General features: G+C 65.0%; 54 protein-coding genes and 1 pseudogene (1 of these 55 cut by a window edge). 24 read left to right on the top strand and 31 right to left on the bottom strand.

What is annotated here, in order from left to right; genetic code table 11:
* Nucleotides 1-685 (bottom strand): alcohol dehydrogenase catalytic domain-containing protein (locus RFA01S_RS13275; protein ID WP_139278444.1); only part of this gene is annotated, 685 nt, incomplete at its 3' end.
* A gap of 164 nt (nucleotides 686-849) precedes the next feature.
* Here RFA01S_RS13275 and sthA point away from each other — a divergent pair.
* The 7 genes from sthA to RFA01S_RS13310 all read left to right on the top strand — a co-directional run bounded on the left by sthA (nucleotide 850) and on the right by RFA01S_RS13310 (nucleotide 9592).
* On the top strand, nucleotides 850-2265 hold the full coding sequence (sthA, locus tag RFA01S_RS13280; RefSeq protein ID WP_032407091.1) for a Si-specific NAD(P)(+) transhydrogenase: 1416 nt from the start codon (nucleotides 850-852) through the stop codon (nucleotides 2263-2265).
* Between the two features lie 181 nt (nucleotides 2266-2446).
* The gene (locus RFA01S_RS13285) at nucleotides 2447-3391 is read left to right on the top strand and encodes a proteasome assembly chaperone family protein (RefSeq protein WP_027496868.1); all 945 of its coding nucleotides are present in this window, start codon (nucleotides 2447-2449) and stop codon (nucleotides 3389-3391) included.
* Nucleotides 3392-3616: 225 nt separating this feature from the next.
* Complete coding sequence (locus RFA01S_RS13290) at nucleotides 3617-4657, top strand: alpha/beta fold hydrolase (protein WP_027496867.1); 1041 nt, start codon at nucleotides 3617-3619, stop codon at nucleotides 4655-4657.
* A 64-nt stretch (nucleotides 4658-4721) separates the two neighbouring features.
* Nucleotides 4722-7238, top strand: a complete 2517-nt coding sequence (locus RFA01S_RS13295; protein ID WP_027496866.1) for a DEAD/DEAH box helicase — start codon at nucleotides 4722-4724, stop codon at nucleotides 7236-7238.
* Nucleotides 7239-7692: 454 nt separating this feature from the next.
* Nucleotides 7693-8280 (top strand): peroxiredoxin, encoded by a 588-nt coding sequence (locus RFA01S_RS13300; protein ID WP_032366622.1) that lies wholly within the window; start codon nucleotides 7693-7695, stop codon nucleotides 8278-8280.
* Nucleotide 8281: 1 nt separating this feature from the next.
* On the top strand, nucleotides 8282-8821 hold the full coding sequence (gene ahpD, locus RFA01S_RS13305) for an alkylhydroperoxidase, AhpD family (RefSeq protein ID WP_032372559.1): 540 nt from the start codon (nucleotides 8282-8284) through the stop codon (nucleotides 8819-8821).
* 96 nt (nucleotides 8822-8917) lie between these two features.
* A complete protein-coding gene (locus tag RFA01S_RS13310; protein ID WP_032370134.1) occupies nucleotides 8918-9592 on the top strand; it encodes a PhzF family phenazine biosynthesis protein in 675 nt (224 codons plus the stop codon).
* Here the strand turns inward: RFA01S_RS13310 and RFA01S_RS13315 are convergent.
* Nucleotides 9582-10256 carry a hypothetical protein gene (locus tag RFA01S_RS13315; protein ID WP_032407090.1) on the bottom strand — a complete coding sequence of 225 codons (675 nt, stop codon included), beginning with the start codon at nucleotides 10254-10256 and terminating at the stop codon, nucleotides 9582-9584. The two genes, RFA01S_RS13310 and RFA01S_RS13315, sit on opposite strands and share 11 nt — an antisense overlap.
* A 37-nt stretch (nucleotides 10257-10293) precedes the next feature.
* Between RFA01S_RS13315 and RFA01S_RS13320 the strand changes: the two genes are divergently transcribed.
* A complete protein-coding gene (locus RFA01S_RS13320; protein WP_027496860.1) occupies nucleotides 10294-10524 on the top strand; it encodes a hypothetical protein in 231 nt (76 codons plus the stop codon).
* Here the strand turns inward: RFA01S_RS13320 and RFA01S_RS13325 are convergent.
* Nucleotides 10508-11767 (bottom strand): aminotransferase family protein, encoded by a 1260-nt coding sequence (locus tag RFA01S_RS13325; RefSeq protein ID WP_032391489.1) that lies wholly within the window; start codon nucleotides 11765-11767, stop codon nucleotides 10508-10510. The genes RFA01S_RS13320 and RFA01S_RS13325 overlap by 17 nt on opposite strands.
* 97 nt (nucleotides 11768-11864) lie before the next feature.
* Between RFA01S_RS13325 and hrpA the strand changes: the two genes are divergently transcribed.
* A complete protein-coding gene (gene hrpA / locus RFA01S_RS13330) occupies nucleotides 11865-15761 on the top strand; it encodes an ATP-dependent RNA helicase HrpA (protein ID WP_032407089.1) in 3897 nt (1298 codons plus the stop codon).
* A 12-nt stretch (nucleotides 15762-15773) separates the two neighbouring features.
* Here hrpA and nrdR read toward each other — a convergent pair whose 3' ends face one another.
* Both nrdR and RFA01S_RS13340 read right to left on the bottom strand, forming a co-directional pair.
* Nucleotides 15774-16238: a transcriptional regulator NrdR gene (gene nrdR, locus RFA01S_RS13335; RefSeq protein WP_027496857.1), complete on the bottom strand. Its 465-nt coding sequence runs from the start codon at nucleotides 16236-16238 to the stop codon at nucleotides 15774-15776.
* A 99-nt stretch (nucleotides 16239-16337) separates the two neighbouring features.
* A complete protein-coding gene (locus tag RFA01S_RS13340; RefSeq protein WP_032407088.1) occupies nucleotides 16338-16727 on the bottom strand; it encodes a hypothetical protein in 390 nt (129 codons plus the stop codon).
* A 399-nt stretch (nucleotides 16728-17126) separates the two neighbouring features.
* On the opposite strand from RFA01S_RS13340, the gene lexA reads away from it, so the two are divergent.
* Nucleotides 17127-17810 carry a transcriptional repressor LexA gene (gene lexA, locus RFA01S_RS13345; protein WP_027496855.1) on the top strand — a complete coding sequence of 228 codons (684 nt, stop codon included), beginning with the start codon at nucleotides 17127-17129 and terminating at the stop codon, nucleotides 17808-17810.
* Nucleotides 17811-17889: 79 nt separating this feature from the next.
* Here lexA and RFA01S_RS13350 read toward each other — a convergent pair whose 3' ends face one another.
* The 3 genes from RFA01S_RS13350 to ptsP form a co-directional block, all read right to left on the bottom strand.
* Entirely contained in the window at nucleotides 17890-19032 is a 1143-nt protein-coding gene (locus RFA01S_RS13350; RefSeq protein ID WP_027496854.1) for an acyl-CoA dehydrogenase family protein, read from the bottom strand.
* A gap of 153 nt (nucleotides 19033-19185) precedes the next feature.
* Nucleotides 19186-20457: a uracil-xanthine permease family protein gene (locus tag RFA01S_RS13355; protein WP_032400221.1), complete on the bottom strand. Its 1272-nt coding sequence runs from the start codon at nucleotides 20455-20457 to the stop codon at nucleotides 19186-19188.
* 20 nt (nucleotides 20458-20477) lie between these two features.
* On the bottom strand, nucleotides 20478-22145 hold the full coding sequence (ptsP, locus tag RFA01S_RS13360; RefSeq protein WP_032407126.1) for a phosphoenolpyruvate--protein phosphotransferase: 1668 nt from the start codon (nucleotides 22143-22145) through the stop codon (nucleotides 20478-20480).
* A gap of 242 nt (nucleotides 22146-22387) precedes the next feature.
* Between ptsP and RFA01S_RS13365 the strand changes: the two genes are divergently transcribed.
* Genes RFA01S_RS13365 through RFA01S_RS13380 form a run of 4 tightly spaced genes read left to right on the top strand, consistent with a single transcriptional unit; the run spans nucleotide 22388 to nucleotide 26526 of the window.
* On the top strand, nucleotides 22388-23155 hold the full coding sequence (locus tag RFA01S_RS13365; RefSeq protein ID WP_027496851.1) for a DeoR/GlpR family DNA-binding transcription regulator: 768 nt from the start codon (nucleotides 22388-22390) through the stop codon (nucleotides 23153-23155).
* The gene (locus RFA01S_RS13370; protein WP_032370129.1) at nucleotides 23152-24162 is read left to right on the top strand and encodes a 1-phosphofructokinase family hexose kinase; all 1011 of its coding nucleotides are present in this window, start codon (nucleotides 23152-23154) and stop codon (nucleotides 24160-24162) included. Before RFA01S_RS13365 ends, RFA01S_RS13370 begins: the two co-directional genes overlap by 4 nt.
* 8 nt (nucleotides 24163-24170) lie before the next feature.
* A complete protein-coding gene (locus tag RFA01S_RS13375) occupies nucleotides 24171-26225 on the top strand; it encodes a PTS fructose transporter subunit IIABC (protein WP_032366477.1) in 2055 nt (684 codons plus the stop codon).
* Between the two features lie 43 nt (nucleotides 26226-26268).
* The gene (locus RFA01S_RS13380) at nucleotides 26269-26526 is read left to right on the top strand and encodes an HPr family phosphocarrier protein (protein WP_027496848.1); all 258 of its coding nucleotides are present in this window, start codon (nucleotides 26269-26271) and stop codon (nucleotides 26524-26526) included.
* On the opposite strand, the gene RFA01S_RS13385 is transcribed toward RFA01S_RS13380, so the two are convergent.
* The 5 genes from RFA01S_RS13385 to RFA01S_RS13405 all read right to left on the bottom strand — a co-directional run bounded on the left by RFA01S_RS13385 (nucleotide 26523) and on the right by RFA01S_RS13405 (nucleotide 31779).
* Nucleotides 26523-27617 (bottom strand): hypothetical protein, encoded by a 1095-nt coding sequence (locus RFA01S_RS13385; RefSeq protein WP_032407087.1) that lies wholly within the window; start codon nucleotides 27615-27617, stop codon nucleotides 26523-26525. The two genes, RFA01S_RS13380 and RFA01S_RS13385, sit on opposite strands and share 4 nt — an antisense overlap.
* A gap of 5 nt (nucleotides 27618-27622) precedes the next feature.
* Nucleotides 27623-29044: a GTPase HflX gene (gene hflX / locus RFA01S_RS13390; RefSeq protein ID WP_051365137.1), complete on the bottom strand. Its 1422-nt coding sequence runs from the start codon at nucleotides 29042-29044 to the stop codon at nucleotides 27623-27625.
* Between the two features lie 184 nt (nucleotides 29045-29228).
* The gene (dapF, locus tag RFA01S_RS13395; protein WP_032372566.1) at nucleotides 29229-30098 is read right to left on the bottom strand and encodes a diaminopimelate epimerase; all 870 of its coding nucleotides are present in this window, start codon (nucleotides 30096-30098) and stop codon (nucleotides 29229-29231) included.
* 24 nt (nucleotides 30099-30122) lie between these two features.
* Nucleotides 30123-31064, bottom strand: coding sequence for a tRNA (adenosine(37)-N6)-dimethylallyltransferase MiaA (gene miaA, locus RFA01S_RS13400; protein ID WP_052060651.1), 942 nt, complete (start codon nucleotides 31062-31064; stop codon nucleotides 30123-30125).
* Complete coding sequence (locus RFA01S_RS13405; RefSeq protein WP_032372567.1) at nucleotides 31057-31779, bottom strand: class III extradiol dioxygenase subunit B-like domain-containing protein; 723 nt, start codon at nucleotides 31777-31779, stop codon at nucleotides 31057-31059. Before RFA01S_RS13405 ends, miaA begins: the two co-directional genes overlap by 8 nt.
* A 152-nt stretch (nucleotides 31780-31931) precedes the next feature.
* On the opposite strand from RFA01S_RS13405, the gene RFA01S_RS13410 reads away from it, so the two are divergent.
* Nucleotides 31932-33407, top strand: a complete 1476-nt coding sequence (locus RFA01S_RS13410; RefSeq protein ID WP_032407086.1) for a DUF349 domain-containing protein — start codon at nucleotides 31932-31934, stop codon at nucleotides 33405-33407.
* A gap of 26 nt (nucleotides 33408-33433) precedes the next feature.
* Here RFA01S_RS13410 and RFA01S_RS13415 read toward each other — a convergent pair whose 3' ends face one another.
* Nucleotides 33434-34021, bottom strand: a complete 588-nt coding sequence (locus RFA01S_RS13415; RefSeq protein WP_032407124.1) for an Rv2732c family membrane protein — start codon at nucleotides 34019-34021, stop codon at nucleotides 33434-33436.
* Entirely contained in the window at nucleotides 34018-35568 is a 1551-nt protein-coding gene (gene miaB, locus RFA01S_RS13420; protein ID WP_072692104.1) for a tRNA (N6-isopentenyl adenosine(37)-C2)-methylthiotransferase MiaB, read from the bottom strand. The genes RFA01S_RS13415 and miaB overlap by 4 nt, the downstream gene beginning before the upstream one ends.
* A gap of 249 nt (nucleotides 35569-35817) precedes the next feature.
* On the opposite strand from miaB, the gene RFA01S_RS13425 reads away from it, so the two are divergent.
* The 4 genes from RFA01S_RS13425 (at nucleotide 35818) to RFA01S_RS13440 (ending at nucleotide 39075) form a co-directional block, all read left to right on the top strand.
* Nucleotides 35818-36546, top strand: a complete 729-nt coding sequence (locus RFA01S_RS13425; RefSeq protein WP_174557262.1) for an amino acid ABC transporter ATP-binding protein — start codon at nucleotides 35818-35820, stop codon at nucleotides 36544-36546.
* 52 nt (nucleotides 36547-36598) lie between these two features.
* Complete coding sequence (locus RFA01S_RS13430) at nucleotides 36599-37429, top strand: glutamate ABC transporter substrate-binding protein (RefSeq protein WP_027496838.1); 831 nt, start codon at nucleotides 36599-36601, stop codon at nucleotides 37427-37429.
* Nucleotides 37430-37525: 96 nt separating this feature from the next.
* A complete protein-coding gene (locus RFA01S_RS13435; protein WP_027496837.1) occupies nucleotides 37526-38203 on the top strand; it encodes an amino acid ABC transporter permease in 678 nt (225 codons plus the stop codon).
* A complete protein-coding gene (locus RFA01S_RS13440) occupies nucleotides 38203-39075 on the top strand; it encodes an amino acid ABC transporter permease (RefSeq protein WP_027496836.1) in 873 nt (290 codons plus the stop codon). The genes RFA01S_RS13435 and RFA01S_RS13440 overlap by 1 nt, the downstream gene beginning before the upstream one ends.
* A 96-nt stretch (nucleotides 39076-39171) precedes the next feature.
* Here the strand turns inward: RFA01S_RS13440 and RFA01S_RS13445 are convergent, their stop codons facing one another.
* The 5 genes from RFA01S_RS13445 to RFA01S_RS13465 form a co-directional block, all read right to left on the bottom strand.
* A complete protein-coding gene (locus tag RFA01S_RS13445) occupies nucleotides 39172-39723 on the bottom strand; it encodes a regulatory protein RecX (RefSeq protein ID WP_032407084.1) in 552 nt (183 codons plus the stop codon).
* Between the two features lie 12 nt (nucleotides 39724-39735).
* Nucleotides 39736-40773 (bottom strand): recombinase RecA, encoded by a 1038-nt coding sequence (recA, locus tag RFA01S_RS13450; RefSeq protein WP_027496834.1) that lies wholly within the window; start codon nucleotides 40771-40773, stop codon nucleotides 39736-39738.
* A gap of 193 nt (nucleotides 40774-40966) precedes the next feature.
* Nucleotides 40967-41158, bottom strand: a complete 192-nt coding sequence (locus tag RFA01S_RS13455) for a DUF3046 domain-containing protein (RefSeq protein WP_027496833.1) — start codon at nucleotides 41156-41158, stop codon at nucleotides 40967-40969.
* Nucleotides 41159-41168: 10 nt separating this feature from the next.
* A complete protein-coding gene (locus RFA01S_RS13460) occupies nucleotides 41169-42341 on the bottom strand; it encodes a glycosyltransferase (protein ID WP_032407123.1) in 1173 nt (390 codons plus the stop codon).
* Between the two features lie 65 nt (nucleotides 42342-42406).
* Nucleotides 42407-42988, bottom strand: a complete 582-nt coding sequence (locus RFA01S_RS13465) for a TetR/AcrR family transcriptional regulator (protein WP_032372827.1) — start codon at nucleotides 42986-42988, stop codon at nucleotides 42407-42409.
* A 268-nt stretch (nucleotides 42989-43256) separates the two neighbouring features.
* On the opposite strand from RFA01S_RS13465, the gene RFA01S_RS13470 reads away from it, so the two are divergent.
* Nucleotides 43257-44153 (top strand): diacylglycerol kinase, encoded by an 897-nt coding sequence (locus RFA01S_RS13470; RefSeq protein ID WP_027496830.1) that lies wholly within the window; start codon nucleotides 43257-43259, stop codon nucleotides 44151-44153.
* Nucleotides 44154-44165: 12 nt separating this feature from the next.
* Here RFA01S_RS13470 and RFA01S_RS27760 read toward each other — a convergent pair whose 3' ends face one another.
* From RFA01S_RS27760 to pgsA, 5 genes are all read right to left on the bottom strand, one after another.
* Nucleotides 44166-44339 carry a hypothetical protein gene (locus RFA01S_RS27760; protein ID WP_027496829.1) on the bottom strand — a complete coding sequence of 58 codons (174 nt, stop codon included), beginning with the start codon at nucleotides 44337-44339 and terminating at the stop codon, nucleotides 44166-44168.
* A gap of 98 nt (nucleotides 44340-44437) precedes the next feature.
* Complete coding sequence (gene pspM, locus RFA01S_RS13475; protein WP_236253812.1) at nucleotides 44438-45307, bottom strand: phage shock envelope stress response protein PspM; 870 nt, start codon at nucleotides 45305-45307, stop codon at nucleotides 44438-44440.
* A gap of 45 nt (nucleotides 45308-45352) precedes the next feature.
* The gene (locus RFA01S_RS13480) at nucleotides 45353-46162 is read right to left on the bottom strand and encodes a PspA/IM30 family protein (RefSeq protein ID WP_027496827.1); all 810 of its coding nucleotides are present in this window, start codon (nucleotides 46160-46162) and stop codon (nucleotides 45353-45355) included.
* Nucleotides 46163-46306: 144 nt separating this feature from the next.
* Nucleotides 46307-46648: a helix-turn-helix domain-containing protein gene (locus RFA01S_RS13485; RefSeq protein ID WP_032407083.1), complete on the bottom strand. Its 342-nt coding sequence runs from the start codon at nucleotides 46646-46648 to the stop codon at nucleotides 46307-46309.
* Nucleotides 46649-46867: 219 nt separating this feature from the next.
* On the bottom strand, nucleotides 46868-47554 hold the full coding sequence (gene pgsA, locus RFA01S_RS13490; RefSeq protein ID WP_370878690.1) for a CDP-diacylglycerol--glycerol-3-phosphate 3-phosphatidyltransferase: 687 nt from the start codon (nucleotides 47552-47554) through the stop codon (nucleotides 46868-46870).
* Between the two features lie 110 nt (nucleotides 47555-47664).
* Between pgsA and RFA01S_RS13495 the strand changes: the two genes are divergently transcribed.
* Entirely contained in the window at nucleotides 47665-48252 is a 588-nt protein-coding gene (locus RFA01S_RS13495) for an amino-acid N-acetyltransferase (RefSeq protein WP_228139205.1), read from the top strand.
* A gap of 41 nt (nucleotides 48253-48293) precedes the next feature.
* Nucleotides 48294-48578 (top strand): YciI family protein, encoded by a 285-nt coding sequence (locus tag RFA01S_RS13500; RefSeq protein ID WP_027496823.1) that lies wholly within the window; start codon nucleotides 48294-48296, stop codon nucleotides 48576-48578.
* A gap of 86 nt (nucleotides 48579-48664) precedes the next feature.
* Here RFA01S_RS13500 and RFA01S_RS13505 read toward each other — a convergent pair whose 3' ends face one another.
* Together RFA01S_RS13505 and RFA01S_RS13510 are read right to left on the bottom strand one after the other, a co-directional pair.
* Entirely contained in the window at nucleotides 48665-51355 is a 2691-nt protein-coding gene (locus RFA01S_RS13505; protein ID WP_174557253.1) for a DNA translocase FtsK, read from the bottom strand.
* 68 nt (nucleotides 51356-51423) lie between these two features.
* Nucleotides 51424-52047, bottom strand: a complete 624-nt coding sequence (locus RFA01S_RS13510) for a TIGR03085 family metal-binding protein (RefSeq protein ID WP_032391498.1) — start codon at nucleotides 52045-52047, stop codon at nucleotides 51424-51426.
* 79 nt (nucleotides 52048-52126) lie between these two features.
* Between RFA01S_RS13510 and RFA01S_RS13515 the strand changes: the two genes are divergently transcribed.
* Entirely contained in the window at nucleotides 52127-52906 is a 780-nt protein-coding gene (locus tag RFA01S_RS13515; RefSeq protein ID WP_032366467.1) for a sulfite exporter TauE/SafE family protein, read from the top strand.
* 3 nt (nucleotides 52907-52909) lie between these two features.
* Here RFA01S_RS13515 and RFA01S_RS13520 read toward each other — a convergent pair whose 3' ends face one another.
* The 3 genes from RFA01S_RS13520 to thyX all read right to left on the bottom strand — a co-directional run bounded on the left by RFA01S_RS13520 (nucleotide 52910) and on the right by thyX (nucleotide 56556).
* The gene (locus RFA01S_RS13520; protein ID WP_032391499.1) at nucleotides 52910-54661 is read right to left on the bottom strand and encodes a ribonuclease J; all 1752 of its coding nucleotides are present in this window, start codon (nucleotides 54659-54661) and stop codon (nucleotides 52910-52912) included.
* Nucleotides 54662-54768: 107 nt separating this feature from the next.
* A complete protein-coding gene (gene dapA / locus RFA01S_RS13525) occupies nucleotides 54769-55677 on the bottom strand; it encodes a 4-hydroxy-tetrahydrodipicolinate synthase (RefSeq protein WP_027496818.1) in 909 nt (302 codons plus the stop codon).
* 99 nt (nucleotides 55678-55776) lie between these two features.
* Nucleotides 55777-56556 carry an FAD-dependent thymidylate synthase gene (gene thyX, locus RFA01S_RS13530; RefSeq protein ID WP_228139203.1) on the bottom strand — a complete coding sequence of 260 codons (780 nt, stop codon included), beginning with the start codon at nucleotides 56554-56556 and terminating at the stop codon, nucleotides 55777-55779.
* A gap of 126 nt (nucleotides 56557-56682) precedes the next feature.
* On the opposite strand from thyX, the gene RFA01S_RS13535 reads away from it, so the two are divergent.
* Nucleotides 56683-57159, top strand: a complete 477-nt coding sequence (locus RFA01S_RS13535) for a hypothetical protein (protein ID WP_032387275.1) — start codon at nucleotides 56683-56685, stop codon at nucleotides 57157-57159.
* A 30-nt stretch (nucleotides 57160-57189) separates the two neighbouring features.
* Here RFA01S_RS13535 and zwf read toward each other — a convergent pair.
* Nucleotides 57190-57427, bottom strand: a pseudogene (gene zwf, locus RFA01S_RS13540) (glucose-6-phosphate dehydrogenase); it runs 1218 nt beyond the window's last position.

Below are 57427 nucleotides of genomic sequence, written 5' to 3' on the forward strand. Positions count from 1 at the left end.
CCGTGTGCGTGGCACCGAGTTCGAGAGCCCAGTCGAGTTTTTTCTTGTCGCGGTCGACGGCGATGATCGTCGACGCCCCCGCCAGGCGGGCTCCGGCGATCGCAGCATCCCCGACACCGCCGCACCCGATCACGGCGACGGAATCCCCGCGCGAGACGTGGCCGGTGTTCATCGCCGCACCCAACCCGGCCATCACCCCACACCCGAGCAACCCGACCACCGCCGGATCGGAGTCCGGGTCGACTTTGGTGCACTGGCCTTCGTGGACGAGGGTCTTGTCGGCGAACGCCCCGATCCCCAACGCCGGGGAGAGTTCGGTGCCGTCGGCGAGAGTCATCTTCTGCGACGCATTGTGGGTGTCGAAGCAATACCAGGGGGTGCCTTTCTTGCAGGCTCGGCATTCCCCGCACACCGCACGCCAGTTCAACACCACGAAATCACCGACCTCGACATGAGTGACAGCATCGCCGATGGTTTCGACGGTGCCTGCGGCTTCGTGGCCGAGCAGGAACGGGAACTCGTCATTGATGCCGCCCTCGCGGTAATGCAGATCGGTATGACACACCCCGCACGCGGCGATGGTGACCACGACATCGTTCGGGCCGGGATCGGGAATGGTGATCGTTTCGATCGAGACGGGCTCGCCTTTGCTCTTGGCGACGACGGCGCGGACCTGCTGCGGCATGTATTCCTCCACTGAAAATCGTGTGTTGCGTGCTCGGTTCAGCCTCGCACAACGCATCGTCACGTGGCGACATCTGCATTCGTTCGGTGGGACGAGCCGCGGAATTCACACGCTCGTGACCGAGCGGGCACACAGTCTTCTCGTGCGAGCGGTACCTATGAACGATGTCTGCACCCATGGAATACGACCTGGTGGTCATCGGCTCGGGCCCCGGCGGCCAGAAGGCCGCGATCGCGGCCGCGAAACTCGGCAAGCGAGTGGCGATCGTGGAGAAGGGCCACATGCTCGGCGGCGTGTGCGTCAACACCGGAACCATTCCGTCCAAGACACTCCGAGAAGCCGTTCTCTATCTGACGGGGATGAATCAGCGAGAGCTGTACGGCGCGAGCTACCGCGTCAAGGCAGACATCACTCCCGCCGACTTGCTGGCCCGAACCCAGCATGTGATCGGTAAGGAAATCGAGGTGGTGCGCTCGCAACTGCTCCGTAACCGCATCGAGCTGATCACCGGGGTCGGCAAGTTTCTGGATGCACACACCATCGTCGTCGAGGACGAGGCCCGGGGCGAGCGCATCACGGTCTCGGCCGCCAACGTGGTGATCGCGACCGGCACCGCCCCCGCGCGACCCGCCGACGTCGCATTCGACGACTATCGGGTGTTGGACTCCGACGGCATTCTGAACTTGGAGTTCATCCCGGCGTCGATGGTCGTCGTGGGTGCCGGCGTGATCGGCATCGAGTACGCCTCGATGTTCGCCGCCCTGGGCACCAAGGTGACCGTCGTCGAGAAACGCGATTCGATGCTCGACTTCTGCGATCGCGAGATCATCGAATCCCTGCAGTTCCACCTCCGCGATCTCGCGGTGACGTTCCGCTTCGGTGAAGCAGTCACGGCGGTGGACGTCGGGCCGAACGGCACGGTGACGACCCTTGCCAGCGGCAAACGCATCCCGGCGGAGACGGTGATGTACTCGGCGGGTCGCCAGGGGCTGACCACGGCCCTCCAACTCGAGAACGCGGGCCTCGAAGCCGACGCCCGTGGGCGCATCTTCGTCGACGAGCATTTTCAGACCAAGGTGGACCACATCTATGCCGTCGGCGACGTCATCGGGTTTCCGGCGTTGGCGGCGACGTCGATGGATCAGGGCAGGTTGGCGGCGTATCACGCGTTCGGGGAACCGAGCGCGCAGCTCACCGACGTCCAACCGATCGGCATCTACTCCATCCCCGAGGTCTCGTACGTCGGCGCGACGGAGGTCGATCTGACGAAGGGATCCATTCCTTACGAGGTCGGTGTGTCGCGATACCGCGAACTCGCCCGTGGCCAGATCGCCGGGGACTCGTACGGGATGCTCAAGTTGCTCGTCTCCACCGAGGACCGTTCTATTCTCGGCGTGCACATCTTCGGTTCGGGAGCCACGGATCTGGTGCACATCGGTCAGGCTGTCATGGGGTGCGGCGGCACCGTCGACTACCTGGTCGACGCGGTCTTCAACTATCCGACGTTGTCCGATGCGTACAAGGTCGCCGCTCTGGACGTCACCAACAAGATCCGAGCCCTGGCAAATTTCGACCGCTGATGCGTCGACGGGGGGACCGAATCGCCGACCGGGAATGAACGACGGTTCCGCGGTTGTTCTGTCGGGTAGTGATTCACCACGATCGACGTCGGCGTGTATGCGGCTCGAGCAGACGGTCCGCGTATTCTGACCCGATGCTCGCGTCGAGGCATCGACGAGTCGATCCGAAAGGGGCCCGGCCATGACCGAACAGTCGAAGATGTACGAGCTGGAATTTCCGGCACCTCAAATTTTCTCCAACGACGGAGTCGGGCCCGTGCTGGTGCACGGGCTGGAAGGTTTCTCCGACGCCGGCCATGCCGTGAAGCTTGCGACGACCCATCTGCGGGAGAGTCTCGAAACCGAGCTGGTGGCCTCCTTCGATGTCGACGAGTTGATCGATTACCGGTCCCGTCGGCCGACCATGACGTTCAAGTCCGATCATTTCTCGGATTACGACGCTCCCGAGCTCAACCTGTATGCCGTCAAGGACAACGTGGGGACCCCCTTCCTTCTTCTAGCAGGCATGGAGCCCGATCTGCGATGGGAGAAGTTCACGACGGCAGTGCGACTGCTTGCCGAGCAGCTCGGAGTGCGGCGCACGATCGGTCTCGGCTCCATCCCGATGGCCATTCCGCACACCCGCCCGCTGGGCGTCACCGCGCACGCGAGCGACAGGGCGTTGGTCAAGGAAGGCAACAGCTGGGCGGGCGAGCTGCAGGTGCCCGGTAGTGCGTCGTCCTTGCTCGAACTACGGATGGCACAGCACGGCCACGAATCGATGGGGTTCTCGGTACACGTCCCCCATTATCTCGCGCAGACGGACTACCCGGGGGCTGCGGAAACGCTGCTCGAGAACGTCGGTGAAGCTGCCGAGCTCGATCTACCGTTGGCAGCGTTGGGCGAGGCCGCGGCTCGCGTCCGGGAGCAGGTCAACGAGCACATCACCGGAAACGAGGAAGTGCAGTCGGTCGTACAGGCGCTCGAGCGCCAGTACGACACGTATGTCGCCGCGCAGGAACAACAGTCCACGCTGTTGGCCAGTGACGAGCCGCTCCCCAGCGGCGACGAGCTGGGTGCCGAGTTCGAGCGGTTCCTGGCCGAGCAGGCCGGCCTCGACGACGGAGACGGACAAGCACCCCGGTAGTTGTGGAGCTGGTCACAGCGAAAGCAGCGGGATCCAGTCATATGCGACAGCCCCGGCGGATCGCAACATACCTGTAACCCGCAATACGCCCGATGCTCTGCCCCGAGCCCGATCTCGTGCGAGAGTCGTAGCAACACACAACCGTCGTCTGTGTTGCTGCGCTCTCGTGAGCAGCGACGACGTACTGCGCCGTACGTCGGCGCACCAGGGAATCAGGAGGCGCGAATGTCCACTACTCCGCGCAGTCGTAAGCTCCGGCCGGTTCCCGACGAGGAACCGCGGCTGATCTTTCGGACCATTCACGGCTATCGGCGGGCCTTTCGCATGGCCGGTGAGGGCCCTGTGCTGCTGCTGATCCACGGGATCGGTGACAATTCCGAGACGTGGAACGAGGTCATCCCGCACCTCGCCAAGAGCTACACGGTGATCGCACCCGATCTCCTGGGCCACGGCCGCTCCGACAAACCTCGGGCTGACTATTCCGTTGCCGCGTATGCCAACGGTATGCGCGATCTGTTGTCCGTTCTGGGCATCGAGCACGTCACCGTGGTGGGCCATTCGCTCGGCGGCGGGGTGGCGATGCAGTTCGCCTATCAGTTCCCGCACATGGTCGATCGCCTCGCGTTGGTGTCCTCGGGCGGAGTGACCAAGGACGTGCACCCCCTTCTGCGACTGGCGTCGATGCCGTTCCTGTCCGAGGCGGTGAAGCTGCTGCGCTTGCCGGGCGCGATACCGGCGGTCAAGCTGGCCGGCGGCCTGTTGAGCAAACTGCACAGCTCCCCACTGCGACCGGGGTCGATGCTGCACGACACCCCCGATCTGATCCGAGTGCTGAGCGAACTGCCTGCGCCGACGACGTACGAGGCCTACCTACGGACGTTGCGTGCCGTGGTGGACTGGCGTGGCCAGGTGGTCACGATGCTGGACCGCTGCTATCTCACCGAGAATCTGCCGGTGCTGCTGGTGTGGGGTGAGCAGGACTCGGTGATCCCGGTGGCGCACGCCCGGCTGGCTCATTCCGCCATGCCCGGTTCGAAGCTGGAAGTGTTCGACAATTCCGGACACTTCCCGTTTCGCGACGATCCGATGCGCTTCCTTCAGGTCCTCGAGGACTTCATCGACTCGACTCCCTCGCTCAGTTTCGACGAGGTGCGCTGGCGCAACCTGCTCATCACCGGCGTCGGCGAGGACATGATCAGCGGCAGCTCGAGCACCAGGATGGCCGTGCTCGGGGCCATGGGTTCCGACGAGCGAAGCGCGACCTGACGCTCCGGTCGCAGGCGTTCGGTGTCGATTCGGAACCGCCGTCACCGACACATAGCCTGTAGAGGTGCTCCTCACCGAACTGATACCCGACGTTTCCGCCGCCACCTCCGACGGCGTGGACCCGGACGTCCTGTTCGATACGTTCACCACCTGGGCCTCGGACCGGGGCCTGACGCTGTATCCCGCGCAGGAAGAGGCGCTGATCGAGCTGGTGTCGGGATCCAACGTCATCCTGGCCACGCCGACCGGTTCCGGAAAGTCCATGGTCGCCATCGGTGCCCACTTCGCGGCCATGGCCGCAGGCATTCGCAGTTTCTACACCGCGCCGATCAAGGCGCTCGTCAGCGAGAAGTTCTTCGCCCTGTGCGAGATCTTCGGAGCGCAGAACGTCGGCATGATGACCGGCGACGCGTCGGTCAATTCCGGTGCGCCGATCATCTGCGCCACTGCCGAGATCGTCGCGAACCTGGCACTGCGGCAGGGCGCCGACTCCGACATCGGCCAAGTGATCATGGACGAGTTCCACTACTACTCGGAACCGGACCGGGGGTGGGCCTGGCAGGTACCTCTGATCGAACTGCCGAACGCCCAGTTCCTGCTCATGTCGGCGACGTTGGGCGACGTCTCGTTCTTCCGCGACGATCTGACCCGACGTACCGGCCGCACGACCACCGTCGTCTCCGGTACCGAGCGGCCTGTCCCGTTGATGTTCTCGTATGTCACCACCCCGATCGGCGAAACGATCGAGGAGCTGGTGCAGACGCACCTGGCTCCGGTGTACGTCGTGCACTTCACCCAGGCAGCGGCACTCGAACGCGCTCAGGCCCTGACGAGCATCAATGTCGCGTCCAAGCAAGAGAAGGCCGCGATAGCCGAGGCCATCGGCAATTTCCGCTTCACCACCGGCTTCGGGTCGACGCTGTCCAGACTGGTTCGTCACGGTATCGGGGTGCATCACGCCGGCATGCTTCCCAAGTACCGCAGGCTGGTGGAGAAACTGGCGCAGGACGGTCTGTTGAAGGTGATCTGCGGTACCGACACGTTGGGCGTGGGCATCAACGTTCCCATCCGGACCGTGCTGTTCACCGGACTCACCAAATACGACGGCATCAGAACACGCAAGCTTCGGGCGCGTGAGTTCCATCAGATCGCGGGACGCGCGGGCCGCGCGGGGTACGACACCCTCGGCACCGTCGTGGTCGAGGCACCCGAGCACGACATCGAGAATGCGCGGCTCGTGGCCAAAGCCGGTGACGACCCGAAGAAGCTCAAGCGGGTACAGCGCAAGAAGGCACCCGACGGCTTCGTCTCGTGGGGCGAGCCGACGTTCGAGCGCATAATCGCGGCGAGCCCGGAGCCGTTGACGTCCCGGTTCTCGGTCAGCAATGCGATGTTGCTCAATGTCATTGCGCGGCCAGGTAATTGCTTCCACGCGATGCGTCATCTGCTCGAGGACAACCACGAGACCCGGCCGGCTCAGCGCAAGCACATCCTGCGTGCGCTGTCGCTGTACCGCGGCCTGGTGGAGGCCGGAATCGTCGAACAGTTGGCCGAGCCGGACGCGGACGGTCGCCATGCCAGGCTGACGGTGGACCTGCAGCCGGACTTCGCGCTCAATCAGCCGTTGTCGACGTTCGCGGTGGCCTCGTTCGAGTTGCTCGACGTCGACTCCCCCACCCACGCGCTCGACGTGGTGTCGATCATCGAGTCGACGCTCGACGATCCCCGCCAGGTGTTGATGGCGCAGCAACATGCCGCACGCGGCGAAGCGGTGGCCCAGATGAAGGCCGACGGCATCGAGTACGACGAGCGGATGGAACTCCTCGAAGAGGTCACCTGGCCGAAACCCCTTGCCGAGCTGCTCGTTCCGGCCTTCGAGATCTACCGCGGGTCTCACCCGTGGCTCTCCGAGGTGGGCCTGTCGCCCAAGTCCGTCGTCCGTGACATGGTCGAGCGCGCGATGACCTTCGCGGAGCTGATCAGTCACTACGGCCTCATGCGCTCGGAGGGCCTGGTACTGCGCTACCTCGCCGACGCGTACCGCACTCTGCGCCAGACGGTTCCGCCGGAATCGCGCACCGAGGAGGTCCAAGACATCACCGAGTGGCTGGGCGAGCTCGTTCGGCAAGTCGATTCCAGCCTGCTCGACGAGTGGGAGAACCTGACCGATCCCGGTGCTGAACCGGAAGCCCTGGTCGAGGCGTACGGGTCCGATGCACCGCGTCCGATCTCGGCGAATCCACGGGCTTTCCGAATCCTGGCCCGTAACGCGATCTTTCGAAGGGTCGATCTGGCGGCGCGTCGTCAGTGGAACGCGCTCGACGACCTGGACGACGGGCCGGACTGGGAGGAGGAGTTGGAGCCGTTCTTCGCCGAGTACGGGTTCATCGGCACCGGCCCCTCGGCTCGCGGACCGGCGCTGTTCACCCTGAACGTCGGTGCGGAATCCACCACGGTCCGCCAGGTACTCGAAGATCCGGACGGCGACCACGGCTGGTCCCTCGATGCTGTCATCGACCTCGCCGAATCCGACGCGGCCGGAGAAATCGTGTTCGACGAGATCGTCGTCACGCCCGGCTGATGCGTGCGCCTCGTGCGCGAGAAGGCCTGCGAGCGTGGCGAAGTCGGCTATGGCCGACCCGTTCCGTGCTCTCGACCCGAATTGCGTTGCGCGGCAACGGTCGGGGCGCGTCCGCCGAGTGAACGACCGGGCAGTACGACGGGGACGAAACGCTCCGTGTACACGGCTGGTTGGGCAGGTACCTAGTTTTCGACGGCCCGATACGGATCCGAGACCAATTGCGTTGCTGCCGTTACGAAATAGCAGTAGTGCGCGGATCGCGGACAAGACTGCGTCGGCCGACAGGGCCGATCGGGCACGCCTGTCGGTCCAGTGCCACTCATCACGTTTACCTTTCGGCCCATTTTTGGCACACTCGTCCAGGTCGGTCGAGCTCGTGCGGCTGCACAATCGCCACCGAGCCGAACCGCTTCCCGACGGAACCGACGCGATCATTTCGACACGAGGAGACCACATGGCACTGTTGACAATCGGCGACCAGTTCCCCGCATACAATCTCACCGCCGTCATCGGCGGCGACCTGTCCAAGGTGAACGCGCAGCAGCCCGACGACTACTTCACCACCGTCACCAGCGACGACCACGCCGGAAAGTGGCGCATCGTCTTCTTCTGGCCCAAGGACTTCACGTTCGTGTGCCCCACCGAGATCGCAGCATTCGGCAAGCTCAACGACGAGTTCGAAGATCGTGACGCGCAGGTCCTCGGTGCCTCCGTCGACAACGAATTCGTGCACTTCCAGTGGCGCGCGCAGCACGACGAGCTCAAGACGCTCCCCTTCCCGATGCTCTCGGATCTCAAGCGCGAATTGGCCGCTGCCACCGGTGTTCTCAATGCCGACGGCGTCGCCGACCGGGCCACTTTCATCGTGGACCCGAACAACGAGATCCAGTTCGTCTCGGTCACCGCCGGATCGGTCGGTCGCAATGTGGACGAGGTTCTTCGAGTACTGGACGCACTGCAGTCGGATGAGCTGTGCGCCTGCAACTGGAAGAAGGGCGATCCCACCATCGACGCCGGCGAACTACTGACGGCGAGCGTCTGACATGTCGATCGACAATTTGAAGAACGCCGTCCCCGAATACGCGAAGGACCTCAAGCTCAACCTCGGTTCGATCGTGCGGTCCACCGTGCTCAGCGAGCAACAGCTCTGGGGCACATTGCTTTCGGTGGCCGCCGCGTCGAAGTCCTCGACCACGTTGAAAGAGATCGCCGAGGACGCCGCCGACTCGTTGTCGGCCGAGGCGTACAACGCCGCTCTGGGTGCCGCGTCGATCATGGGTATGAACAACGTCTTCTACCGCACCAAGGGCTACCTGGACGGAAAGTACGACGATCTACGTGCCGGCTTGCGTATGAACATCATCGGCAACCCTGGCGTCGAGAAGGCCGATTTCGAGCTGTGGTCGCTCGCGGTCTCGGCCGTCAACGGATGCAACCACTGCCTCGAGGCGCACGAGAAGACTCTGCGCGCCGAGGGCGTCGACCGCGAGAAGATCTTCGAGGCGATTCGCGCCGCATCGATCGTCGCGGGTGTCGCGCAGGCCGTCGAGGCCGGCCGCGTACTCGACGGTGCCTCCGTCTGAGGTTCCGCTGAACAGGTCGAAACGGGGATCCGCTGCGGCGGGTCCCCGTTCGTCGTCGATCGAGACGCCTCGACGACGTATTGGTAACGTCCCCGCATGGCTATCGAAGTGTCCGTCGTCCGAGTGTTCACCGATGCCGACGGCAGGTTCGGTAATCCACTGGGCATCGTTGACGCACAGGCTGTAGGCGAGAGCGACAGGCAGGATGTTGCTAGGCAGTTGGGTTTCAGCGAGACGGTGTTCGTCGATCGCTCGTCACCTGGTACCGCGTCGGCAACGATCTACACCCCGGCGACGCAGCTCCCGTTCGCCGGACATCCGACGGTCGGATTGTCCTGGTGGCTTCGCAACAACGGACACTCGGTGCAGACGCTCACCGTCCCCGCTGCCACGCTCGACATCCGCTACGACGGCGAGCTCACCTGGGTGCGTGCACGCGCCGAGTGGACTCCGCAGTTCACGTTTCATCAGGTCCACGACGCAGCCGAGGTGGCAGCGGCAGATCCGAACACCTACGACAGTGGCCACCACTACATCTGGGCCTGGACCGACGAGCAGCGCGCCGAACTGCGCTCGCGCATGTTCGCGCCGATGATGGGAATCGCCGAGGACGAGGCAACAGGTGCTGCCGCCGTCCGGCTCACTGCCGAGCTCGGTCGGGGCCTGAACATCGTCCAGGGTGCGGGGTCTGCGCTGTGGACCACAGTCGACGAGGATGGGTGGGTGGAGCTCGGGGGCCGAAGCGTCGACGACGACTCGATCACGGTGTGACGGGCACGTCCACTTCGATTTCCTCACCCAGACGCACCCCTTCCGCCAGTGGCAGACGGTCGCCGCTCCAGAACTTTCCTGGATCGAACCAGTTGACTTTCTTGTTTCCCGTCAACAGACCCATCGAGTCGTAGGTCATCGCAACAACTTCGGCGCAGTACGCGGTTTCGAGCGCAGCGCTCTCCTGCGCGTTCTTCCGGAGCGCCGGCACGCGTCCACGGAACCACCGACCGGCGAGCGCCGCGGTGGTCGGAAAAGCCGTTCCGTCCATCCGCGCGATGGTGCGAAGCAGCGCGTCTTCCTGCTCCTTCGTCACGGCCGGAGTGGAGCCTGGGGAACGACCGGCGTATCCGTCCAATTGCCGCAGCCAACAACGCTGTTGATACCGCTGGGCCCAGTGCGTGACGGCAGCGCGTAGGTCGTGCAGCTGCACTCCACGCTGGAAGTTTCCGGTCCACATGTCCTGCAACGACTTTCCGAGCTCTGCGTGCCACATCAGCGGCGGGAGGTCGTCCAGGACGACGGCCATACCGACGTGGTTGACCGGGCTGTTCGTCAAAGCCTGGATTGCGCGGTCCGCCGACGAGTGGCCGCGGAAGATCCAGATGTCGCCGGTTCTGGTGGCATCCACAGCGGTATCGAGGCTGATTCGCGACGGATTCATGGACCAACCCTAGATCTCGTGGCGGTACGGTTGCCGCATGAACGTCTGGAAAGCTCTCGGTCTCGCCGGGATGGCCGGGGTTGCGGCCACCGGGGCGTTGGTGGTGCGGTCCGAGCGCAAGCGGCGCGCGTATGCGCCCGACGAAGTGCGCGATCAGCTGCACCGGCGGTTCGCTGCAATCTCCGCTGAGCCGGAACCCGAACCTGCTCCCCCGCTCTCGCGGGGGAAGCAGCTGTTGAGCAGACTCCGGTTCAGCCGAGCGCACTGAGGATGCGCGAGGCCATATCCTCGATCTCGGCGTCGGTCATGACGAACGCCGGCGAGATCTGCATTGCACCCTGTCCGGCCGCGCGGCCCGAAACACCATGAGCTCTCAACGTTTTCACGAACGGTAATGCCTCCGCCGGGTCGGCGAGCTGAACGGCAGCGACAGCGCCGATGCCGCTGCGGACTTCCGCGACCCGATCGTGGTCGGCCAGGGGCGCGAGGTGGGTGTGCAGTGCGGCTTCGATGCGCTTGGAGTGACTCAGCAGGTCCTCGCGCTCGATGATGTCGAGATTGGCCATCGCTGCGGCGGCTGCACCTGCGTGGCCACCGTAGGTGTAGCCGTGACGCCACCAGACTCCGCCTGCGAAGAACGGTTCGGCGATCTTCGGAGCGATGAACACGGCGCCCATCGGGACGTAGCCCGACGTCAACCCCTTGGCGGTCGTCATCAGGTCGGGTTCGAGCTCGAAGCGGGTGGAGGCGAACCAACTACCGCCGATCCGGCCGAATCCGGTCACCACTTCGTCGGCGACGAACAGCACGTCGTTGTCGCGGCAGATCTGCCGTACCTCACGTAGGTAGCCCTCGGGAGGCAAGTAGATTCCACCCGCTCCGATCACCGGTTCGCAGAAGAAGGCGGCGACGTTCTCGGCTCCGACCTCTTCGATCAGCGCGAGAAGCGATTTCGCGTCGTCCCACGCCACTGTTCTGGCGTCCGGCATCAGCTCGCCGTAGTTCTCCTTGTTGACCGGAATGCCGGCGAGCGCGGTGCCCGCGACGTGCATGCCGTGGTAGGCCTTCTGCCGCCCGACGATGATCTTCTTGGACGGCCGTCCCATTTCGACCCAGTAGCGGCGCGCAAGCTTCGCCGCGGTGTCGATGGAGTCCGATCCGCCCGAGGTGAAGAAGATCTTGCTGCCCGGCACCGGTGCGATGGCGGCGAGACGATCGGCCAGTGCCAACGTGGTCTCGGGCACGAAGTCGCCGAAGTTGGAGTAGTGCGCGATCGAGCTCAGCTGCGCGGCAACGGCGTCGGCGATCTCGCGGCGACCGTGACCGACGTTGGTGAACCACAGACCGGCGGTGGCGTCGAGGTATCGGTTGCCCTCGTTGTCGAAGATGTACGCACCCTCGCCTCGCGAGACGACGAACGGCCCATTGGCGGTGACGTTGCCCATGTCGGCGAAGCCGTGCCACAGCGCGGAGGTGTGCGTGGAGGCGGCTGGATCCAGGTCGGAAGACATGCGCTACACAGTAGTCACGTCGAATTCGGCGAGTGCATCGGTTCGTTCCCGGACGGAGTTCGGGTGAGTACCGCGCAACGGATATCCTGGTACGAGTATGTCTACCTCGAATTCGTCCGGTGATCGACGAGCACTCGCCGCACGTGTTGCACAGCTCACCATCCGCGACGAGAACCGGCTCCGACGACGTCTCGACAAGGCCCGCACCGAGGACGCCGTCGCCGCGCTCGAACGCGACGTAACTCGCGCAGAAGCCGTCATCTCCACACGTCGAGCGGCAGTGCCCACCCTCGAATATCCGCAGGCGTTGCCCGTCAGCGCGCGCAAGGACGACATCGCCGCAGCGATCGCTGCCCACCAGGTCGTCATCGTCGCCGGTGAAACCGGGTCCGGCAAAACCACCCAGATTCCCAAGATCTGCCTCGAACTGGGGCGCGGAATCCGCGGCTCGATCGGTCACACGCAGCCCCGAAGGTTGGCGGCGCGCACCGTTGCCGAGCGCATCGCCGAGGAGGTGGGTCAACCACTGGGCGAATCGATCGGCTACAAGGTTCGATTCACCGATCAATCCTCCGATTCGACCCTCGTCAAGCTGATGACAGACGGCATTCTGCTGGCCGAGATCCAACGCGACCGACTGCTCCGCCAGTACGACACCCTCATCATCGACGAGGCGCACGAGCGCAGCCTGAACATCGACTTCATCCTGGGATACCTCGCGCAACTGCTCCCCCGGCGACCCGATCTCAAGATCGTCATCACGTCGGCGACCATCGATCCGGAGCGATTCGCGCAACATTTCGCACGTGACGGAGTCGCAGCACCGATCATCGAGGTATCCGGCCGTACGTTCCCGGTCGAGATGCGGTATCGGCCCCTGACGGTCGACGCGGGAGAAACGACGATCGACCTCGATCCCGTCGATGCCACCTGCCAGGCCGTCGACGAGCTGATGTCCGAGGGTGACGGCGACATCTTGGTGTTCCTGTCCGGTGAACGCGAAATTCGCGATACCGCGGACGCGCTGGCCGATCGCAATCTCCGCAACACCGAGATCGTGCCGCTGTACGCCAGACTCTCTGCCGCCGAACAGCATCGGGTGTTCTCGCCGCACTCGGGACGCCGGGTCGTGCTGTCGACGAACGTGGCAGAAACGTCGCTGACGGTCCCCGGCATCCGCTACGTCGTGGACCCGGGCACCGCGCGCATCTCGCGATACTCGTTGCGCACCAAGGTGCAGCGGCTGCCCATCGAACCGATTTCACAGGCGTCTGCGCGCCAGCGGGCGGGTCGCTGCGGACGCGTCGCCGACGGGATCTGTATCCGGTTGTACTCGGAGGAAGACTTCGAATCTCGTCCGCAGTTCACCGAGCCGGAGATTCTGCGCACCAATCTGGCCTCGGTCATTCTGCAGATGACCGCGCTCGGATTGGGCAAGATCGACGCGTTTCCCTTCGTCGAGCCGCCGGATCCACGCAGCATCCGCGACGGTATCGGCTTGCTGGAAGAACTCGGAGCACTGAAGCCGGCCACGAAGGACGGCACTGCCGAGCTCACCCCGATCGGCCGCGAACTGTCCGCCCTTCCTGTCGATCCTCGAATGGCACGAATGTTGGTCGAGGCCAACGGCAACGGATCGCTTCGTGACGCGCTGGTGGTGGTGGCGGCGTTGTCGATTCAGGACGTGCGGGAGCGTCCCGCCGAGCACCAACAGGCTGCAGACGAGAAGCATGCCCGTTTCGCCGTCGAGAATTCGGACTTCCTGGCGTACGTGCAGCTGTGGAAGTATCTGCGGCAGCAGCGAGACGAGCTGTCTTCCAACCAGTTCCGACGCATGTGCCGCACCGAGTTCCTGCACTACCTGCGGATCCGCGAATGGCAGGACCTGCACGGACAACTCCGCCAGATCACTCGCGGCCTCGGATGGACAGTGCCCGACGCAGAGTCGAGCGAGAACGCACTGCATCAGTCCCTGCTGTCGGGCCTGCTCTCGCACGTCGGCCTCAGAGAGGGCGACAAGCGTGAATTTCTGGGTGCCCGCGGAGCACATTTCGCGATCTTCCCCGGGTCAGGTCTGTTCAAGAAGCCACCGCGCTGGGTCATGGCTGCAGAACTGGTCGAGACCGGACGACTGTGGGGCCGGATGGCCGCCCGCATCGAACCGGAATGGGCCGAACGGTTGGCACCGCATCTGGTGAAGCGCACGTATTCCGAACCACACTGGTCGATCAAACGGGAATCGGCGCTGGCCTACGAACGGGTGACGTTGTACGGCATCCCGTTGGTGACGCAGCGCCCGGTCAACTATCACCGCATCGATCCCGAGGCTTCTCGCGAGCTCTTCATCAGGCATGCCCTGGTTCAGGGCGAATGGAAGACCCAGCACGGGTTCTTTCACAAGAACAGGGCTCTGCTCGACGACGTCGGCGAGCTCGAACATCGTGCTCGGCGACGGGACATCGTCGTCGACGACGACGCACTGTTCGATTTCTACGACGCCCGCATCGCCCCGGAAGCCGTGTCTGCGCGACACTTCGACACCTGGTGGAAGAAGGCTCGCCGGCAAGATCCGTCCCTGCTCGACTTCACTACGGACACCGTCGTCAACTCGGACGCCGCGTCGGTACTGACGGGTGCGTATCCGGACGCGTGGCGACAGGGTGACATTCAATTCCCACTGACGTATCAATTCGAGCCCGGCACGGCCGCTGATGGCGTCACCGCGCGGATTCCCATCGCACTGCTCGCTCAGGTACAGCCGGTCGGCTTCGACTGGCTGGTGCCCGGGATGCGCGCCGAGCTCGTCACCGCCTTGATCAAGACGCTACCGAAGGCATTGCGACGCAATGTGGTTCCGGCACCGGACTTCGCTGCGGCAGCGTTGGCAGTGATGAAACCGCGGGCCGAAACACTCGTGACGGCTCTGGCCCGAGAACTCTCACGGGCCGCACAGTGCCACATCACCGCGAAGGACTTCGACACTGCGGCGCTACCCGATCACCTGCGAATGACGTTCGCCGCGGTCGACCCGTCCGGGACCGTGCTCGGCAGCAACAAGGATCTGACTGCGCTGCGCGCCGGTCTGGCCGGTGAGGTCGGCCGACAGGTCGCACGTGCGGTCGGCGACGCGGAGCGCGCCCCGGCGCTGGCGTGGACCTCGGGCACGTTGGGCCGTTTGGAACCCACGGTCACCCGAGACGTGGGCGGGCAGAAGGTCACCGGGTACCCGGCGTTGGTACCCGAGGGTTCGGGCGTGGCGGTGCGAGTGCTCAGTACCCCCGCCCAGCAACGAGCAGCCATGCGCGCGGGCACCCGCACTCTGCTGCTCGCCACGGCACCGAAGGGAACGAAGGCGCTGTTGGCCGGGCTGCCGACCGCCGAACGTCTTGCGCTCGGCCAGAACCCGTACGGCGGCGTCGATGCGCTGCTCGAGGAGTGCCGTGCGCTCGCTGTGGAAGAAGCGATGGACGCGCACGGCGGACCGGTTCGCGATCCGGCCGAGTTCGACAAGCTCAGGGCACTGGTGGACGCGGAGGTTCCGCGGCGTACTGCTGCTGTTCTCGCACTGGTTCGACCGGTCCTGACGGCTGCGTTGGCTCTGTCGGCCCAGTTGCAGAGCGCATCGGGTGAGCCGGCCGACGATGTCCGAGTACAGCTCGACGGCTTGATCTTTCGCGGTTTCGTCACCGAATTCGGTTCTCGACGGTTGGCAGATCTGCCACGCTATCTCGCTGCGGCGACGAAGCGGCTGTCCACTCTGCCGAGCAGCGCGGGCCGCGACGCTGCGGCGATGGACGTTCTCGACCGGGTGTACGGCTCGTACGGGCGGCTGTTGGATTCGCTTCCGGAGAGCAGGAAGAACAGCTCGGGTGTGCAGGAGCTGTTCTGGATGATCGAGGAGCTGCGGGTGGGGCTGTTCGCGCAGGGAATTCGTACCGCGTATCCGGTATCGGAGAAGCGCATCGAGAAGGCGATCGCCGATCAGTCTCGCTGATCGGCCCGCGGGTCACTCGACGTCGGCGGACTCTCGATGTTTGCGGAGTTCGTGAATTTCCTTCTCGAAGTCCTCTGCCGAACTGAACGAGCGGTAGACCGATGCGAAACGCAGGTAGGCCACTTCGTCGAGATCGCGTAGCGGTCCGAGAATGGCCAGGCCCACTTCGTTGCTGGGAATCTCGGCCGAACCGGCCGCGCGAATATTGTCTTCGACCTGCTGAGCCAGCAGGTTCAGCGCGTCGTTGTCGACGTCTCTGCCCTGGCAGGCGCGACGAACTCCTTTGACGACCTTCTCCCGACTGAACGGCTCGGTCACACCACTGCGTTTCACGACGGCGAGCACGGCGGCCTCCACGGTGGTGAAGCGTCGACCGCACTCGGGGCAGGACCGGCGTCGCCGTATTGCCTGACCCTCGTCCATTTCACGCGAATCCACCACGCGTGAGTCGGGGTGTCTGCAGAACGGGCAATGCATGAGGGAGCCTCCGTCGTAGCCGATACTCCGACGACGAACGTGCGCGTCGGGGCAGTCTTTGAGGATACTCAGCCACGCTGGGCACCATGGTGCCGGTGGTCATCTGCTGGGTGCGTACTCGACGAGCGCTCCGTCGTGAACCATGACCGCGCCGGCGGGCTGAGTGGACGCGTCGGGTGTGGTCGCGCTCAGATTCGCGATGCCGATCAGACCGCCGGCCACGACGACCACAGCCAACATCCACAGAACGAGAGAGCGTGGGCGCACGGTCTGGCTCGCGAAATGGGCCGAGGTGTCGTCGAAGTCTCGATCCGCCATCTCGCGATCGGTGACGTCGGTCCAGGACTCGTCCACGACAGGCAAGCACGGGCCGTTCTGCGTCCGACGCGCGTGGTTCTGCAGCGCGGGCCGCGAGCGCCGACGACGCTCGACGACACCGGATCGCGAACGCATACCGGCAGTGGTGGGACGATCGGTGGTGATGGTCATCGGAACCTCGTCTTTGCTCGTTGGATCGATTGTTCGATCAGGCGTTCGATGGACGCTTGTTCGAAGTTCTATCACGCGCCTCCGACAAAGTCTGTAGAAAACGCGACACGAGTCGAACAGATGTTTGATTCAACAGCTGATACACGCTAGATTCGTGTCAGAAACCACACGCCACACGAGTCGACATCATCAACTCCAGTCCGCGTGGATCGATACCGCGTAGACCGAATCCAGCCGCATCAGCAGGAGGCCGACAGCATGAAGGACGAGACCTCGACGAGGTCCATCACCGGTTCCAGTACGACGGGTTCCACGAAAGCTGGTTCCACGCGAGCCGGATCCTCGACGGTCGGCAAGGCTGCAGCCGGAAAGCCGGCTGCCGAGCCGACCCCGAAGGCCATGGAGGTGGGCACCGACATCAGTGCAGGGCTCACCGAGCGGCAACGGAAGGTGTTGGAGGTCATCCGGGCCTCGGTCACCGAGCGCGGATACCCACCCAGCATTCGAGAGATCGGCGATGCCGTGGGCCTGACGTCGACGTCGTCCGTCGCACATCAGCTTCGCACCCTGGAACGCAAGGGGTTCCTGCGGCGCGACGCCAACCGCCCTCGCGCTGTGGACGTACGCGGACTGGACGAGGTGCAGGCCGATCAGGCCGCGGCGGCGGTGGACGGTTCGGCAGCGTCCGACGAGCAGGATCGGTTGCCGACGCCGACGTTCGTGCCGGTTCTCGGACGGATCGCCGCGGGTGGACCGATTCTGGCGGAGGAAGCCGTCGAGGACGTGTTCCCACTCCCCCGCGAGTTGGTCGGTCAGGGATCGTTGTTCTTGCTCAAGGTCGTCGGCGAGTCCATGATCGACGCGGCGATCTGCGACGGCGACTGGGTGGTGGTGCGTCAACAGTCCGTGGCCGACAACGGCGACATCGTCGCGGCGATGATCGAGGGTGAGGCCACGGTCAAGACGTTCAAGCGTTCCAAGGGTGAGGTGTGGCTCATGCCGCACAACCCACTGTTCGAGCCGATCCCGGGCAACAATGCCGCCATTCTCGGCAAGGTCGTCACCGTGATGCGCAAGCTCTGAACTCTGTTCGGACACAACGAAGAAGGGCCGCAGCACAGATGCTGCGGCCCTTCTCGTCGGTCCTGAACGATGGAAAGAATCAGAGATTCAGTCCGCGACCGATGATCTCCTTCATGATCTCCGTGGTGCCGCCGTAGATGGTCTGTACCCGAGAATCCATGTACGCCTTGGCAATCGGGTACTCCTTCATGTAGCCGTACCCACCGTGCAGCTGAAGGCACCGGTCGATGAGCTTGACCTGGTTCTCGGTGGTCCACCACTTGGCCATGGCAGCTTCCTGCACGGTCAACTTGCCGTCGTTGAGCAGTTCGATGAATTTGTCGACCATGATGCGGGTGGCGGTGGTTTCGGTAGCGAGTTCCGCCAACACGAATCGCGTGTTCTGGAACTTTCCGATCGACTTACCGAATGCCTTGCGGTCACGGCAATACTGAATGGTCATCTCCAGTGCCGATTCCATGGCTGCAGCGGCGACGACGGCAATCGAGAGCCGCTCCTGAGGCAAGTTCTGCATCAGGTAGATGAAGCCCATGCCTTCTTCGCCGAGCAGGTTGGCGGCAGGAACCCGAACGTCGGTGAAGCTGAGTTCCGCGGTGTCCTGGGCCTTCATGCCGATCTTGTCGAGGTTGCGACCACGCTCGAATCCGGGCATGTCGCGCTCTACGACCAACAGGCTGAAGCCCTGGGCACCTTTCTCGGGGTCGGTGCACGCTACGACGATGATCAGATCGGCATTGATGCCGTTGGTGATGAACGTCTTCGAGCCGTTCAGTACCCAGTCGTCGCCGTCCCGAACGGCCTTGGTCTTGATGCCCTGCAGGTCGCTACCGGTACCCGGCTCGGTCATGGCGATCGCGGTGATCAGCTCACCGGAGCAGAATCCGGGCAGCCACCGCTGCTTCTGCTCGTCGTTGGCCAACTCGATGAAGTACGGCGCGACGACGTCGTTGTGCAGGGTGAAGCCGATGCCGCTGTAGCCGCCGCGGGTGGTTTCCTCGGTGACGATGGCGTTGTAGCGGAAGTCCTTGACGCCGCCGCCGCCGAACTCCTCCGGTGCGGCAGTCCCGAGGAAGCCCTGCTTGCCGGCCTCTACCCAGACGCCGCGGTCGACGATGTTCTGCTCTTCCCACTTCGCGTGATTGGGGGCTACGTGCTGTTCGAGAAACTTCCGGTACGACTCCCGGAACAGCTCGTGCTCGGGCTCGAAAAGTGTGCGTTCCACGCGGGTCTCCTTGTTCGGTGCGCACCGTCCTCGACCACGAGAAAGGGGTGTCACAGCGCGGTCGTCGGTGCGACTGACGTCACCGTTCAACAGTACGTTCGCGGTGCACCGGGGGTCGATGACCAAAACGTGCGCGATCCGTGACCGCCCCTGCTAGCGTCGTCGAGTCGTTCTCCCTCGGGCCAACGCCGAGACGATCGGGTATCCCACGAGGATGCCCAGCGATCCCCACGCGATACCACCGAGTTCGACCGATCCGACGGAGAGCGTCAGGTCGCCGATTCCGGCGACGAGTGCGGCGGCGACGACGGTGAGGTTCACCGGATCGGTGAAATCCACCTTGGCATCGGTCCAGATTCGAACGCCGAGCAGTCCGATGAGTCCGTAGAGCACGAGTGTCGCTCCACCGATGACACCGTCCGGGACGGTGAAGATCAGCGCACCGAACTTGGGCGAGAACGCCAACACGATCGCGGTGATCGCGGCAACCCAGTACGCCGCGGTCGAGTACACGCGGGTGGCGGCCATGACGCCGATGTTTTCCGCGTACGTGGTGGTTCCCGATCCACCGGCCGCACCGGCGAGGGTGGTCGCCAACCCATCGGCGATCAGAGCGTCACCGGCGACGTCGTCGAGGTTCTTTCCGGTCATCGCCGCGACGGCTTTGACGTGTCCGACGTTCTCGGCGACGAGGACGATCACCACCGGCAGCGCCACCAGAATCACCGACAGCTGGAAGGACGGGCCACGGAACTCGGGTAACCCGATCCAGCTCGCGGCGCTCAGAGCATCGAGTCGTGGTTGCGCGATACCGCCGGTGACGGCAGCGAATACCCAGCCCACGACGACGCCGAGCAGGATTCCGAGCCGACCCACCAGACCGGGACCGACGGCCGTCGCGAGGAGAATCGCCACCAGGGTGACGGCCGCGACGAGCGGTTGCGCCTCGAACGAAGTCGTCGCGGCAGGGGCCAGATTGAGCCCGATCAATACGACCACCGCACCGGTGACGACGGGCGGCATCGCTGCGTCGAGTACCCGCGCTCCGGCGAACTTCACGACGAAGCCGATCGCAGCCAGCACGACGCCGACACAGAGAACGGCACCGAGTTGCGCAGCCGGACCATCGGCTGCGGTCGCACCGAGTGGAGCCAGGAAGGCGAACGACGACCCGAGGTAGCTCGGTACCCGCCCGCGCGTGATGATCAGGAACAGCGCGGTACCGATGCCCGAGAACAGCAGCGTCGTCGAGACCGGGAACCCGGTGATGGTCGGAACCAACAGTGTCGCCCCGAACATCGCGACGACGTGCTGCATCCCGATGCCGACAGTGCGTGGCCACGACAACCGTTCGTCCGGCGCGACCACCGCCCCAGCGTCGACGGTTCGTCCGTTTCCGTGCAGCGTCCAACCCATAGTTCTCATGATGGGAAGAGACTATTGCGTCACCCGAGGATCGCGCTCACTGCCTCACGGGCTGCGGCGGTGCTGTCGGTCTTCAGTGCAGCGGCAGCGGCGGCCTTGCACTGATCGAGGGTCACGGTCGCCAACTTGGACCCGACGTGGGCGACGGCGGCGGAGGCCGCGGACAACGACGTGATGCCCATTCCTACCAGCACACAGGCCAGCAGGGGGTCGGCGGCAGCCTCGCCGCAGACACCGACGGGCTTGCCCACCTTCGCGCCGGCCGCGGCCGTGTGCGCCACCAGTGCGAGCACGGCCGGTTGCCACGGATCGGTCAGACCGGCCAGCTGCGCCGACATCCTGTCGGCGGCCATCGTGTACTGAGCCAGGTCGTTGGTACCGATGGACAGAAAGTCCACGTGCTCGAGGATGTGCTCGGCGAGCAGAGCGGCAGCGGGAATCTCGATCATGACGCCCGGGGTCAGTCCGCGTTCGCGCACATCCGCGGCGAAGTCCTGTGCTTCCTGCGCGGTGGCGATCATCGGTGCCATCACCCACGGCGAGGACTCGGTCGCCTTGGCTGCCGCGGCGATGCCGTCGAGCTGGCGGTACAGGATGCCGCGGTCGGCTTCGGCGATACGGATACCGCGGATGCCGAGCGCCGGATTGGCCTCGTCGGGGTGGTTGGCGAATCGAAGTGGTTTGTCCGAGCCGGCGTCGAGGGTGCGGACGACGACCTTCTTACCTGCGAACGCGTCGAGGACCTGGCCGTAGATCTCGGCTTGCTCGTCGACGGTCGGTTCGGAATCGCGGTCCAGGAAGCACAGTTCGGTGCGGAACAATCCCACCCCGTCGGCTGCGCTGGAGCGCGCTGCGCGGGCACCGGCTCCGTCCTGGACGTTGGCGAGGATATCGACGGAATGTCCGTCGGAGGTCGCGCCCGGCCCGGTCCACCGAGACACTCGGTCCAATTCGTCCCTGGCCGAGACGACTGCTGCGCGGGCGGTGTCGGCATCCGGTTCCAGTTCGATGCGTCCGCTGGTTCCGTCCACGGATGCATGCGTGCCGGCGGCGATGTCGTCGAGGCCTGCGACGGCCACGATGCAGGGAATCCCCAGCTGCCGCGCGATGATCGCGGTGTGACTGGTCGGGCCGCCCAGTGAGGTGGCGAGGCCGACGATGAGGGTGGGGTCGAGGCCCGCGGTGTCGGCGGGTGCCAGGTCGTCGGCGAACAGTACCGACGGTTCGGCCGGCACGGGAACACCCGGCTCGGGCACACCGAGAATTTCGGCGATGACGCGATCGCGAATGTCGCGCAGATCGGTCACTCGTTCGGCCATCAATCCGCCGAGCTGGGTGAACATGGCGGCGAACTTCTCGGTCGCGGCAGCAGTGGCGGTGACGGCGGTGCTGCCCTTGGCGATCGAGGCGCGAGCGGCACCGAGCCATCCGCGGTCGGTTGCCATCGCGGCGTTGGCCGACAGCACCTCCGAAGCGGCTCCCGTCGCCAGCTCCGCGCGTCCGCGCAATCGAGTGGCGACGGCGTTCGCCGCTGCATCGAACACCGCCTTCTCGGACTCCCGATCGGCTTCGGCCACCTCACCGGTGTCGGCCGGGATGGCCGGACGTGCCCCGGGACGGATGACGGGTCCGTAGCCGACTCCGGGCACGACGGGTGTGCCGCGCAGTGTCGTGGACTCCGCTCCGATCGACGACGTCCCATCTGCAGCAGGTGCTGCATCGGTGTGTCCGGTCGATGCGGTGCTGACCGATCCCGTCATGTGGTCCTCCTCGGATCCTGCGTGTACGTCTGTCGTCCCGGATGTCAGATGAGTGTGCCGCACCTGGCTTCCCGATGATGTTGTGACCGAGATTACTCCAAACCCTTGACATGTCAACACACACGGGCGTAAAACAACATAAAGCAACATCAACCGGGAAGGAGACGCAGGTGTACGCAGAAGAAAGACAGCACGCCATCGCTGAGCTGATCAGCACGCAAGGACGCGTCTCCGTCAACGACCTGGCCGCCAACTACGGCGTCACCACCGAGACCGTGCGACGCGATCTGGCCACCCTCGATCGACTGGGAGTGGTACGCCGCGTGCACGGTGGAGCGGTACCCGCCTCGGCGTTGACCACACTCGAGCCGGGCGTCTCGGAACGAGAGTTCACCCGCGCGGACCAGAAGGACGCGATCGCAGCGGCTGCGTTGTCGTTCCTCCCACCCGTCGGCGGCAGTGCGGTCTTCGATGCGGGCACCACCACCGGCCGCCTGGCGGGACTGCTACCGCACGATCGCGAACTCACCATGGTCACCAATTCCGTACCGATCGCAGCCCGGGCCGCAACCATGCCGAGCATCAGTCTTCGATTGCTCGGCGGGCGTGTTCGAGGAACGACACAGGCCGCTGTGGGCGACGAGGCACTGCGCGCCCTCGAATGGCTACGGGTGGACGTTGCGTTCATCGGAACCAACGCCATCAGCGTCGGACACGGACTGTCCACCCCCGACAGCGACGAAGCCGCGGTCAAGCGCGCCATGGTCGACGCCGCGAACCATGTTGTCGTGCTGGCAGATTCGTCGAAGATCGGCCGCGAGCACCTGGTGAGTTTCGCCCGAGTAGACACCATCGACGTCATCGTCACCGACAGCGACATCTCGAACGAAGACCGTAAACAACTCAGCAACAAAGGAATCGAGGTGGTGATCGCATGATGGTCACGCTCACGGCCAATCCGAGCATGGACCGCACGGTCACGCTCGAGACGCCACTGACCCGCGGCGGAGTGCACCGGGCGTCGTCCTCGGCCGTCGACCCGGGTGGCAAGGGCGTCAACGTCGCTCGCGTCATCGGCGGATCGGGAGTAGAGGCGCTGGCCGTCCTGCCGGCCAACGTCGGCGATCCATTACTCGACGCGATGTCCGCCAAAGGCGTTCGATACTCGGCAGTTCCGACGTCCGGACCGGCGCGCACCAACATCACCGTCAGCGAAATCGGTGGCACGACCACCAAGATCAACGAGCCGGGTGCAACGGTGTCGGAGCAGACACGCGCCGAGCTGCGAGACCGGATTCTCACGCTCGCTGTCGATGCCGAGTGGGTGGTGCTGTCGGGTTCGCTTCCTCCCGGCCTGCCCGTCGAGTGGTACGCGGAACTGGTTGTCGCCCTTCGCGCTACCACGGCCAAAGTTGCGGTGGACACCTCCGACGAGCCGCTGCTCGCTCTCGCGGATCGGTTTCCGGAATCGGCACCCGACCTGATCAAGCCCAATTCGGAGGAACTCGCCCAGCTCACCGGGTACGATTCCGAGGAGTTGGAAAGCGCTGCGGCACAGGGTGATCCGTCGGCCGCTGTTTCCGCCGCGACGATCCTTCTCGGCCGAGGAGTAGGTGCCGTACTGGCGACGCTCGGCAGCGCCGGAGCAGTCCTGGTCACCCAGGGCGGTGCCTGGTACGCCAGCCCACCTCCGATCACGGCCGTCAGCACCGTCGGCGCAGGAGACTCCTCGCTGGCCGGCTACATTCTGGCCGACGTCGAGAACTGTTCCGACGCAGACAAACTTCGCCGCGCCGTCGCCTACGGAACGGCAGCCACCGCACTTCCAGGCACCACGCTTCCCCTGCCCGAGCAGACCCATCCGACTTCGGTGACGGTTCGCGCGCTCGACATCTCCACGTCCGTCACCCCGTCCACGCTCTCCCCTTCTTCGAACCGTCTCTAGGAGTCCCCATGTCCACCCCCACCGAAGATCAGCCGATCATCGCCGAGGATCTGATCCTCCTCGACGCCGATCTGGGCGAATCCAAAGCTGCCGTCATCGAACGCCTCGCAGGCGTGCTGGCCCACGCGGGTCGCGCAACCGACACCGACGCCCTGCGCGACGCAGCCCTTGCGCGCGAAGCCCAGTCGGCCACCGGCCTGCCCGGCGGCATCGCAATTCCGCACTGCCGTTCCGAGGCGGTCACGAGCGCCTCGCTCGGCTTCGCCCGCCTGAACCCCAAGGTCGACTTCGGCGCCCCCGACGGCCCCGCCGACCTCGTCTTCCTCATCGCTGCACCGGCCGGAGCCGGTTCGGCGCACATGAAGCTGCTCTCCAGCCTGGCTCGGGCACTGGTCAAGCCCGAATTCGTCACCTCACTGCGCAACGCGTCCTCGCCCGCCGAGATCGTCTCGCTGGTCGACGGAGTCATCAACCCGGCCGCCAAGCCGGTTGCCGCAACCGCTGCAGCTGCGCCGGTCGACACCGCGAAGCACAGTGCGCCTGCAGCCACCCCCGAGACGGCAACATCCGCCTCGCCCAAGCACATCGTGGCAATCACCGCCTGCCCCACCGGAATTGCGCACACCTACATGGCTGCCGATTCACTCGTCGCCGCAGGCGAGCGCGCGGGTGTCACGGTGCACGTGGAGACTCAGGGCTCGAGCGGCAGCACGCCCCTCGACCCCGCACTCATCGCCGGTGCCGAGGCCGTCATCTTCGCCACCGACGTGGGCGTCAAGGGCCGTGAGCGATTCGCCGGTAAGCCCGTCATCTCTTCCGGCGTCAAGCGCGCCATCAACGAGCCCGACGTCATGGTCACCGAAGCGCTCCGCGCAGCTCTCAATCCGGATGCTGCTCGCGTCGGCGGCACCGCTGTCGCGGCCGGCTCCACCGACTCTGCCGGTGAGCTCGGATGGGGCACCCGCCTGCGTCAGATCCTGCTGACCGGTGTCAGCTACATGATTCCGTTCGTCGCCGCCGGTGGACTCCTGATCGCCCTCGGATTCCTGCTCGGTGGGTACGAAATCAAGGATGTCGCCGAGGACATCGTCGTCAACAACTCCATCACTTCGCTGCCCGACGGCGGAATCGCCGCCTACCTCGGTGCCGTGCTGTTCCAGATCGGCGCGCTGTCCTTCAGCTTCCTGGTGCCCGCGCTGGCCGGTTACATTTCCTATGCCATAGCCGACAGACCAGGTCTGGCACCAGGTTTCACCGCCGGCGCAGTGGCCGTGTTGGTGGGCGCAGGCTTCATCGGCGGTCTCGTCGGTGGCCTGATCGCCGGCTTCGTCGCACTGTGGATCAGCAAGTGGAAGATCCCCGCGGTTCTGCGTGGCCTTATGCCGGTTGTCATCATCCCGCTGTTCGCCACCCTCATCGTCGGCGCGATCATGTTCCTGCTGCTCGGCAAGCCGCTCGCCGCGATCACCAGTGGACTGACCGACTGGCTCAACGGACTCAGCGGTTCCTCGGTGATCATCCTCGGCATCATTCTCGGCCTGATGATGTGCTTCGACCTCGGCGGACCGGTCAACAAGGCGGCCTACGCCTTCGCCACTGCAGGCCTGTCGGTCACCGACACCGCCTCACTGCGCATCATGGCAGCGGTCATGGCGGCCGGAATGGTGCCGCCCCTGGCCATGGCACTGGCCTCGACCGTTCGTTCGCGTCTGTTCACCGAGGCCGAGCGCGAGAACGGTAAGGCTGCATGGTTCCTCGGAGCAGCATTCATCTCCGAGGGCGCCATCCCGTTCGCCGCGGCCGATCCGTTCCGCGTCATCCCCTCGATGATGGCCGGCGGCGCAGTCACCGGTGCCATGATCATGGCCTTCAACGTCACCCTCAGCGCGCCCCACGGCGGGATCTTCGTGTTCTTCGCCATCGGAAACATCCTGTGGTTCATCGTCTCGCTGGCCGTGGGCACCATCGTCTCCGCATTCCTGGTGGTCTCCGCCAAGCAGTTCATCAAGGGCAAGAACGCACCGACCGACGCCGAACTCGACCCGGCACTCGCCACCGTCTGACGCTCGATACGATCCAACGAACCCACTACGCAAGGAGCAGCACATGCCCAGCACCACAGTCGCAGTCGGATCCTCGATCGGCCTGCACGCCCGCCCCGCAGCACTGATCGCCGATGCCGTAGCCGAAGCCGGAGTCGACGTCACGCTGGCAACAGCGGACTCCGAGCCGGTGGACGCCGGTTCGGCCCTGATGATCATGACGCTCGGCGCCACCAAGGGCACCGAAGTCACCGTCACCAGCGACGACCAAGCAGCACTCGACAAGGTTGCAGCACTCGTCGAAGCAGACCTGGACGCCTAACCAGAGCGCATCGATCGCCGGACGGTGAATCCCACCGCTCCGGCGATCAGCACCACCCCGGCAGCGACGGCAGCTCGGAATTGCCATTCCGAGTCCGTCGCTGTCGTCGTCTGTGCGGGTGCCGCAGGAGCAGCAGGATCGCGGGTCGGCGACGCCGGCGTAGCCGAAGGTGTCGACAGCTCCACCGACGTCAGGTTCGGAATCTTCAAAATGGGCGGCAGCGTTCCGTCGGTCGGTGCGAACCCGGCTTCCGACGCGAGCAGAAGGGAACCGTCGTCCAGGAACGTCGCCGCCTCGCCCTGTGGCTGAGCCGGTAGCGCGAAAACGGCTCGGGGTGAGGTGGGGTCGACCAGCGCCGACGCGACGTCCCCGTCGGGCGGACGGAACACATACGCATCGGTGTACGTGCGCACCACGGCGGTCGATCCGTTTGCACTCACCGCTCCCCCGGTAGCCAGGATCGAGCCGACCACGAACGGCGGCCCACCGGCCGTACCGGTGGCCGTGAAAGCCATCTCACCGACCTTGCGCAGCGGCGTCGGGCCCGGACTGCTCAGATCGGTGACGGATTCGTCTCCGGTCGGTACGTATACCCCGCTGACACCCGAGAGTTCCTTGGTGACGATCACCGGCCGACCGCCGGGTTCGATGAGCAGTGTCTCGGCGTCGTGTGCGCCGTCGGGGTAGGCCAGTCGATACAGCTCGCCCGCGCCTGTTTCCGGGTCCATTCGCGTCAGTGCCACAGTGTCGCGGCGCAACTGATTGTCGCCGATGTCGGCCAACCACAGTGAGCCGTCGTACGACGCCATGTCCTCCACGTCGTACGGGTCGACGGGAACGTCGATCCAGCGCTGCACCGCACAATTCGCGTCGAGCACCGCCACCCGATCATCGGCACCGCTGTCGCCGATCCCGTACACGGTGCCGTCGAGCACCGTCGCACCGGACAGCTCGTCGAGTCCGGGATCGGTTGGTAGACAGTAGGTTGCAACGTCGACCGGCGCGGCCAGGGCGGTCGATGCACAGGTCAGCACGATCGCCGTGCCGACCACGGCCGCGGCACCACCACGCACCACTGCGCGCGGATTCACCGAACTCAGGCGCTGGGTACGGTCGCGGTGAACTCGACGAGGGCGGCCGCAAGTGATTGCGGCACACGAGCTTCGACGCGCGTGCCGTCCGCCTCGTGCGTCGATTGCACTATTCGGCCGTCGGTGTGGATCCGGGCGACCAGGTCGCCGCGGGTGTACGGGACGAGGACGTCGACCAACACATCGGGCTCGGACAGAATGTCGCCGAGGTGATCCCGCAGTGCATCGATGCCTTCACCGGTCTTGGCCGAGACGAATCGTGCGCCGTCGAGCAGGCCACGCAACTGCGTCAGCTGGACCGGATCTGCGGCGTCGATCTTGTTGACCACCAACAACTCCGGTGGCATCTTCGCGTCCTGCTCGCGGACCACCTCGGTGATCACTTCGCGTACTGCTTTGATTTGATCGATCGGTAGCGGATCGGAACCGTCGACCACGTGCAGCAACAGGTCGGCGTCGGTCACTTCCTCCAGCGTGGAGCGGAAGGCCTCGACCAGCTGGGTCGGCAAGTGCCGGACGAATCCGACGGTATCGGTCAGCACGATGGCGCGGCCGTCTTCGAGCGTCGACTTCCGGGTCGTCGGATCGAGGGTTGCGAACAGCGCATTCTGAACCAGCACACCGGAACCGGTCAGCGCGTTCAACAGACTCGACTTGCCCGCATTGGTGTATCCGACGATCGCGATCGACGGCACCGTGCCACTGAGCCGCTGCTCGCGTTTGGTGTCGCGAGCCTGCTTCATGCCTTTGATCTCACGGCGGAGCTTGGCCATGCGCTCACGGATGCGTCGGCGATCGGTCTCGATCTTCGTCTCACCCGGTCCACGAAGACCCACGCCGCCGTTGCTACCGGCGCGTCCACCCGCCTGACGCGACATGGATTCACCCCAGCCGCGGAGCCTGGGCAACATGTATTCCATCTGGGCGAAGGCGACCTGTGCCTTGCCTTCTCGTGACGTCGCGTGCTGCGCGAAGATGTCGAGGATCAGTGCGGTTCGATCGATGACCTTGACCTTGACGACCTTTTCCAGCGCATTGAGCTGGGCGGGCGTCAGTTCGCCGTCGCAGATCACGGTATCGGCCCCGGTCGCGAGCACGATGTCGCGCAGTTCCTTGGCTTTACCCGAGCCGATGTAGGTTGCAGCGTCGGGTTTGTCCCGGCGCTGCATCAGCGCCTCGAGTACTTCGGAGCCTGCAGTCTCGGCGAGCGCGGCCAGTTCGGTCATGCTGGATTCGGCCTGTGCCGCAGTACCGGTGGTCCATACTCCGACCAGTACGACGCGTTCGAGGCGCAACTGCCGGTACTCGACCTCGGTGACGTCGGCGAGCTCGGTCGACAGTCCGGCGACTCGTCGCAGCGCAGTCCGCTCCTCGAGTTGCATATCGCCCGAGGACGGGGAGTCATCGTCGAGGGGTGAGCGCGCCATCCGCCTCGACCATGCGTCGGACTCCTCGCGGGTCCATGCAGATGCGGTATCGGGTGAACCGTCGGCATCATGGTCGACCGGTTCGCCCGCAGGTGATGTTTCATGTGAGTTCGTCATACAACTCCCATGATCCACGAAAAGCCCAGCGTGTGCACGCGGGTTTCGCTCGGAGCCGGCGCGACGGTCAGGACTGACCGGCGAACCAACGGTCGTCGACCTCTCCCCGGGCGAGCAGTACCGACGGTCCGCGCAGGGTTGCACCGACGTGGTCGATGGCCACTCGGACCCGACCGCCGAGCACACCGACACTCACGTCTCCGGTCTCGAGCCCCTCGTAACTGAGCGCGGCAGCGGCGGCAGCGACGGTTCCGGTGCCACACGAGCGTGTCTCTCCGACGCCGCGTTCGAAGACGCGCATCTCGACTGCACCGTCGTCGAGCCGGGTCAGAATCTCGACGTTCGCACCGTGGGGAAAGAACTCGGAATCGAGAGTCGGCGGAGCGGTGAAGTCCAGCGCCCGCAACGCGGTGCGGTTCAGCGTGGGATCGACGCAGGCCAGATGCGGGTTGCCGACATCGACGCCGATCCCCTCGTACGCTGCACCGGCCAGGGTCGTCGCGCTCGAACCCAGCAGGGTGACGTCGCCCATGGCCACGGTCACGTCGGCATCGGTCTCGTCGTACGAGTGCACCGTCACCGCACGTGCGCCTGCGCGAGAGCCGACCACGAATTGATCGCGCTGCTCGAGATCGTGGACTCGCAGGTAGTGCGCGAAGACTCGGACCCCGTTTCCGCACATCTCGGCGATGGTGCCGTCACCGTTGCGGTAGTCCATGAACCAGTCGTCGGCCTCGACACCGGCCGGGATTCGATCGAGTACACCCGCGTCCCGCAGCACCCCGGCGCGCGCGACACGCAGTACCCCGTCGGCGCCGATCCCCTGCCGTCGATCACACAGCACCGTGACCGCCGACCTGGTGAGTTGGAGCTCGGCACCGGGATCCGGCAGCACGACGAAATCGTTCTGCGTTCCGTGGCCCTTGGCGAATTCCATGTCGGCGAGTCTACGGGGACCGACCTAGCCGAGTTCGATCGCGGACAGCGCATCCGACCGCAGGGTGGGCGATGCGCCGTCGAGCCACCGCACTCGTTCGTCGCGGCGGAACCACGACCGCTGACGGCGCACATAGCGCCTGGTGCCGATGAACGTCCGCTCACGTGCATGGTCGACGTCGTACTCCCCGGCCAGCACATCGAGCGCCTGGGCGTATCCGATCGCCCGTGACGCCGTCACTCCGTCGCGCAGGCCGAGCTCCAGCAACCCTTCGACCTCGTCGATCAACCCGGAATCGAACATGCGCCGAGTACGCAGATCGATCCTCTCGTCCAACTCTGCGGTGTCGCGGTCGACGCCGAGCACCACCGTGCCCCAGCGCGGTTCACCGATGACGGGGGCCGAGGCCGCGAAAGGCCGACCGGTCAATTCGACCACTTCCAAGGCCCGCACCATCCGCCGTCCGTCCGTGGGCAGGATCGACGCGGCAGCGTCCGGATCGACCTCCGTCAGAGCGCGGTGGATCGCGTCGACTCCGTCGCGTTCGAGCACCGCCTCCCACTTGGCCCGGACGACCGGGTCCGTGGCGGGAAAGGCCCATTCGTCGAGCAGTGATTGGACGTACATCATCGAACCGCCCACGATGATCGGCCGACGGCCACGGGATCGAATGTTCTCGACGTCGGCGACGGCAGCAGATTGGTAACGCGCCACCGTCGCGATATCGGTGACCTCGAGCACATCGAGCTGATGGTGCACGATGCCGCGGCGCTCCGGCACGGTCACTTTCGCGGTACCGATGTCCATCCCCCGGTATTGCTGCATCGCGTCGATGTTGACGATCTCCCCGCCCAGCTCCTCGGCCAGGTCCAGCGCCAGGTCCGATTTGCCCGCTGCGGTCGGTCCGATCACTGCCACCGGTGTCGTGGCCGAATCCTCGGCGGTCGCCCCGGTTTCGTCAGCCACGGGACCAGACTCCGACGAAGTATCCGACACCGAACGGTGCGCCCCGATACAGCTCGGTCGTCGAGACGGGGTCGGTTCCCACGAGTGCGGCGAGCATCTGCACGGCCGGTCGGCCCCGCACGCCGATCGCTGCGCAGAGGCCCTCGTCGAGCTCCGCGAGGGCGTCGACGTCGGCGGTGGCAAGAGCATCGTCGATGCGACGCTGCACGTCCGCGGCGCGCGAATCGAACGACCCCGGTGCCTTCGGGGTGAGGGTGTTCGCGCCGTCTGCCAGCACCAACACTCCCCACCTGTCGTCGGACGCGTCGAGTTCGCGGCGCAGTTGCATCCCAGCGTGCGAGCACCATCGTGCGCTCGCGTCCGCGGGTACCGTGCGGACCTCGATTGCCCTGTCGGCCGCCGCCGCACCGCGCAGCCAGCCGGCGAGGAGAACCGCCAGCGGCAACTCGGGGTCCGGCCCGGACCGTGCCGGCGAACCGGACAGCCGCACCTCCACATCGACGCCGTACCCACGCATGGTGCCGACCGTCGTCTCGTCGTAACGCCCCTCGCCGTCGTCGACGCCGACCGCGAGCCACCGGTCGGCCACCGCGGACAGCTGCTCGACAGCAGACACAGCAGCGGCCCGAAGCTCGGTTGCCTCGGCTGCTGCCCGGCCCATCAGTTCGGGGACCAGTAACGGCGGAGAGGGCACCAGGGCCGCGGCACAGAACACACGTATCACGCTAGTCGGTGACGCGACTTGGCCGGACGAGTCCACCTCGAACCGTCTGAGCTGTTTCAATGGTCCGATCGGTCGTCACCGAGTTCAATGGTGTCCAGATCGCGATCGTAGGCAGCCGTGACGCGCGGCAGAGATGAGGAACAATGACCGACCCGAACGCCGGTACCCCCACCACCCCCGACGCCCCGTCGTCGGTTGCACCCGCCGATCATTCCGGCGGTGACGCGACCGGTACACCTCCGACCGGAGGACCCAAGCCAGGTGGCGGCCCCAAGCCCGGCGGCGGACCGAAGCCCGGCGGACCGAGTTCTGCTTCTCCTCGTCCCGGGGCACCCCGCCCCGGTGGCTCCTCGGCAGCCAAGCCGCACCCGACGGCCGCGCATGTGCCCACCGTGGTCGCGCCGGCGAGCGATCCGAGCAAGTACGGCCGGGTCGACGACGACGGCACCGCGTGGGTGAGCACCTCGGACGGCGAGCGTCAGGTCGGCTCCTGGCAAGCGGGCGACGCAGCGGAAGGCCTCGCGCATTTCGGGCGGCGCTACGACGATCTGGCCACCGAGGTCGGACTGCTCGAAGCCCGATTGACGTCGGGTACCGGTGATGCCAAGAAAACCAAGGCTGCGGCCTCGGCGCTGCTGGAGAGCCTGCCGACGGCTGCGGTGATCGGCGACCTCGATCTGCTGGCTCGCCGACTCCACGCCGTCGTCGAGCACTCCGACGCAGCAGCGGCGGTCGCCAAGCAGGAGAAGGAGCTCGAACGCGCCGAGCACACTGCCCGTAAGGAAGCCCTCGCCGCCGAGGCCGAGCAGATCGGCAGTGAATCGACGCAGTGGAAGCATGCCGGGGACCGGCTGCGCGAGATTCTGGATGAATGGAAGACGATCCGCGGGGTGGATCGAAAGATCGACGATGCGCTGTGGAAGCGGTACTCGAAGGCCAGGGAGAACTTCAACCGGCGTCGTGGAGCGCATTTCGCTGATCTCGATCGGGAGCGAGGAGCAGCCAAGACCCGCAAGGAAGAGCTGGTCGAGCGCGCAAAAGCGTTGTCCTCGTCCACCGATTGGGGTCCCACTGCAGCAGCATTCCGAGACCTGTTGGTGGAGTGGAAAGCGTCGGGCCGGGCTCCGCGGGACGCCGACGACGCATTGTGGAAGAACTTCAAGGCCGCCCAGGACGTATTCTTCGCGGCACGCAACGCCGCGGCGTCGGAGCGGGACGCGGAATTCGAGGCCAACGCCGAGGCCAAGGAAGCGTTGTTGGCAAAGACACATATCGATCCGAGCAAGGACCTGGACGCTGCTCGTGCGGCGCTGCGTGATCTGCAGGACAAGTGGGACGCCATCGGCAAGGTTCCGCGCGAGAAGATGCAGGAACTCGAAGGCAAGCTCCGCGCGATCGAGAAGACCGTCCACGACGCCGTGGAGTCTCAGTGGCGTCGGTCCGACCCCGAGGCGGTTGCCCGCGCGGCTCAGTTCCGTGAGCGAGTGGCCCAGTTCGAGGATCAAGCGGCCAAGGCGACGGCGGCAGGCAAGACCAAGGACGCCGAACGGGCGCGTGCGCAGGCCCAGCAGTGGCGTGAATGGGCCGATGCCGCGGAAAGTGCCGTCGACGAGTTGTGACCTGCAGTGCGGGCGGCCACACGAACTCAGGGGTTCGAGTGGCCGTCCCACAGGCGTAGCTTCTGCTCGCCCGACGCCGCCGCGATACGGCGCTGTTCCTGAGCGGCGAGCTGAGAGTTGGTCTTGTTCCATACGGCTTTGAGCCAATGGAACGTCAGCACCATCACCGCGATCCACGCAATGACGAGACCGATGCCCGGTCCGCCGCCCTGCAGGTTGTCCGGCACGGTCTGCCGCGTCCAGATCGAGAGCATCCCGTACACCGACGACACCGCACACCCGGCGAGGGCGGCCCAGGCCAGCGCCCAGACGCGGGTGACCAGCGCGAGCACCGACATCACCACACCGAACGTCAGCACCAGCACGACGAAAACGCGCGACGGCAGGGCAATCGATTCCGCGACCGCTGTTTCGCTGCCCGTCAGCACGTCGAATCCGGTGGCCGATCCGGTGTGCGGCAACGCGAACGTGACCAACAGAACCAGCACAAGACCGGCCACCACCATGGCTCGCGCTCCCGGATCCAGCTCGGTCATCACCGCTCGCTCGGTTCGTCCGAGTTCCTCGGCGGTTCGCGAGGGTACGACGCGATCGGGTCCATCTGTGTCTGTCATACGGTGCATCCTGTCTGAACCGGAAGCGGTGCCGGGGCACCGATCGAGGGAAGTCCGAGACCGACCCCGATCGGGGCCGTCTTCGGCATGATGCCGCGTTCGTGGGCGTCGCCTGCCGCGGTCCGTCGGTGCGTCAGCACTCCGGCGTCGGCGATCAGGTGGTACGGGGCCGCGGCGGTCAGGGTCGTCGTGACGACGTCGCCCGGGCGAATGTCGCCCGCCCGCTCGGCGTCGACGGCGAAGTGCACCAGTCGGCCGTCCCTGGCGCGTCCGCTCATCCGATGAGTTGCGTTGTTCTTGCGCCCCTCACCGGTGGCGACGAGCAATTCGACCTCGGTGCCGATCAGGGCCTGATTCGCGGCCAGGACGATCTCCTCCTGCAACGCGATCAACCGCAGATACCGTTCCTGTACAACCTCTTTCGGTACCTGATCGGGCATGTCGGCTGCCGGGGTGCCCGGACGCTTGGAGTACTGGAAGGTGTACGCGTTGGCGAACTTCGCGCGCCGCACCACCTCGAGCGTCTGCTCGAAATCCTCTTCGGTCTCGCCGGGGAAGCCGACGATGATGTCGGTGGTGATGGCCGCGTGCGGCATGGCCGCGCGAACCTTGTCGATGATGCCCATGAACTTCGTCTGTCGATAGGACCTGCGCATCGCCTTGAGGATTCGGTCCGAGCCGGACTGCAGCGGCATGTGCAGAGTGGGACAGATGTTCGGGGTCGATGCCATCGCCTCGATGACGTCGTCGGTGAACTCGGCCGGATGCGGAGACGTGAACCGCACTCGCTCGAGTCCTTCGATGGATCCGCACGCGGTCAGCAGCGCGGCGAACGCCCCGCGGTCGCGAGGTAGATCGGGGTCGGCAAACGAGGCACCGTAGGCGTTGACGTTCTGCCCCAGCAGCGTCACCTCGAGCACGCCCTGGTCCACCAAAGCCTGTACCTCGGCGAGGATGTCGCCCGGCCTGCGGTCGATCTCCTTGCCGCGCAGCGCCGGAACGATGCAGAAAGTGCAAGTGTTGTTGCAGCCCACCGAAATCGATACCCAGCCGGCGTACGCGGACTCCCGCTTGGCCGGCAGGGTGGACGGGAAGGCGTCGAGAGACTCGAGTATCTCGACCTGAGCCTGCTCGTTGTGCCGGGCGCGCTCGAGCAGTACCGGCAGCGATCCGATGTTGTGCGTACCGAAGACCACGTCCACCCACGGAGCCCTGTCCACGACGGTGTTGCGGTCCTTCTGCGCCAGGCAACCGCCGACGGCAATCTGCATATTGGGGTTTCGCGTCTTCGCGGGCCGGAGCATGCCGAGGTTTCCGTACAGCTTGTTGTCCGCGTTCTCGCGTACAGCGCACGTGTTGAACACCACGAGATCTGCGTCGGTACCGGCGTCGGCGGGCACGTAACCAGCCTCTTCGAGCAGCCCGGACAGGCGTTCGGAATCATGAACGTTCATCTGGCAGCCGTGTGTGCGCACCTCGTAGCTGCGGGCACCTGCCGCCGATGGGGCACTGGCCGTCTCGGGGTCGACGCTCCCGCGATCGGTCACGTCCACGGTCGAAAAAACACTCGTTTGCACCTCTTCAGGGTACGTCCATCGCACGGGCGGACACGCCGGGGTCACGGGGCCCTCCGCGGACTGTGCAGGCGCTATGCGAGCCGACAGTAAAGTTTCCATTACATAATCGAAGACTGCGGGCGAAAACGCCGGTCGGCGAGGAAACTACGCATAGGGTTTCCACCTATGACGCACGCCACCGACGCCCCGGCAGCGACACCACCGCCGGGCACCCCTTCGATGATCTCGCTCAAATCCGTCGACAAGCACTTCGGTGATCTGCACGTACTCAAGGACATCAATCTCGAAGTGCCGGCCGGCCAGGTCGTCATCGTCGTGGGTCCGTCCGGATCCGGTAAGTCGACGCTGTGCCGGACGATCAACCGGTTGGAGCCGATCGATTCCGGTGCCATCGAGGTCGACGGGGATCTACTCCCCGCCGAGGGCAAGGCCCTCGCTGCACTGCGTGCGGATGTCGGCATGGTCTTCCAGTCGTTCAACCTCTTCGCACACAAGACCATTCTGCAGAACGTCATGCTGGCACCGATGAAGGTGAGAAAGCTCAAGAAGGACGAGGCCGAGAAGAGCGCACTGGCTCTGCTCGAACGCGTCGGCATCGCCAACCAGGCAGACAAGTACCCGGCTCAGCTGTCGGGTGGTCAGCAACAGCGCGTGGCCATCGCCCGCTCACTCGCCATGAACCCCAAAGTGATGCTCTTCGACGAGCCCACCTCGGCCCTGGATCCGGAGATGGTCAACGAGGTACTCGACGTCATGACCTCGCTGGCCAAGGAGGGCATGACAATGCTCGTCGTCACCCACGAGATGGGCTTCGCCCGCAAGGCAGGCGACCGAGTCATCTTCATGGCCGACGGTGCCGTCGTCGAGGACACCGATCCCGAAACCTTCTTCAAGTCCCCGAAGTCCGAACGCGCCAAGGACTTCCTCGGCAAGATCCTCGGTCACTGATCAGATTCACCGCTCGCCCCATTACGTACGACCTATCCGAAGGACATTCACTGTGAGAATCACCCGACCGCTTCGCCTCGGTGTCGCCATCGCCGCTCTGTCCATCGTCGCCACCGCCTGCGGCGGCGGCGAAGAAGCGCGCACCATCTCGAGCAGCGCCGAGAACGGCAGCCTCATCGTCGGCATCAAGTTCGATCAGCCGGGCCTCGGCCTCCGTAATCCGGACGGCTCGTTCAGCGGCTTCGACGTCGAGGTGGCCAAGTACGTCGCAGGCAAGCTCGGTGTCGACGAGGCGAACATCGAATTCAAGGAATCCCCGTCCGCGCAGCGCGAGACGCTGATCCAGAACGGTGAGGTCGACTACATCGTCGCCACCTACTCCATCACCGACACCCGCAAGGAGAAGGTCGGCTTCGCCGGACCGTACTTCGTAGCAGGTCAGTCGCTCCTGGTGAAGCAGGACAACACCGACATCACCGGTCCCGATTCACTCGAGGGCAAGAAGCTGTGCTCGGTCACCGGTTCCACCCCGGCACAGAACATCGCCGACGAGTACCCGGGAGTCCAGCTTCAGCCGTTCGACACCTACTCCGCCTGCGTCGAAGCACTGCGCAACGGCACCGTGGACGCCGTCACCACCGACGACATCATCCTTGCCGGTTACGCCGCTCAGTCCCCCGGTCAGTTCAAGGTGGTCGGTGAGCCCTTCACCACCGAGAACTACGGCATCGGCCTGAACAAGGACGACACCGACGGACGCAACAAGATCAACGACGCCATCGAAGAGATGGTGACCAGCGGTGCCTGGGAGCAGGCGTTCAACGACACCGTCGGCGCGTCGGGCTACCCGCTGCCGAGCCCGCCCACCGTCGACCGCTACTGATCGACTGCTACTGATCGACCACGCCGTCGTGTTCCGCTCGTCGCGGGCGGGACACGACGGCTCGATCTCGCCGAGCCGTGAGGATCAACAAGCACCGTGAACCTATTGAGCAAGTACGGCGATCAACTGATCGACGCGTTCCTCTCGACCATCTACCTGACGTTGGCATCCCTCGTCGGTGCGTTGGTCATCGGAACGATCATCGCCGCGATGCGCGTATCACCCATTCCGATTGCGCGCGGAATTGCGGCGACGTACGTCACCATCTTTCGTAACACCCCCTTGACCCTGATCATTCTGTTCACCTCGTTCGGGCTATATCAGACAATGGGCGTTTCTCTGGCGTCGGAGTCCTCACCGACGTCACTCGACGACAACAACTTTCGATTGGCAATCCTCGGGCTGAGCATCTACACCGCGTCGTTCGTGGCCGAGTCACTGCGATCGGGCATCAACACCGTCCCGGTGGGGCAGGCCGAAGCGGGCCGCTCGCTGGGAATGACGTTCACCCAGAACATCTCGATCGTCGTTCTTCCTCAGGCGTTCCGCGCGGTGGTCGGCCCGCTGGGAAGCGTCGTGATCGCGTTGACGAAGAACACGACCATCGCATCGGTCATCGGCGTCGCCGAGGCGTCGTTCCTGATGAAGAACATGATCGAGAACGAGGCCGCGATCTTCGTCGTCGGCGGAATCTTCGCGCTCGGCTTCATGATCTTGACGCTCCCGACCGGGTTGCTGTTCGGCTACATCAGCAAGCGATTGGCGGTGTCATGATGAGTGATGCAGTAGCAGTTCTGTACGACGTTCCCGGACCCAAAGCGGTACTGCGATACCGCATTCTGACTGTCGTCGTCGCGGTGATCTCGCTCGGAATCGCATTTCTGATCTACCGCGCCCTCGACTCGAAGGGGCAGCTCACTGCCGAGAAGTGGGACCCGTTCCTCGAATCGACAACGTGGACCACGTATCTGTTGCCCGGTATTCAGGGAACTCTGGTCGCGGCGGCATTGTCGATCGTGTTCGCCCTGATTCTCGGTGCCGTCCTCGGCATCGGCCGCCTCTCGGATCACCGCGCTGTACGAATCGTCAGCGGTGCGATCGTCGAATTGTTCCGTGCAGTTCCCGTGCTGATCCTGATGATCTTCCTGTACGCGGTGTACGCCGATTACGAGGTCTTCAAGGTCAAGTACCTGGCGTTGGCCGCGGTGGTCACCGGCCTCACTCTGTACAACGGATCGGTGATCGCCGAGATCGTACGTGCCGGAGTCAATTCACTGCCTAAGGGTCAGCGCGAAGCCGCCTCGGCGCTGGGCATGCGCAAGAGCCAGGTCATGACCCTGGTACTGCTCCCCCAGGCCGTGACCGCGATGCTGCCCGCCATCATCTCGCAGATGGTGGTGGCACTGAAGGACTCGGCGCTGGGATACATCATCGGGTACGTCGAAGTCGTCCGTTCCGGTCAGCAGGTCGGCGCGTTCTACAGCAACTACCTCCCGTCGCTGATCATCGTCGCCGTCATCATGATCATCATCAACTCGGCGTTGACGAAACTGGCGACCGTGGTCGAGCGGCGTCTGCGATCGCGAAAGCGTAAGGGCGGCACCGCCGCTGTTGTGCCTGCACTCGACGGCGGTCAAGCGGCCTGAGCTCCGCACCGTTCGGCTGCACAGCAGTATGGCCCGCAACACCGATGGTGTTGCGGGCCATACTGTTTCTCGACTACCTGGACTCGATGTGGACGATCACATCGAATCTGGGCCGTCGAAGTCTTCGGTGTCGGCTCCCACGCGATCGAGTTGTTCCTTGACCACGGCGAATGCCATTCCCTGCGAGTAGCCGCGGCGGGCCAGCATCCCGACCAACTTGCGCACCACTTTGTCGCGTTCGGCTCGTGCGTCGGGCCCGTTCGGATCCGGCAGATGCAGCGTTCGGAATCGTTTGCGCACCAACTCCGCAGCACGCTGCCGCTCGTCTTCGGCATCGATCAGATCCAGGGCGTTCACGGCCAGCTCGTTGCTGACGCCTTTGTTCCGCAGCTCCATGCTCAGGGCGCGTTTGCCCTTGCCGGAGTACTTGTGCCGAGATTGAACCCACTGCTCCGCGAACGACTCGTCGTCGACGAGTTTCGCCTTCTCGAGTCGGTCGAGCACTGCGGTGGAGACCTCGTGGGTGAAACCCTTCTTGGCCAAGCTGGCTTCGAGTTCGTGTCTGCTGCGTGCCCGGTCGGTCAGCAGCCGAAGGCAGACGTCTTTCGCCTGCGCTTCGGTGCCGCCGCCGTTGTCTCGCTGCTGCACAGCGAACCCAGGTTAGAAGTCGACCGGAGCAGCTGCGGGCTCCTCTGCGGTGACGTCCGCACCGATCTGCAGCTTCTCCATGATCTTCTTCTCGATTTCGTCACGCACATCGGGATTCTCGAGCATGAACTTACGGGCGTTCTCCTTGCCCTGTCCGAGCTGATCGCCTTCGTAGGTGAACCACGAGCCCGACTTGCGGATGAACCCGTGCTCGACACCCATGTCGATCAACGAGCCTTCACGGCTGATGCCCTTGCCGTAGATGATGTCGAATTCGGCCTGCTTGAAAGGCGGCGCGACCTTGTTCTTGACGACCTTGACACGGGTGCGGTTACCGATGGCCTCGGTTCCGTCCTTCAGCGTCTCGATCCGACGGATGTCCAGACGTACCGAGGCATAGAACTTCAATGCCTTACCACCGGTGGTGGTTTCGGGGGAACCGAACATGACGCCGATCTTTTCGCGCAACTGGTTGATGAAGATCACGGTGGTACCGGAGTTGCTCATGGCACCGGTGATCTTGCGCAGCGCCTGGCTCATCAGACGGGCCTGCAGACCCACGTGACTGTCACCCATCTCGCCTTCGATCTCGGCGCGCGGTACCAGTGCGGCCACCGAGTCGACGACGAGGATGTCGAGGGCACCGGAGCGAATCAACATGTCGGCGATTTCCAGGGCCTGCTCACCGGTGTCGGGCTGCGAGACCAACAGTGCGTCGGTGTCGACACCGAGCTTCTTTGCGTAGTCGGGGTCGAGCGCGTGCTCGGCATCGATGAACGCGGCGATTCCGCCGGCACGCTGAGCGCTGGCCACCGCGTGCAATGCGACGGTGGTCTTACCCGAGGACTCAGGACCGTAGACCTCGATGACTCGGCCGCGGGGCAGACCTCCGATGCCGAGTGCCACGTCGAGCGCGATCGATCCCGTGGGGATGACGGCGATGGGCTGACGGACCTCGTCGCCGAGGCGCATCACCGAGCCCTTACCGAAATTCTTGTCGATCTGCGCGAGTGCGAGATCGAGCGCTTTGTCGCGGTCGTATGCAGCCATCGTGAGCTCCCTGTGTCGTTTCGTTCAGCTGTGTCTGTCGATCAGCTTGTTGGCGGTAACGCTAGAACGGGGTACCGACAAGAAGTTCTTCGAGACCGGCCAGCAACCGTTGACATCAGCATAGGCGAACACGTGTTCGAGTCAACTACCACAGCTTTCGACACGCCGAGCGACTCGAGCCGATGCGGTGGAGCTACCAACGTTCCTTGGGCACATCGAACTCGTAACAGATCGACCGCCATACTTCCCGCGGGTCGACACCGTCTTCGATGGCCTGCGCGCCCGTCCGTCCGATACCGGACAGCACATGATCGGCGAGCAGGGAATTGCCTCGAACGGAGCCGAACTCCTCGGTGAGCAGTTCACGAAATTCGGTCAGACGCACATCGATCAGCCTAACGCCCGCCCTCGGCGTCGCTACCGGCGAGCACCTCGCGGCAGACCGAGACAGGATCCTCGACGTGATGCGCGCCTGCAGCCGCCGAGGTCGCTGCCGCCGCATGACGAGGGTCGGACAGCACGGCGGACACGGCGTCGGCAATTGCACCCGCGGTGGCGGGACGCACCAGTACGGCACTCCCCTGCCGAGCGGCCCGGTTCGCCAGCTCCCATTGATCGCCGCCGCCCGGCACGGTGACCACTGGAACTCCGTGGATGAGCGCCTTGGCCAACATGCCGTGACCACCTCCGCACACCACGACATCGGCGCGGCGCAGCAATTCGTCCTGGCGACCGAGTCCGGCATTCGCCCATTCCGGCACGTCGTCGGGGCCCCCGTCGAGCACCGAGGCCACTACCCGGACGCCTGTGCCGTCCAATCCCTTCAGAGCCATCTCCAACATTCCCTCGGCCCCGGTGAACGCCGTCGACGGGGCCACCATCACCAGCGGCGTATCGCCGGCGGGGACGTCGAGCAATTCGTCGGTGGGCTCCCACAGCAGTGGCCCCACCACATGGGCATCCCTCGGCCAGTCGGGCCGCGGCACTTCGAGTGCGGGAATGGTGGCGATGAGCCGAGCAGCCGGCCCGGGATCGCGTGCGGGGAGTCCGATGCTCACTCGGGCGTCGGCGCGCTGTTGCTGCCCGCGGGCGATAGAGCGCGCCGTCAACGCGCGCATCACCGTATCGCGAAGACGACCCCGAACACCGCGTCCGGGCGCGAGCCCACTTCCGATGGGCGGCAACCCCTTCGATGGCGAATACAGCGGGTGGGGCGAGAGCTCGACCCAGGGAATTCCCAATCGCTCGGCAGCCATTCCGCCTCCGGCCGTGAGAATATCGGAGACCACCAGATCGACGTTCTCGCGATCGAGGTCCGGCAACAGTTCTGTCGCGACAAAGGCTGCGCGCGAATGAATGCGCTGCCCGGCATCGAGATCGTCGTCCTCCGGTCTCGGTAGCAGGCCACCCAGTGGGAGCGTGCGAAGACCGGCCGCTCTGGCGTCGCCGACCCACCGGCTTCCGGTGAACAGGACCGGATCGTCACCCGCCCGCTCGAACAACAGCGACAAGGCGATAGCGGGAAACGCATGTCCTGGGTCCGGGCCGGCCACCACTGCTACTCGCACGCGCTCAGCGTGCCACATCGCCGCGCTGGACGATCACCGATGGTGCCGGGCAGCGGCACCGACGGTCAGGCTTTGTCGGGACGAAGGTAGGCGTCGACGGCGTCCGCCATCTGGCGTACCACCTCGCCACCCGGAACCCGTTCGGACACCATCTCGGCGGACTGGACGGCGGACTGGACCATGAGCAGGACGAGCGTCGCCAGGGTATTCGGATCCCCGTCGCGGATCGACGAATCACGTTGTCCCGCTTCGACAAGACGCGCCACCGCATCGATGATCAACGATTGGCTGGTACCGAGGCGGTGCAGAATGTAGGTCGCGAGCACGTCCGAGTCCGACCGCAGAATCTTGACGAACAGCGGATGCTGCCTTATTCGATCTCCCGCCTGAACCACAGCAACGACGATCTGCTCGCGTCCGGACGCGGTGGCGTCGAAGTCGGGAATCAGGGCAGCGATCTCACGGGTGAGCAGGCTCGACACCACTGCTCGGGTATCGGCCCACCGCCGATACACCGTGGGCCTGCTGACTTTGGCGCGTCGTGCGATCTCGGCGAGGGTCGTGCGCTTGACTCCTCGTTCGAGGATGCACGAGCGTGCGGCGTCGAGAACGGTGTCCTCCACCGACTTCTCGGGTGCTGCCTCCAGGGAGGACTCGACCGAGGCGGGAGTCGACACCTGCTGCTCGATCACAGATCACCCTTCGCACAACGGTCGGAAGTAAAGTACTTCACTCGGAAACATTTCGTGTCGTTACTATACCTCACAGTAACAGCGACACCGTGTTGCACAGTGACCGTCGGCCCGTCCGTCCGTATTCTTCGGTGCCATTGTCGGGTGCCGATCATGCCGCCGACCTGCGCAGGAAACCTCGACCCTGGCAAGCTGATCGAGTGACCGACGAATTCGAGCTTGCATGACGCGATCGGTGACCGTTCTGACCAATCCCACGGCCGGCGGTGGTCGAGCAGTCCACGCAGCACGGCGCGCCGTGACGCGTCTGCGCGAGCGTGAACTCGACGTCTCGACCGTCGAGGGCCGAACGGCGGGTGATGCGCTGGAGTTGTTGAAGCGAGCCGTCGGGTGCGGGACGGATGCCGTCGTTGCCGTGGGCGGCGACGGGGTCGTCAATCTTGCGTTACAGGTGATCGCGGGAACCGACACTCCGCTCGGACTGATTCCTGCGGGCACAGGCAACGATTTGGCCCGGACGCTCGGGGTCCCCCTCGACGATCCCACCCGCGCAGCGGATCTCGTGGTCGACGGAGTCGTGACGTCGATAGATCTCGGTAGGGTCGGGACGCGCTGGTTCGGTACGGTCCTGTCGAGCGGCTTCGATTCACTGGTCACCGAGCGCGCCGGCCGCCTGCAGTGGCTTGCCGGCCCGCTGCGGTACAACGCGGCCATGATATTGCAGTTGGCTGCTCTCCGAACACTCTCGTACACAATAGAATTGGATGACGCCGAGCTGCACCTGGATGCCGTTCTCGTCGCCGTCGGAAATGGCAGCAGCTACGGCGGCGGCATGGCCATCTGCCCGACCGCACGAGTGGACGACGGGCTGTTCGCCATCACTGTCGTCCGGGATGTGAGTCGAACGCGATTGCTTGCGCTGTCGCCGACGTTGTATCGGGGTGCCCACGTCGACCTTCCGGAGGTCGAGGTCTACAGCGCCCGGAACGTGACAGTGCACTGCGACGACATGGTGGCGTACGCAGACGGCGAACGCATCGCAGAATTACCCGTCACGATCGAATGCGTGCCGCGTGCGTTGCGAGTGTTCGTCGGAGCGGATTCCCCACTGCGCACGTAACGCGGTCGGCAGTCAGTATTTCAGCGACGAACGGTCGTGACCGGAGGAGATGGCCTTGTACAGCCACACCAGCCCGAAGACGATGGCCCCGGCCACGACCAACCAGAACAAGCCCTTGATGATGCTGCCCAGCAAGGCAAGTGCGATCCAGACGAGAACGATGAATCCGAGAATTTTCCAGAACATGAACGGCTCCTACCGTGTGACGCGCACCGGGTCGTATCGCGTTATGTCGATACTGGCAGCCGATCACGGCGAACACATCGGGGTGAACCCTGATCTTCTCACCGGTGTCGTGACCGGATTTCGTCGAGTTCGGTGAGCGCGTCGGCCCACCCTTGCAGTCGATCGGTGGCAGACAACAATTCTCGGCGATGAGATTCCACCACGTTCTTCGACGTGGACCCGGCCGGTCCGGTCATCCGTGCTGCAGCGGCGACGAGATCCTCGTACTGATCCACTCCGGCAGCGAGATCGCTTGCCGCAGCCTCGATTCCGGGCCGCAGATGCGTGCGTGTCGACGAGCTTGCCGCTCCCGCACGTTCGAGGGCCGCAATATCGACGGCAACACCTTCCAAGCCCCTCACCGCATCCGAGGCAACGCCGATCATCTCTTCGACGTCCTCGGGGGCGATGGTGCCCGATCGCGCCAGAATTCCGAGCAGCTCGAACAGACTCTGCTCTGCGCCCGCCAATCGTGACATCGGCTCGAAGGCGGCAGATCCACGCTGCGGTAACGAACGCCTGCCGGGCAGTCCCACCGGAACCGGTTGACCTCGCAGTCGCCGCAAACGACCGAAGGCGTACACAGCAGGAACGGCCAAGAGCGCGGCAGAACCACCACCGACGAACAGAGTCCATTCCGGAGCCGACAAGGCTGCGATCCCCGCAGTACTCACCGCAGTGGTCGTCGACGCGGCCCCGAACCTGATACTTCGCCGGCGAGCCCGTCGAATCTTCTTCAGGTGCTTGGCACGTGGGTCCTTACGACGGCCGGCGGCATCGAGCAGTGAGGTTCCTGCGGCCCGCGCTGTCTCGGCCAGAGACCGGACCACCGCTCCGGATTCGGCAACGGCGGCTGTCACAGTCTCCCTGTCCAACGAAACGGCCGGCCGCTTACGCGACCGGCCGGGTTCGTGATTCTTGTTGCTCATGTGTCCGAACTACTGTCTACTCGAACGAACTTCGCGTTCGGTCGATCACGCCTGTGCCGGCGGCTCGGGCGTTGCGTCCGGGGCCTTGGCGATCGACGGCTTGGCGGCGGAATTACCCGTGGGCAGGGAGTCACCGGCCATGGAGGCACGGATCTGCTCGAGCCGGCTGTGACCGGCCATCTGCACAGATGCCTGCTGAACCTCGAGCATCCGTCCGGACACGGAGTTCTGAGCGAGCTCGGCGGAACCGAGCGCGTCTGCGTAGCGACGCTCGATCTTGTCGCGCACCGCATCGAGACTCGGGGTGTTTCCCGGTGCCGACAACGTGCTGTCCATCGAGCGCAGCGATTCGCTGACCTTCTCCTGCATCTTCGCCTGCTCGAGCTGGCTGAGCAGTTTGGTGCGCTCGGCGACCTTCGACTGCAGGGCCATCGCGTTCTGCTCGACGGCTTTCTTGGCCTGTGTGGCAGCCTGCAGAGACTGGTCGTGCAGAACCTTGAGGTCCTCGACGCTCTGCTCGGCAGTCACGAGCTGAGCCGCGAACGCCTCGGCCGCGTTGGTGTACTGCGTGGCCTTCTCGACGTCACCCGCAGTAGCGGCCTGATCGGCCAGCGTCACGGCCTGACGCGCGTTGGCGTTGAGCTTCTCGACCTCGTCCAGCTGCCTGCTGAGCTTCATTTCGAGCTGACGCTGATTGCCGATGACGGACGCCGCCTGCTGAGACAGCGCCTGGTGCTGCCGCTGCGCGTCTTCGATCGCCTGCTGAATCTGAACCTTGGGGTCGGCCTTCTCGTCGATCTTGGAATTGAAGAGGGCCATCATGTATTTCCAGGCCTTGACGAAAGGATTAGCCATGGGGTGGTCCTGCCTCCATCTGTTGCGCCGCGGTGGCCGCGTGCGGGTCGGCTGCTCTCGCAGTGACCGAAATGAACCTGTCAGTGCAGTGAAGTACGGGTGACTCGGTGGGGCCGGCAGCCGACATCGGCTACTCGTTCGATCTTAGGCGGCGGCAAGAGCTCTGGCAGCAGGTGCCGGGATCACGACCCGCGTATCACCGTCGATGCGGGTGGCCACAGCCGATTCGTCGGAACGCACAGCGGCAGTGGATGCATCCGACAGCGTGACGCTCACGTCGCTCATCACATCGGAAAGAGGCACGGCCAGGGCATCGCAGATCGCAGCGAGAAGTTCGCTCGACGCTTCCTTCCGGCCACGTTCCACCTCGGAGAGGTAGCCGAGGCTCACGCGCGCGGTGTTGGAGACTTCACGCAGGGTGCGGCTCTGTGCGACGCGAGTACGCCGCAAACTGTCGCCGAGTGCTTCACGCAATAGCAGCGCCATCTCGCTCCTCCTCGTTGGTGCTGTTGCCGACGACTGTGCCGTCGAGACGACCACGTTCGTATCGTTCGTTCGGAGCCGTCGTAGGGTCAACGTCCCAGCCGGCCCGATTGGTTCCCGACCCTATATGCCCGTCGCCTCCGACACGCGCCGAAGGGGCTCCGACACGGCTGTCGGAACTGCAACTTCCCGCATCGCCTCGTGGACGCCCGTCGAATGCACTCACACCGAGGACACACCCCGGCGCAACCGAATCGCCTGAACCACGTAGTCCAGGCCGGTGTACACGGTCAGCAGAACCGCCAGAGCCATCAGCGCCAGCGCCACTGGATCGACTGCGCTGGGCAGCGGACACAGATACACGCCGATCGCGAATGTCTGGACCAGTGTCTTGACCTTGCCGCCACGACCGGCCGGAATGACTCCGTGACGAATGACGGCGAAACGGACCGCGGTGATGCCTATTTCGCGTACCCCGATGATCGCCGTCACCCACCAGGACAGATCGCCCAACATCGACAGCCCGACAAGGGCAGCGCCGATCAGCGCCTTGTCGGCGATGGGGTCGGCCATCTTCCCGAAATCGGTGACGAGTCCGTACTTGCGGGCGAGTTGGCCGTCGATCCGGTCGGTGATGGCCGCTGCGGCGAAGATCGCCGTCGCCGCCAACCGCCACGAGGTGTCGTGACCGTCTCCGACGAACAGTGCCGCAAGAAAGACCGGAACCAGAGCGATGCGCAGCACGGTCAGCACGTTGGCGATGTTGAGCAGCGGGACGGCGTCCGATCCGCCCGGAGCAGCGTTGCCGTGCGGCAGCCCCGCACTGCGCGAGGCACCGCCGGATGGAACACCGTGGCCCGGCGCTGTCGGGCCGGTCACGAAGCCGCTTCTCGGCCGCGGACCGGACATTCGATGGTGTGTCGGCGTTCGGGCAGCACCGACCCGTCGAGACGGGGACACTGCTCGCTGAACGACACACGGAAAGTTTATCGGTTGCATCGGTGACTACTGTTCACCACATGACTTCTGGGCCGAATCGGGCGAGTCGCGACACTGCCGATCCCGAATCCGACGAGTATTCCGACACCGTGGACGGCACGTCCATCGGCGACGCCACCCTGGTCGTGCGTCGAGCCCGAACCTCCGACATTCCCGAGATCAAGCGGCTGATCGACATCTACGCGGGCCGAATCCTGCTCGAGAAGAACCTGGTGACGCTGTACGAGGCAGTGCAGGAGTTCTGGATTGCCGAGCGCGCAGGCGAAGTCATCGGATGCGGAGCTCTGCACGTGCTCTGGGCGGACCTGGGTGAGGTACGCACGGTGGCAGTCGACCCCGCAGCCAAGGGGCACGGAGCCGGCCACCTGATCGTCGCCAAACTCATCGAGGTGGCACGCGAGCTCGCGCTGCAGAAGGTGTTCGTGCTGACCTTCGAAGTGGATTTCTTCGCCCGGCACGGCTTCTCCGAAATCGAGGGAACGCCCGTCACTGCCGAGGTGTACGCGGAGATGTGCCGGTCCTACGACACCGGCGTCGCAGAGTTTCTCGACCTGAGCTACGTCAAGCCGAACACATTGGGCAACACGCGCATGCTGCTCTCGCTCTGACAGAATTCTCCGGACACCCCTCGAATCCGGAAGTGAGCTCCATGCCCCTGATCGCCGTCACCTACACGTACTCCCCCACGACCACCGAGGGCCGCGACACCCATCGCGCCGCACACCGGGCGTGGCTGGCCGACTTGTTGGAGAAGAAGACGCTCGTCTCCAGTGGCCCGTTCGCCGACGACAGCGGCGCTCTGCTGCTCGTGGACGGCCCGGACGCCGCATCCGTGGAATCACTGTTCGCCCAGGATCCTTTCGCGGTCGAGAACCTCATCGAGTCGGCAGACTTCCACGAATGGACACCGGTGATGGGCGCGTTCACGGCCTGAGTCTGCTCGCCCACCCGTTCTGCGTGAATGGACCATTGCACCGCCCAGACGGCTGCAATGGTCCATTCACGCAGGTGTAGGGCCCGTCAGAACTCCTCGGACGCCGGCTGCTCGTCCGGGTCCCCGCCCTTGATGGACCACAGCAATCCGTCGAGTTCGTCGGGCTTGACGAGTACTTCGCGGGCTTTCGAGCCCTCGCTCGGACCCACGACGCCGCGGTTCTCCATGAGGTCCATCAGTCGTCCTGCCTTGGCGAATCCGACCCGTAGCTTGCGCTGCAGCATCGACGTGGAACCGAACTGGCTGGTGACGACGAGTTCGACGGCTTGCAGCAGCACGTCGAGGTCGTCACCGATGTCGGGGTCGACGTCCTTCTTGTCCGAGACCTTCGCGGCGGTGACGGTGTCGTTGTACTCGGGCTCGGCCTGATTCTTGGCGAAGTCGACGACGGCCGAGATTTCCTCGTCCGTGATGAACGCACCCTGCAGACGCGTCGGCTTGCCCGCACCCATCGGCAGGAACAGCGCGTCGCCCATGCCGATCAATTTTTCGGCTCCGGGCTGATCGAGGATGACTCGCGAGTCGGTCAACGACGACGTGGCGAATGCCAGACGTGAGGGCACGTTCGTCTTGATCAGACCGGTGACGACGTCGACGGACGGACGCTGCGTGGCGAGCACCAGGTGGATACCTGCGGCGCGCGCCTTCTGGGTGATGCGCACGATCGCTTCCTCGACGTCGCGAGGAGCGGTCATCATCAGGTCGGCAAGCTCGTCGACGATGGCCAGGATGTAGGGGTACGGCCGGTAGACGCGTTCGCTGCCCAACGGTGCGGTGATCTCGCCGGACCGCACCTTCTTGTTGAAGTCGTCGATGTGCCGGACCTTGTTGATCTGCATGTCCTGGTAGCGCTGCTCCATCTCCTCGACCAGCCAGGCCAGGGCCGCGGCAGCCTTCTTCGGCTGCGTGATGATCGGCGTGATGAGGTGCGGGATGCCCTCGTACGGCGTCAACTCGACCATCTTCGGGTCGATCAGAATCATCCGGACCTCGTCGGGTGTCGCCCGTGCCAGCAGCGACACGAGCATCGAGTTCACGAAGCTCGATTTACCCGAACCGGTGGATCCCGCCACCAGCAGGTGCGGCATCTTCGCCAGGTTGGCACTGACGAAATCGCCTTCGATGTCCTTGCCGAGGCCGATCACCAGAGGGTGGTGATCCTTGCGGGTCGACGGGGCGGTCAGCACATCGGCCAGGCGGACCATCTCGCGATCCGAGTTCGGCACCTCGATACCGACGGCGGACTTGCCGGGGATCGGGGCGAGCAATCGCACGTTGTCGGTCGCGACCGCGTAGGCGATGTTGCGAGCCAGCGCAGTGATCTTCTCGACCTTGACGCCCGGTCCGAGCTCCACCTCGTAGCGGGTGACCGTCGGTCCGCGGGTGAATCCGGTGACCGCAGCGTCGATCTTGAACTGCTCGAGTACCTCGGAGATGGCCTCGATCATCGCGTCGTTCGCCTGGCTGCGCGTCTTGGGCGGATCGCCGTCGATGAGCAGCGACAACGACGGCAGCGTGTAGTCGCCGTCGACGACGCGATCGACGACGATCTTGTCGTCGTCGGCAGCCGGCTTGGGTTCGGCGGCCTTGACGATCGGCTTGGGCTTCGGCCGCGGGGGCGCGGCAGGCTCGGGCACCGGGACCGGTGCGGCCGCGGCAGGCGTCATGACCTCGGTGGGGGCCTCCGGTGCCGGTGCAGGGGTCTTGCGAGCGCGTGATGGCTTGACGACCGGGATGTACTCCTCGGTCGGGTAGTTGTCGTACGGGTCGGTGGTGCCGTGCACCGGGTATCCGTCGGCGTCGAAGTTCGAGTCGTAGTCGCCGTAGCCCTCGTCGCCGAATTCCGAACCGAAATCGGCCGGGTCGTACTCGTCGTATTCGTCGCCTCGACTATCGGTACCGAACAGTGCCCGCATCCGGTCCGGTACGTCTCGTACCGTGGTGCCGGTGAGCAGCAGCACGCCGAACAGGCCGGCGAGCAGCAGCAACGGTACGGCGAGCCACACCGTCAGGCCGTCGGCGATGGGTCCGCCCGCAACGTAGCCGACGAAGCCCGCTCCCTCGGACCGACCGGTGGCGTCGGTCGGTGACCCCGCCGCCATGTGCCACAGCCCGAGAACGGGCAAGCCCAGCAGTATCGAGCCCAGAACCAGGCGTGGTCTGACCTCGGGGCGAGGCTCCGAACGCATCAGCACGACGGCGATCGCGACCCCCAGCACGGGTGCGACATAGCCGGCGTCGCCGATGACGGCACGGATCCCTACCTCGATCCACTCACCGACCGGGCCGCCGGCACTGAACCACACGCTTGCGGCGACGACGACGCTGACGGCGATGAGCCCAAGGGCGATTCCGTCACGTCGGTGACCGTGCTCGATGTCCGCGGCCTTGCTGACGGTGCGTGTGGTGGCACCGACACCTCGTGCCGCCATCGACCACGTAGACGCGATTCCGCGACCGATCGCGTCGAGCGCACCGCGGGACTTCTTCTTCATGGGGGGCCGCCGCGACGCAGCACCTCTCGCGGGTGCCTTACCGCGAGACGATGCGCTTACCCGCGTGGTCGCCGGGTTGCGCGGTGCGGTGGGCTTCTTCGGTGTCGTGACGGTTCGAGCCGTGCGGCCGGTACCGGACTTACGAGAGGTACCGGACGCGCGCGAGGAGCCGGATCCGCTGGATCCGGCCCTGGCGGTGGAGGTGCTGGTCTTTCCTGCCATGACCCCAGGCTAGTCGCAACAGCCCCGTCGAAACCATCCGCAACACCAGTAACAACGACGGATGTGCGTCAGAAACTCAGGTCGAGCGCCTTCACGGCGGCGACATCGTCCGCCGAGCCTTCGTACACGACCTCTACCTGGTCCCGACCGAACGCATAGAGAAGGAGTTCGGAGGGTTCCCCCACCACCGTCACACCCGGGCCCGAGCCACCCTTGAAGGTGGCCTGTCGGCCGTCCGGGGTGCGGACATGCACCGGAACCGGTGCCGAGCGGTGCCCTGCTCGTCCGATCAACCGCACCTGGGGCCACAGTCGGGACTCGACCGCGCTGGGCAGAACCCGTCGGGTCCAGTTCCCTTCCGCGCGGCGCAGATCCTCGTGATGCACGAACATCTCACCGAGGTTGATCAGCGGATCCAGCAGGGCGAACGGCGACCACATCGGCGGCCCGGTCCGAACGTCCTCGACCACCGACGCGAACGGTCGATTCGCAACGGAACGCTGGACCCGCTCCGTGTATCCGGACAACGGACCGAGAAAGATACCCGGCGACGCATCGAGCCGCCGTTCGCGAACGACGAGGTGCGCGGCCAGATCGGCAGCAGTCCACTTACCGCACAGTGTCGGCGCATCGGGACCGACGTCGAGAAGGGTTCTGACAAGCTGGGAACGTTCATCCTGGGCAAGGCTCACGTACTTCAGGCTACGGCTACACCGAAGGAGCGGCATCCTGCCGGGAGACCGACTCCTTCGTCTGGGTAACCTCCCAACAGTGCCGGTATCGGAAATTCTCGTCATCCTGCTCGCCGGCCTCGGGGCCGGTGCAATCAACGCCGTCGTCGGTTCGGGCACGTTGATCACGTTCCCCACTCTGGTCGCGTTCGGCTATCCCCCGGTGGTCGCCACGATGTCCAACGCCATCGGACTGGTGGCGGGAAGCGTATCGGGTACCTGGGGGTATCGCCGGGAACTTCGCGGGCAATGGCACCGACTGCGTTGGCAGCTTCCCGCCTCTTTCTTCGGCGCACTCGGTGGCGCGTGGCTGCTGTTGCATCTGCCCGAAAAAGTATTCGCCTCTGTCGTTCCGGTGTTGCTCATCGGTGCATTGATTCTCGTTGTCGCACAACCGAAGATCCAGGCCTGGGCCAAACGTCGGTCTGAGGCGGCCGGCAAGGCGGCCGGCCACATCGGCCGCGGCCGCATGGCGCTGGTCACCGTCGGCACTCTGCTGGTCGGCATCTACGGGGGCTATTTCACTGCAGCACAAGGAATCCTGCTCATCGGAGTGATGGGCGCACTGCTCCCCGAATCCATGCAGCGCATGAACGCTGCCAAGAACTTGCTCTCGCTGGTGGTGAATGTCGTTGCAGCAGTTGCTTTCACGATTTTTCGATTCGACGACATCAGCTGGCAGGCCGCCGGTCTGATCGCGGTCGGCTCCCTCATCGGCGGAGCTGTGGGAGCACGCTACGGCCGCCGGCTGTCGCCGGCGGCCCTGCGCGGTGCCATCGTCGTCCTCGGCCTCATCGGCCTGTGGCGACTGCTCGTCTGAACTCTAGGAATGCGGTTGCGGCTTGACCGCGATGATCGTCGGAACGATCATCGGCTTACGCCGATACTTGTCCGCTACCCACCGGCCCACGACGCGGCGGACGGCCTGAGCGATCCGGTGGGTATCGGACACTCCGTCCGAGGCCAGCCGCTGCAGCTCGGCCTCCACCAGCTGGCCGGCCTCCTTCAGGGCCGCCGGGTCGTCGGAGAATCCGCGACCGGACACCTCGGGTGCGGTCACTGCACGGCCGGTGGCCGAATCGACGGCAACGCTGATCGCGATGAAGCCGCCCTCGCCGAGCACCAGACGATCCGACAGCGTCGAATCTCCGACATCGCCGACCGACAAGCCGTCGACGTAGACGTGACCGACTGGGACCTGCCCCACGATCTCGGCGAGCCCGTCGACCATGTCGACAACGACGCCGTCCTCGGCGAGGACGATCCGGTCCTCGGATACGCCGGTCGCCTTCGCCAGAGCCGCATTGGCCCGGAGGTGACGCCACTCGCCGTGTACCGGCATGGCGTTGGTCGGCCGCACTGCGTTGTAGAGGTACAGCAATTCGCCTGCCGATGCGTGACCCGAGACGTGCACCTTCGCGTTCTGCTGCGTCACGACGGTCGCGCCACGCTTGGCGAGGCCGTTGACCACCGCGAACACGGAGTTCTCGTTGCCCGGGATCAGCGACGACGCCAGCACCACGAGATCGTTGGCCTTGACGTTGATCTGACGGTGCTCGCCGCGAGCCATCCTGGACAGCGCCGACAACGGCTCGCCCTGCGAACCGGTGGAGATGAGCACCAACCGGTCGTCCGGGAGCGTCGCGGCGGTATCGACATTCACCTCGAGGCCGTCGGGCACCCGTAGATAACCGAGATCCTGGGCGATCTGCATGTTGCGCACCATGGAACGACCGACGAACGCCACTCGACGGTTGTATCGCTCGGCCACGTCGATGACCTGCTGGATGCGGTGCACGTGACTGGCGAACGACGCGACGATGACGCGCTGCTTCGCCTTGCCGATGACGGTGTCGAGCACTCCGCCGATCTCCCGTTCCGGCGTGACGAATCCGGGCACCTCGGCATTGGTGGAGTCGACCAGGAAGAGGTCAACGCCCTCGTCACCGAGCCGTGAGAAACCGGCCAGGTCTGTCAGACGACCGTCGAGCGGCAGCTGATCGAGCTTGATGTCTCCGGTGTGCAGCACCAGACCGGCATCGGTCCTGATGGCGATGGCCAGAGCATCGGGGATCGAGTGATTCACCGCGAAGTACTCACAGTCGAACGGCCCGTGCTGTGTGTGTTGACCCTCGATCACCTCGACGAGATTCGGCCGCAGCCGGTGCTCACGGCACTTGGCCGCGACCAGCGCGAGGGTGAACTTCGATCCGACGACGGGCAGGTCGGGACGCAGTCGAAGCAAGAACGGGACTGCGCCGATGTGGTCCTCGTGACCGTGCGTCAGCACCACCGCCTCGACATCGGCCATGCGGTTCTCGATGTGCCTGAAGTCGGGCAGGATCAGGTCGACGCCCGGCTGCTGGTCCTCGGGGAACAGGACGCCACAGTCGATGATCAGCATCTTGCCCTGATGCTCGAAGACAGTCATGTTGCGACCGATTTCGCCGATTCCGCCGAGCGCGACCACTCGTAGGCCCTTGAACGGAGCCTTCGGCGGTGTGCCGAGACGCTCGGTCGGGTCGAACTCACGACGCTTGTCGGGACGCTGCGTCCGAGCGGAATTCTGCACCATCGGCTTGCCCTGGCGGGCACCCGAAGGTTGGCCCTGCTTGGGAGCGGGACGCTCGGACGGCGGTCCGGCGTTTCGGGTTGCGCGTCCGCGCGATCTGTTAGGTCGTGTCATACAAGAACTCCTGCCGCCCGCAGCTCGGCTGCGAGCAATTCGATGTGATCGATGCTCGGTGGCACCTGGGGAAGTCGTGGTTCGCCGACATCGAGTCCGATGAGGCGCAGGCCTGCCTTCGATGCGCTGACGCCGCCGAGGCGTGCCACCGAACGGATGACCGGGATGAGGCTGACGTTGATCGCTTGGGCGCGGGCGATGTCGCCCATCATGAATGCGGTGTGGAGTTCGCGCAGACGGGCCGGAACGAGGTGCCCGATGACGCTGACGAACCCGGTGGCACCGACCGAGAGCCAGGGCAGGTTCAGCGGGTCGTCGCCGGAGTAGAACTGCAGACCGGTCGACGCGATCAGCTCGGCACCGGCGTTGAGATCGCCCTTCGCATCCTTGACGGCAAGGATGCGGGGGTGCTCGGCGAGCCGACGCAACGTTTCGGTCTCGATGGGGACGACCGATCGAGGCGGAATGTCGTAGAGCATCACTGGCAGATCGGTGGCGTTGGCGACCGCAGTGAAGTGGGCGTAGAGGCCCGCCTGCGGTGGCCTGGAGTAGTACGGGGTGACCACGAGCAGGCCGTGCGCACCGGCGCGAGCGGCATCACGGGCCAGTTCGACACTGTGTGCGGTGTCGTTGCTCCCGGCCCCGGCGATGATCCGAGCCCGATGTCCGACAGCCGCGATCACGGCGCGCAACAGCTCGAGCTTCTCGTTCTCGGTGGTGGTGGGCGACTCACCCGTCGTCCCGGCCAGCACCAGCCCGTCGTTTCCCTGTTCGACGAGATGATGCGCGAGCCGAACGCCTGCGTCGATATCCAACTTCCCGTCGGCCGTGAACGGGGTCACCATTGCGGTGAGCACCGTACCGAACACAGGCGCAACGGAAGGAGCGGCGTCACCGTAGGTCATGGCAGCAGATTACCCGGTGCTTTACCCACTCCTACGCAGCGGGACTCCCCGCTGACACCGGTGGTCCGCGCCGGTCCGTTCGAGCCTCGAACGCGATTCCTAGACCTCGGTGACGAAGGGGCTGCGTGCGACTTCCGTTCCGTCCGGCTGGGTCGTGATCTCGAAGTCGCCGAACACGTCGGGTGCCACGTCCACGAGCTTACGCAGACATTCGACGGCGACGCGGCGGATTTCGACGTCCGCGTGCTCCGAGGCCCGCATCGACACGAAATGCCGCCAAGCGCGATAGTTCCCACTCACCACCACGCGGGTCTCGGTCGCGTTCGGCAGAACCGATCTCGCGGCCTGCCGCGCCTGCTTGCCCCGCAAGGCAGCATTGGTGACCGACTCCAGTTTGCCGTCGAGGGCAGCGAGCAACTCGCTGTACGCGGCCCGACTCGCCTCTGTCGCCGATGCGAACAGGGCCTCGAGCTCGGGATCGCCCTCCACGGCCGGCGGAAGCACCACGTTGGCATCGTGTTCGGGCACGAAGCGCTGCGACAGCTGCGAGTACGAGAAATGTCGATGCCGAATCAACTCGTGTGTGCACGACCGAGAGATACCGGTGATGTAGAAGCTCACGCTCGCGTGCTCGAGCACCGACAGGTGTCCGACGTCGAGCAGATGACGCAGATACGACGCATTGGTCGCAGTGCGAGGGTTCGGTTTCGACCAACTCTGGTAACACGCTCTGCCTGCGAATTCCACCAACGCCTGCCCACCGTCCGCGTCGGTCTCCCACGGGATGTCGGCGGGTGGGACGAACTCGGTTCGGGCCACCAACTGCACGTTCAGCGCGACTGTTCGAGGCGCAGCTCGACCTCTGATTTCTGACGACACCGCCCAACCCTAAACGGCGACGACCGCACCCTGCCGCGCACGACGCCACCGCTGATGCCTTCGTGACGTCGAGCTGACATCACCCGACGCCTTGACTGACGCCTTCTGTGACGTCACACTGGCGTCATGGAACTGAGCCAGTACACCGACACGCTGCGCACCGATTTGATGGCCGCGGCGGCGTTGGGCGATGAACACACCCGGCAGACAGCCGAGGCCCTCGGCAAGACCGCGGAAGCGTCGGCGCGGTTGATGCTGCTGACCGCCCTGTCGGACTTCGCGGCCGAGGTGTCGAACGAACTGGGCGATCGAACCGTGGTCGTCCGCCTGGACGGTGGACAGGCACACGCAGACGTTCGACGGAACGATTCGACATCGGACCACGACGGCGAGCCCAAAGAGCCTGTTGCCGAGGAGTATCCGACCATGGACGACGTCTCGGGCGAGGTACGACGCGTCACGCTCCGACTCGTCGAGCAGATCAAGGAACGAGCCGAGGACGCAGCGAACAACAGCGGGGTGTCCCTGAACTCGTGGCTCTCCCAAGCAGTTCAGGGCGCGCTACGAGATCAGATGCGCAAGGACCGCGGTTGGAACAACTGAGGGCTCTCTCCCCTGTTTCTTCACGCGCCTCTACTTCTTCTCTCTCCACTGTCGCTCGAACGGCAGCCGCCAGGCATGCGGCGCGATGAGTTGATGAATTGCGTTGGGGCCCCACGACCCCGGTGAGTACAGGCGCACCGGCGGTGGATCGGCCAGCAACGGCTCCGATACCTGCCACAGTCGTTCGATACCCTCCGCCGTCGTGAACAGCGTGTGGTCGCCGTACATGGCGTCGAGAATCAACCGCTCGTAGGCCTCGAGCACGTCG

Origin of the sequence: Rhodococcoides fascians NBRC 12155 = LMG 3623, from assembly GCF_001894785.1 — a bacterium.
Classification (GTDB): domain Bacteria; phylum Actinomycetota; class Actinomycetes; order Mycobacteriales; family Mycobacteriaceae; genus Rhodococcoides; species Rhodococcoides fascians.

Excerpts from the sequence above, each read along its gene's own strand:
- sthA (WP_032407091.1), top strand. The coding sequence starts at position 850 with ATGTCTGCACCCATGGAATACGACCTGGTGGTCATCGGCTCGGGCCCC.
- RFA01S_RS13285 (WP_027496868.1), top strand. The coding sequence starts at position 2,447 with ATGACCGAACAGTCGAAGATGTACGAGCTGGAATTTCCGGCACCTCAA.
- RFA01S_RS13290 (WP_027496867.1), top strand. The coding sequence starts at position 3,617 with ATGTCCACTACTCCGCGCAGTCGTAAGCTCCGGCCGGTTCCCGACGAG.
- RFA01S_RS13300 (WP_032366622.1), top strand. The coding sequence starts at position 7,693 with ATGGCACTGTTGACAATCGGCGACCAGTTCCCCGCATACAATCTCACC.
- ahpD (WP_032372559.1), top strand. The coding sequence starts at position 8,282 with ATGTCGATCGACAATTTGAAGAACGCCGTCCCCGAATACGCGAAGGAC.
- RFA01S_RS13310 (WP_032370134.1), top strand. The coding sequence starts at position 8,918 with ATGGCTATCGAAGTGTCCGTCGTCCGAGTGTTCACCGATGCCGACGGC.
- RFA01S_RS13315 (WP_032407090.1), bottom strand. The coding sequence starts at position 10,256 with ATGAATCCGTCGCGAATCAGCCTCGATACCGCTGTGGATGCCACCAGA.
- RFA01S_RS13320 (WP_027496860.1), top strand. The coding sequence starts at position 10,294 with ATGAACGTCTGGAAAGCTCTCGGTCTCGCCGGGATGGCCGGGGTTGCG.
- RFA01S_RS13325 (WP_032391489.1), bottom strand. The coding sequence starts at position 11,767 with ATGTCTTCCGACCTGGATCCAGCCGCCTCCACGCACACCTCCGCGCTG.
- hrpA (WP_032407089.1), top strand. The coding sequence starts at position 11,865 with ATGTCTACCTCGAATTCGTCCGGTGATCGACGAGCACTCGCCGCACGT.
- nrdR (WP_027496857.1), bottom strand. The coding sequence starts at position 16,238 with ATGCATTGCCCGTTCTGCAGACACCCCGACTCACGCGTGGTGGATTCG.
- RFA01S_RS13340 (WP_032407088.1), bottom strand. The coding sequence starts at position 16,727 with ATGACCATCACCACCGATCGTCCCACCACTGCCGGTATGCGTTCGCGA.
- lexA (WP_027496855.1), top strand. The coding sequence starts at position 17,127 with ATGGAGGTGGGCACCGACATCAGTGCAGGGCTCACCGAGCGGCAACGG.
- RFA01S_RS13355 (WP_032400221.1), bottom strand. The coding sequence starts at position 20,457 with ATGAGAACTATGGGTTGGACGCTGCACGGAAACGGACGAACCGTCGAC.
- RFA01S_RS13370 (WP_032370129.1), top strand. The coding sequence starts at position 23,152 with ATGATGGTCACGCTCACGGCCAATCCGAGCATGGACCGCACGGTCACG.
- RFA01S_RS13375 (WP_032366477.1), top strand. The coding sequence starts at position 24,171 with ATGTCCACCCCCACCGAAGATCAGCCGATCATCGCCGAGGATCTGATC.
- RFA01S_RS13380 (WP_027496848.1), top strand. The coding sequence starts at position 26,269 with ATGCCCAGCACCACAGTCGCAGTCGGATCCTCGATCGGCCTGCACGCC.
- hflX (WP_051365137.1), bottom strand. The coding sequence starts at position 29,044 with ATGGCGCGCTCACCCCTCGACGATGACTCCCCGTCCTCGGGCGATATG.
- dapF (WP_032372566.1), bottom strand. The coding sequence starts at position 30,098 with ATGGAATTCGCCAAGGGCCACGGAACGCAGAACGATTTCGTCGTGCTG.
- RFA01S_RS13410 (WP_032407086.1), top strand. The coding sequence starts at position 31,932 with ATGACCGACCCGAACGCCGGTACCCCCACCACCCCCGACGCCCCGTCG.
- RFA01S_RS13415 (WP_032407124.1), bottom strand. The coding sequence starts at position 34,021 with ATGACAGACACAGATGGACCCGATCGCGTCGTACCCTCGCGAACCGCC.
- RFA01S_RS13425 (WP_174557262.1), top strand. The coding sequence starts at position 35,818 with ATGATCTCGCTCAAATCCGTCGACAAGCACTTCGGTGATCTGCACGTA.
- RFA01S_RS13440 (WP_027496836.1), top strand. The coding sequence starts at position 38,203 with ATGAGTGATGCAGTAGCAGTTCTGTACGACGTTCCCGGACCCAAAGCG.
- recA (WP_027496834.1), bottom strand. The coding sequence starts at position 40,773 with ATGGCTGCATACGACCGCGACAAAGCGCTCGATCTCGCACTCGCGCAG.
- RFA01S_RS13470 (WP_027496830.1), top strand. The coding sequence starts at position 43,257 with ATGACGCGATCGGTGACCGTTCTGACCAATCCCACGGCCGGCGGTGGT.
- RFA01S_RS27760 (WP_027496829.1), bottom strand. The coding sequence starts at position 44,339 with ATGTTCTGGAAAATTCTCGGATTCATCGTTCTCGTCTGGATCGCACTT.
- pspM (WP_236253812.1), bottom strand. The coding sequence starts at position 45,307 with ATGAGCAACAAGAATCACGAACCCGGCCGGTCGCGTAAGCGGCCGGCC.
- RFA01S_RS13480 (WP_027496827.1), bottom strand. The coding sequence starts at position 46,162 with ATGGCTAATCCTTTCGTCAAGGCCTGGAAATACATGATGGCCCTCTTC.
- RFA01S_RS13485 (WP_032407083.1), bottom strand. The coding sequence starts at position 46,648 with ATGGCGCTGCTATTGCGTGAAGCACTCGGCGACAGTTTGCGGCGTACT.
- pgsA (WP_370878690.1), bottom strand. The coding sequence starts at position 47,554 with ATGTCCGGTCCGCGGCCGAGAAGCGGCTTCGTGACCGGCCCGACAGCG.
- RFA01S_RS13495 (WP_228139205.1), top strand. The coding sequence starts at position 47,665 with ATGACTTCTGGGCCGAATCGGGCGAGTCGCGACACTGCCGATCCCGAA.
- RFA01S_RS13500 (WP_027496823.1), top strand. The coding sequence starts at position 48,294 with ATGCCCCTGATCGCCGTCACCTACACGTACTCCCCCACGACCACCGAG.
- RFA01S_RS13505 (WP_174557253.1), bottom strand. The coding sequence starts at position 51,355 with ATGGCAGGAAAGACCAGCACCTCCACCGCCAGGGCCGGATCCAGCGGA.
- RFA01S_RS13520 (WP_032391499.1), bottom strand. The coding sequence starts at position 54,661 with ATGGTGCAGAATTCCGCTCGGACGCAGCGTCCCGACAAGCGTCGTGAG.
- dapA (WP_027496818.1), bottom strand. The coding sequence starts at position 55,677 with ATGACCTACGGTGACGCCGCTCCTTCCGTTGCGCCTGTGTTCGGTACG.
- RFA01S_RS13535 (WP_032387275.1), top strand. The coding sequence starts at position 56,683 with ATGGAACTGAGCCAGTACACCGACACGCTGCGCACCGATTTGATGGCC.